The organism is Streptomyces fradiae ATCC 10745 = DSM 40063, from assembly GCF_008704425.1.
Classification (GTDB): Bacteria; Actinomycetota; Actinomycetes; order Streptomycetales; family Streptomycetaceae; genus Streptomyces; species Streptomyces fradiae.
Window position 1 is genome coordinate 745,121 of the sequence record NZ_CP023696.1, and the last position, 42,380, is coordinate 787,500.

Here is a 42,380-nt window from a genome sequence, read left to right on the forward strand (position 1 = left end):
GCCGTCGCTGTGGTGGCTGGCGTACGTGGCGCTGGTGCCGTGGCTGCTGCTGCTCGCCACCGCGCCGACCGGCCGCCGGGCGGCGCTGTACGGGTGGCTGGGCGGCACCGGCTTCATGCTGGCCGTCCACCACTGGCTGCTGCCGAACCTGCACGTCTTCATCCTGGTGCTGGCCGCGCTGCTCGGGCTGCTGTGGGCGCCGTGGGGGTGGCTGGTGCGGTGGGCGTTCGCGGAGGCCCGCCGGTCGCGGGGGCGTGCGCTGCTCGCGTGTGCCGTGGTGCCCTCGGGGTGGCTGCTGATCGAGGTGGTGCGGTCCTGGGAAGGGCTGGGCGGTCCCTGGGGGCTGCTGGGCGCCGGCCAGTGGCAGGTGGCTCCGGCGCTGCGGGTCGCGGCGCTGGGCGGGGTGTGGCTGGTGACCCTGCTGGTGGTGGCGGTCAATACGGCGGTGGCCCTGCTCGTGGTGGTCCCGCCCGTGCGCACGGCCGCCGTTGTGGCGCTGGGGGTGTGCGGGGTCGCCATGGGCTCGGCGTGGATGTGGGTGCCGCCCCCGGAGACGGTGGGGCGGGTCCGGGTCGGGGTGGTCCAGCCGGGCGTGATCGGCGGCCCGGACGGGCCCGAGCGGCGGTTCGCGCGCGGCGAGGAGCTGACGCGGACCCTGGCGGGGCGGAAGGTGGACCTGGTCGTGTGGGGCGAGAGCAGCGTCGGCGCGGACCTGGCGACCCGGCCCGACCTCTCCGCCCGGCTGGCCGCACTCTCCCGCGAGGTCGGGGCGGAGGTGCTGGTGAACGTGGACGCGCGCCGCTCCGACCTGCCCGGCATCTTCAAGAGCAGCGTCCTGGTGGGCCCGCGGGGCCCGACCGGGGACCGGTACGACAAGATGCGGCTGGTGCCGTTCGGCGAGTACGTCCCGGCGCGCGCCGTCCTCGGCTGGGCCACCTCGGTGGGCCGGGCCGCCGAGGAGGACCGCCGACGCGGCACCCGTCCGGTCGTGATGGCCGTCGGGGAGGGCGCGGAGCTGCGCGTGGGGCCGCTCGTGTGCTTCGAGTCCGCCTTCCCCGACATGAGCCGCCGCCTGGTGCGCGACGGCGCCGGGCTGCTGGTCGCGCAGTCGGCGACCTCGACGTTCCAGCAGAGCTGGGCGCCCGCCCAGCACGCGTCGCTGGCGGCGCTGCGCGCGGCGGAGACCGGCCGTCCGATGGTGCACGCGACCCTGACCGGGGTGAGCGCCGCGTACGGGCCGGACGGCGCACGGGTCGGCGCCCCGCTCGGCACGGACCGCAGCGCGGCGGCCGTCTACGATCTGCCGCTGGCCGCCGCGACGACCCCCTACGCGCGGTTCGGGGACTGGGCCGTGTGGGCGGCCCTGGCCGTCCTGGCCGGCACGGCGGTGACGGCCGTGGTGGGGAGGGTCAGGCGGACGCCTGCTCCAGGCAGTCCCGTACGACCCGCTCGCACAGCTCGTGGGTCAGCAGCGCGTCCCGGGCGCTGAGCACCTCGCCCGCCCGTACGGCGTCGAGGAAGGCGAGCACGGCCTGCTCGATGCCGCGCTGCCGGGCGACGGGCACCCAGTCGCCGCGCCGCCGCACGGTCGGCTGGCCCTTGTGGTCGATCACCTCGGCCAGGTTGACGACCTGGCGCTTGGTGTCCTGGCCCGACACCTCCAGGACCTCCTCCGTGGACCCGCTCATGCGGTTCATGACGCCGATGGCCGTGAAGCCGTCCCCGGAGAGCTGGAGCACCACGTGGTGCGCGAGCCCGTCGCGGACGCGGGCCCGCACGTCGACGTGGTCCGCGGGCCCCGGCAGCAGGAACCGCAGGGTGTCCACGACGTGGATGAAGTCGTCCAGGACGAGGGTGCGGGGGTCCTCGGGCAGACCGACCCGGTTCTTCTGTATGAGGATCAGTTCGCGCGGGTGCTCGGCGCACTGGGCGTAGGCGGGCGCGTACCGGCGGTTGAAGCCGACCGCGAGGGGCACCCCGCGCCGCTCGGCCAGCTCCACCAGGCGGCGGGAGTCGTGGAGTTCGTAGGCGAGGGGCTTGTCCACGTACGTCGCGACGCCGGCCTCCAGCAGCCGTGTGACGATCTCGGGATGGGCCTCGGTGGGGGCGTGCACGAACGCCGCGTCGAGCCCGGCGGCGAGCAGCGAGTCGAGGTCCGTGTGGCGGCGCTCGGCCGGGACGTGGTGCGCGTCGGCGACCCGCTCCAGGGTGGCGGGGGTGCGGGTCTGGAGGTGCAGTGCGACGCCGGGCCGCGACGTGAGGACCGGGAGGTACGCCTTCTGCGCGATGTCGCCGAGTCCGATGCAGCCCACCTTCACGGGGGTCTCCTCTCCTGGGGGCCAGTGGCGCCGGTGGGGCCTGGCGCCGTGGCGCCTGCGGTCCCGTGGCGCCTGCGGTGCCGTGGTGCCTGTAGGGCGGTCCGCCGCAGCATACGTGTGGCGCTCTTCACCCGTGTGCGCGGTGTGCGCCGGCGGCCGCGGTGCGGCGGCGGGAGGGAGCGGCACAGTGGGCCGGTGCGCGCGGAAGCGACGGGACGGCCGGGCGGAAGCGGTGGTGTGCCGCGGGCCCTGATCGGTGCGGCGGCGGTGGCGCCGGCGGTGTGCGGGTGCGTGTCCGTGGGGCCCGCGTCCGGCCCGGTGAGGGCCCCGCCGAGCGGGCAGCCGCGGCCGGCTCCGGTGGCGGTGCGTCCGACCGCGCGGCGGCGCCGGTACGCGCGGTCAGGGCTCCGACCGGACGGCGCGGGTCAGGCGCCCTGGTCGCGCAGGCGGCGGTCGAGACGGTCGATGGCCGCCCTGACGCCGTCGCCGTACGCGTCGTCGCCGAGGGCGCCGGAGGCCGCGCGGGCCTCGTCGAGGTGTTCGCGCGCCTCGGCCGGGCGGCGCAGCCTGACGTAGTCCGCGGCCAGGTTCAGGTGCAGGGACGGGTACAGGGCGCGCAGCGCGGCGGCCGTGCCGTGGCGGGCGGGCCGGCCCCCGTCCAGCGCGTCGGCGGCGGTCAGCGCCCGCAGGTCCCAGGCCAGTTCGTCGTACGGGTCGTCCTGGGCGTCCGCCATGGAGTGGGCGAGCGTGCAGCGGTGCAGCGGGTCGCCGTCCGCCCCGATCCGCTCCCACAGCGCCTGGAACCGGTTGCGGGCCTCCTCGCGGTCGCCTCCGTGCAGCAGCATCATCGCCTGCCCGATGCCCGTCATGACCGGGTCGTCCGCCGCACCGGTCGCCACCGTGCCGTCATCCGCCATGAGCCGGCCCCTCTCGTCGTCGTCCCCCGACGCTAGCCGCCCGCACCCGCCCCACCGGGCAGACGCAGCCGACACCGCCCTCGCGCCCGCCCGCGCCGCGCACACGGGCGCCGCGCGGCTCTCCCCCGACCGGGCGCGTCCCCCGCCCCGTGGCAGGGGGCCGCCCCTCCCCGCGCGGACGCGGGGCTCCCGTCGCCCCGCCCGCGGATCACACCGCGACGTCCTCGGCGGCACCGCCCGGCAGTGGCCGGGTGCGCGCGCCCCAGCGGGCGAGAGGCGGACCGGCGGCGCCCAGCACCGCGAAGAACACCGCCAGCAGCAGCCAGCCGGCCGTGCCGAGGCCGAGCACCACCGTGGTGAGGAGCGCGGGCGCGAGGGCCTGGCCGGCGCTGAAACCGAGGCCGAGCAGACCCTGGTACTGGCCCTGGGCGTCGTCGGGGGCGAGCCCGAAGGCCAGGGCGAAGCCCCCCGAGGACTCGAAGACCTCGCCCAGGCTGTGGACGAAGACCGCCGCGACGACCAGTCCCGCCGCCGCCCAGACGGGTGTGTGCGCCGCCAGGGCCATCACGGGGCAGCTGACGAGGAAGAGCAGCCCCGCGGTGCGCAAGGCCCTGCCCCCGTCGCCGGGGGTCTCGACGCGGGAGCCGATCCTGGTCTGCAGGAGCACGCAGAAGGCCGCGTTGACGGCGAACACCGCGGCGACCGTCCAGCGGGGCGCCTCGGTGTGCTGGGAGATCCAGATCGGCAGCAGCAGGGACACGACCGGGTACTGCAGTCCCATGGCCCCGAAGAGCGCGGTGAACGCCAGGAAGGGGCGGTCCGACAGGGCGGTCCAGCGACGCCGCCGCGGCGGTGCCGCCAGGACCGGGTAGGCGGGCAGCAGGAGCAGCAGCGCCGCGCAGAGCAGGAAGCCGGCGGCGTTGCCGAGGATCAGGGCGACATAGGCGCCGCGGGTGCCCGCCGCCACCGCCAGGCCCGCGCCCACCGTGCCGAGGATGACGCCGAGGTTGACGAAGGTGCGCAGTCTCGCCCTGAACCGTGCCGGGCGTTCACCTCCGACCCGCGCCACCAGAGCGCCCCAGGCCGCGCCGCCGACCGCCGCGGCGAGCTGGTCGACCGTCGCGACGGCCGTGAGCGCGAGCCAGCCGTCGACGAGCACGAGCGCCGCCATCGACACGGCCTGGATCATGAGGGCGCACACCATGACGGTGCGGGCCCCGCGCCGGTCGGCGAGATGCCCGCCGGGTATCCCCGCCAGCAGGCCGGTGAGGCCGGCGATGGTGAGGGCCGCGCCGACCTGCGCGGCCGGCAGCCCCACCACCAGGGTGAAGTAGAGCGCCGACGCCGCGTTGAACAGCCCGTTGCCGACCCGGTTGACGAAACTGGCGGCGATCAACACGCGCTCCGGCGCGCTGCCCTCGCCCCTTCGGGCTGTCCGCCCACCCGGACCGCCCTTGGTCATGGGCGGCAGGCTAGCAGTGGCCGCCGGGGCGCCGGCAGGGGCCTTCGCGCCACGCCCCGCGTCCGGCCGTGACGGCCGCCCGCGGGGCGTCGGAGGCCGGGCGCGACGCGGTGGACGCCGGGGGCCGGGCGCCCGACGGCGTACGTACGCCGGCCCGGCGGCGGTGCCGGGCGCCGGGGCGGGCCGGAGTACGGCGTCCTGCCGCCCCTCCACGCCCGTCGGAGGCGTTCGCCGCCACGCCGGAGCGACCCCGGGCGGCGCCCGGTGCGAGGCGGGGACGGTGGGGCGGGGCGCCTCCGAGGCGTCGGCCCGCGGGTGCCCGGCCGCCTCAGCCGCGGTGTACGGGGAGGCGAAGGTGGCCGCGCGCGGTGACGGCCCGAGCGCCCGCAGCTCCGCCGGCCGCTCCAGGGCCTCGCCGGCGGTCGGGCGGGCGCCCGCCGGAACCCACCGGAGCACGACGTGTGCCTCGACGTGCCGTGCGAAGCACTGGCGCCGCCGGCGCGTCGCCTCCAGGTGCCCGCCGCGCTACGACCCCGCGCCCCGGACGGTGCCGCTCAGCCGATGTCGGGGATGCGCCAGTCGACGGGGGCGTGCCCCTGGTCGGCTATAGCCTTGTCGATCTGCGTGAAGGGGCGGGACCCGAAGAACTTCTTCGCGGAGAGCGGCGACGGATGGGCGCCCTTCACCACGGCGTGCCGCGACTCGTCGATGAGCGGCAGCTTCTTCTGCGCGTAGTTGCCCCACAGGACGAAGACGGCGGGGTCGGGGCGGGAGGCCACGGCGCTGATCACCGCGTCGGTGAACTTCTCCCAGCCCTTGCCCTTGTGCGAGTTGGCCTCGCCGGCGCGGACCGTGAGCACCGCGTTGAGCAGCAGGACGCCCTGCTCGGCCCACGGCATGAGGTAGCCGTTGTCCGGGACGGGGTGGCCGAGATCCGCGTGCATCTCCTTGTAGATGTTGCGCAGGGAGGGAGGGGTCTTGACGCCCGGCCGCACGGAGAAGCACAGCCCGTGCCCCTGGCCCTCGCCGTGGTAGGGGTCCTGGCCCAGGACGAGGACCTTCACCTTGTCGTACGGAGTGGCGTCGAGCGCGGCGAACACCTCGTCCCGCGGCGGGTAGACCGGCCCCTTGGCCCGCTCCTCCTCGACGAACTCGGTGAGCTGCTCGAAGTACGGCTTGCGCAGCTCGTCGCCGAGGACGCCGCGCCAGGACTCGGGCAGCATGACGGTGTCGGTCACGTCAACAACCTCCGGTGTGGGATCGCTTGTCGTTCACAGAACCTACCTGCGGCCACTGACAAGCGATCCCACGTCCCTCATCGGGCGGCGGTCACCAGCTGGTCTTGCGGTGCAGCACCCACAGCTGCATGACGGTCTGCGGGTCGAGGGCGCGCTCGCCGCCGCCGATCTCCTCGCTGGCCGCCACGTACAGCTTGCCCTGCCACAGGGGCAGCAGGCGGACGTCCTCCACGAGGATCTGCTGGGCCCGGTCGAATTGGTCGGTGACCGCGGCCCGGTCGCTCTTGCGGCGCGACTCGGGCAGCAGGCGGTCGGTGATCTCCGGCTGCTCGTAGGGCGCGGCGTGGACGTTGTCCTTGCCGACGAACGGCGCGATGAAGTTGTCCGGGTCCGGGAAGTCGGGGAACCACCCGCGGCCGAAGACCGAGTACTCGCCCTTCTGGTAGGCCGCCTGGAACTCCTTCCACGGCTTGCCCACGAGGGTGACCTCGAAGAGGCCCGAGCCTTCGAGCTGCCGCTTGATCTCGGCGTACTCGTCGGCCGTGGAGGAGCCGTACCGGTCGGTCGTGTAGCCGATCGTCAGCTTCACCGGCTTGTCGATGCCGTCCTTGCGCAGCATGGCCTTGGCCTTGGCGACGTCCGGGTCGCCGTACTGGTCGAAGAACTTGGTGGTGTGCCCGGCGATGCCCTTGGGGACCATCGAGTACAGCGGCTCGGCGGTGCCCCGGTACGCCTTGGCGACGAGGGCGCCGCGGTCGATGACCTGCGCGACGGCGCGGCGGACGGCGGGCTTGCCCGCCATCGGGTCCTCGGGGTTGAAGACGAGGTAGTGGATGTTCGCGCCGGTCGTCTCGACGACCTGGAGCCCCTCGTTCTCGGGCTTCTTCTCGCTGAGGTCGACGACCTCCTCGGCGGTCAGGCCGCGGTAGGTGGCGTCGATCTCCTTGTTCTTCAGCGCGGCGACCAGCGCGTCGGAGTCGCCGAAGTAGCGGACGACGACCCCGGTGTTCTTCCGGTCGGCGTACCCCTTGTACGTGGGGTTCTTGGCCAGCTCGGCCTCGACGCCGTCGCTGTACTTGGCGAGCGTGTACGGACCGGAGCCGACGACCTTGCCGTCCTCGCGCAGCTTGTCCGCCGGGTACGAGGCGGGCTCCACGATCGACATGGCGGGGGTGGCGAGGACGAAGGGGAAGGTGGCGTCCGACTCCTTCAGCCGGAAGACCACCGTCTTGTCGCCGCTCGTCTCGACCTTGTCGAGGGCCCCGAGCAGCCCGCTCGGGCCGCCCTCCGCGTCGATCGTGCGGATGCGCTCGATCGAGTGCTTGACCGCCGCGGCGTCCAGGGGGGCGCCGCTGGAGAACTTCAGCCCGTCGCGCAGGTCGCACTGGTAGACCTTGCTGGCGCCGTCGGTGAACCTGCAGTCCGCCGCGTCCGGCTGGGGTGTGGTGCTTCCGGTGGGGAAACTCAGCAGCGTCTGGAAGACGTTCCGGAAGAGCTCCCAGGAGCTGTCCCACGAGGCGGCCGGGTCGAGGGTGGTCGGCGAACTCGTCGTACCCACGACGATCTTGCTTTCCGCCTCGGCTTCATCGCCCGCGAAGAGACTGCATCCCGCCAGCAGGGATATGGACGCAAGGGCTGCAGCTGCCTGCAGGCTGGTCCGGTTGAACACGTGCACACGCTCCTCGTTCAGCCATGGTCGGCCGACCATACCGCAGCGCCCCGCCGGTTCCATCAGGGAGACCGGCGGGGCACTTGAGGCATTAGGCGGCCAATCAGGCGCAATCCACCTCAGCCGACTCCGGCATTGAGGAAAATACCCCCGTCGACCACCAGGGTCTGCCCGGTGATCCAACCCGATTCGCCGGAAGTGAGGAATGCGGCGGCACCTCCGATATCGGCGGGCACCCCCAGCCTGCCGAGCGGATAGGCGGCTGCCACCTCCGCCTCGCGGCCCTCGTAGAGCGCTTCCGCGAATTTCGTCTTCACGACAGCCGGGGCAATCGCGTTGACCCGGACAATAGGGGCGAATTCATGGGCGAGCTGGAGCGTCAAGTTGATCATCGCCGCCTTGCTCATCCCGTACGCCCCCACGAACGGGGAGGCCGCGACGCCGGCGACGGAGGCGATGTTCACGATCGCGCCGCCGTTCTCCTTCTGCCAGGCCCGCCAGGTCTGCTGGGCGAAGCCGAGCGCCGAGACGACGTTGGTCTCGAAGACCTTGCGGGCCACGTTGAGGTCGAGCTCGGCCATGGGGCCGAAGACGGGGTTGGTGCCGGCGTTGTTGACCAGGTAGTCGACGCGGCCGAAGGCCTCCATGGTCCGCTCGACGGCGATGGCCTGGTGGGCCTCGTCGTGGGCCTTCCCGGCGACGTACACGGCGCGGTCGGGGCCGAGCCGCTCCACGGCGGCCTTGAGCGCTTCCTCGCCGCGCCCGGTGACGCAGACGCGGTCCCCGCGCGCGACGAGCGCCTCGGCGATGCCGTAGCCGATGCCGCGGCTGCCGCCGGTGACGAGGGCGACCCGGCCGGTGGGCTCGGGCAGTCGGGCGTTGTCCATCTCCGCTTCTCCCGCCGTCTCAGTCGAGGGGTCCGCCGGCCACGTACAGGACCTGGCCGGAGACGAAGCCCGCGTCGTCGCCCGTGAAGAAGGCGATGGCGTTCGCCACGTCCTCGGGGCGGCCCACGCGCTGGACGGGGATCTGGGTGGCGGCGGCGGCCTGGAACTCCTCGAAGCCCATGCCGACGCGCGCGGCGGTCTGCGCGGTCATCTCGGTGGCGATGAAGCCGGGGGCGACGGCGTTGGCGGTGACGCCGAACTTGCCGAGCTCCTTGGCGAGCGTCTTGGTGAAGCCCTGGAGGCCCGCCTTGACGGCGGAGTAGTTGGCCTGGCCGCGGTTGCCGAGGGCGGAGGACGAGGAGAGGCACACGATCCGGCCGAAGCCCGCGTCGACCATGTGCTTCTGGCACGCCTTGGCCATCAGGAACGCGCCCTTGAGGTGGACGTCCACCACCGTGTCCCAGTCGGACTCGGACATCTTGAACAGCAGGTTGTCGCGCAGGACTCCGGCGTTGTTGACGAGGATCACGGGGGCGCCGAGCTCGTCGGCGACGCGGGCGACGGCGGCCTCCACCCGCGCGGCGTCGGAGACGTCGCAGCCCACGGCGAGGGCGGTGCCGCCGGCCGCCGTGATGGTGTCGACGGTGTCCTTGCAGGCGGCCTCGTCGAGGTCGAGGACGGCGACGGCGCGGCCCTCGGCCGCGAGCCGCACGGCGGTGGCCGCGCCGATGCCGCGCGCCCCTCCGGTCACGACGGCCACGCGCTGGGTGGTGGACATGCTCGTTCTCCTCGCCCTTGAGTCCCTGAGCCGCCCGTCCCGCACCCGGGCCGGGGCGGTGAGCGACCGCTTAGTACCTTCAGCAGGACGAGACGCTAGAAGCCCTGGCACGCGGTGTCAACGGCCGGGCGGGCTCGGGATCGACGGCGCGGGACCGGCGGCACGGGACCGTCCCCATCGACCGGAGGTCCCTCGCGGGACCGCGCGGGGCCCCGAGCCGACCGGCCGGGGGACCCGCCACGGGGCCTCAGCGGACCAGCAGGTCCAGCAGCCGCTCCACCTCGGCCCGCGGGTCGGTGGTGAGTCCGGTGTGCACGGGGCCCGGCTGGACGACGGTGGAGCGGGGCGCGACGAGCCAGCGGAAGCGGCGGCCCGCGTCGTCCCGCGCGGCCTGCCCGGCGTCCTCGCCGCCCCGGCACACGCCCTCGACGGCGTGGAGGGCGGCCCGTACGCCCGTGACGTCGGCGCGCGGGTCGAGCGCGGCCAGCTTCCCCTCGTCGAGGTGGGTGCGCGCGGCCACGAAGGACGTGGCGCGGCAGTAGACCACCACACCGGCGTTGATGCACTCGCCCCGGTCGACGCGCGGGACGACCCGCAGCAGGGCGTACTCGAAGACGTTCCGCTCGGTCACTCGCCGCCGTCCTTCTGGTCGCGCTGCCCGGTGGTGCCGCCCTGGGCGGTGTGGGGCCACGGCCCCAGGTGGTCGGTGAGCCAGCCGGGGGCCCGCGACGGTCCGCGCCCGGTCCGCTCCCCCACGGTGATCCGCTCGTGGACGGTCGCCGCGCGGGGCAGCAGCGCCTCGACGTACGCGCGGCGCACGGCGTCGGGCGTGTCGAAGCCGGGCTCGTCGACCAGCCACTCGTCCGGCACGTCGGCGGCCACCTCGGTGAGCAGGTCCTCCGTGACCCGCGGCGCCAGCTCGGCCGCGGCGGCGGCGATGTCGGGGCCGTAGCCGGCCAGGACGTGGTCCGAGGCGTCGTACGGCTTGGCGGCGGACGCCCGCGCGCCGGGCCAGTTGTGGTGCCAGATCATGGTGGCGCCGTGGTCGATGAGCCACGGCTCGCCGTGCCAGACCAGCATGTTGGGGTTGCGCCAGGACCGGTCGACGTTGTTGATCAGCGCGTCGAACCAGACGACCCGGCCGGCCTCGACGGGGTCCATTTCGTAGGCGAGCTGGTCGAAACCGATGGAGCCCGGCAGGAAGTCCATGCCGAGGTTCAGCCCGCCACTGGCCTTGAGCAGCTCCTGCACCTCCTGGTCGGGTTCGCCGAGCCCGATGACCGGATCCAGCTGGATCGCCACGAGTTCGGGCACCCGCAGGCCGAGCCGGCGGCCGAGCCGCCCGCAGATCACCTCGGCGACGAGCGTCTTGCGGCCCTGGCCGGCGCCGGTGAACTTCATGACGTACGTGCCGAGGTCGTCGGCCTCGACGATCCCGGGGAGCGAGCCGCCCTCACGCAGGGGCGTGACGTAGCGGGTCGCCGTGACTTCGGAAAGCATGGCCCCAGGCTATCCGGACGGCCGCACCGGCCACGCGGGATCGATCTCCGGCTGCTCGACCGGGCGGCCGGGAAGGCGGAGGCCGCCGGTACGGCGGGGGCGACCGAGCGCCGGCGCGGACAGGCGCCGAGGGCGACCGAGCGCCGGCGCGGACGGGCATCGTAGGCGGACGGGCATCGGAGGCGGAGGCGGGCGGGCGCCGGAGGCGGGGGCGGGCGCCGGAGGCAGGCGCCCCGGCCGGTCGCGGGAAGCCGGCGGGGCCGCCGGTCGCGGCAAAAGGGCGGGCCCGCAGGGCCGTTCGGCTGCCATCCTGCGGAGCATGAATCCCGTCCCTCCCGCGCACACGACCGCCGCCTCCCCGTCGCCTTCGCCCCTCGCCGCGCCCGACCTGCCCGCCGCCTTCGCCCGCACCCGGCGGTTCTCGCTGGGCGTGCCGGGGCGGTTCGCGGTCTCGCCGGACGGGGCGCGGGTGCTGTTCACCCGCACCGCGTCGGGTACGGACCCGGTCGGCCGGCTGTGGCTGTCCGAGGAGGGCGGGGAGCGGCTGCTCGCCGATCCGCTCGCCCTCGGCGGGCCCGGTGACGACGATCTGCCGGAGGAGGAGAAGGTCCGGCGCGAGCGGTCCCGCGTCCTGGCGTCCGGGATCACCGGCTACGCCACGGACGCGGCGGTCCGCCTCGCCGTGTTCACGCTCGGCGGCGCCCTGTGGGCGGTGCGCACGGACGGCGGCGCACCGTGGCGCATCCCGACCGGGGGCCCGGCCGTGGACCCGCGCCCCTCCCCGGACGGCTCCCTCGTCGCGTACGTGACGGGCGGCGCCCTGCGCGTGGTGGGCGCCGACGGCACGGGCGACCGGGCGCTGGCCGTGCCCGAGGCGCCGGACGTGGTGTACGGCCTGGCGGAGCACGCGGCGGCCGAGTCGATGGGCCGGCACCGCGGGTACTGGTGGTCGCCGGACGGCGACGCCCTGCTGGTCGCCCGGGTCGACGAGGCACCCGTGGCACGCTGGCACCTGGCCGACCCGGCGGACCCGGCCCGCCCGCCGCGCACCGTGCGGTACCCGGTGGCCGGTACGGACAACGCCGAGGTCACCGTGCACGTGGTGGGGCTCGGCGGCCGCCGGACCGCCCTGCGCCTGCCCGACGAGGCGGAGGCGGGGCCGCACCCGCGGGGCCCGTGGACCGACCGGCGCTTCGCGTACCTGACGGCTGCCGGGTGGGACGCGCACGGCCCGTACGTGGAGCTCCAGACGCGGGACCAGCGTACGACCGCGGTGTTCGCGGCGGACCCGGCGACGGGGGCCGTGCGCCCGCTGCGCACGGCGCGGGACGCCGCCTGGGTGGCCCTCACGCCCGGCACACCGCTGCGCACGGCCTCCGGCGCGCTGGTCACGGCGGAGGTGCTCGGCGACGGGACGCGCGGGCTGCGCGTCGGCGACGCGCTCTCCCCAGCGGGGCTCCAGGTGCGGGAGGTGCTGGGCGCGGTGGGCCGGCGCGTCTTCCTCACCGGCGGCCCGGAGCCGACGGAGAGCCATGTGTGGGTGTACGACCCACAGGAGGGCGGCGGGCCGGACGGGGCGGGGGCGTTTCGCCGGGTGAGCGAGGAGCCGGGCCTCCACACGGCCGCGGTCGGCGGGGACACCGTCGTCCTGGAGAGCCTGACGTGCGCGGGCCCCTCCGCCACGGTGCTGCGCGGCGGTCGGCCGGTGCGGCGGATCGCGGTGCTGGCCGAGGAGCCGCCGGTCCGCCCGCGCGTGGCCCACCTGTCGCTGGGCGCGCGGGAGTTGCGCGCCCATCTGCACCTGCCGACCTGGTACGACGCGGACCGCGATGAGCGGCTTCCGGTGCTGCTCAGCCCGTACGGCGGACCCGGACTGCAGCTCGCGGTGCGGGCGTACGGCTGGTGGAGCGCCGTGGCGCAGTGGTTCGCCGAGCAGGGGTTCGCCGTGCTGATCACCGACGGGCGCGGCACTCCGGGGCGCGGGCGGGCGTGGGAGGTCGCGGTGCGCGGCGACCGGCTGGGTCCCGCGCTGGAGGACCAGGTGGACGCGCTGCGCGGGGCGGCGGAGCGGTATCCGGCGCTGGACCCGGGGCGGGTGGCGATCCGGGGCTGGTCGTACGGCGGGTATCTGGCGATCGGGGCGGTGCTGCACCGCCCGGACGTGTTCCACGCGGCGGTCGCGGGCGCCGCGCCGACCGACCGGCGGCTGTACGACACGCACTGGGAGGAGCGGTTCCTGGGCCACCCGGACGTGGAGCCGGAGAACTACGAGCGGTCGTCGCTGCTGGGCTCGGCCGACCGGCTGGAGCGCCCGCTGATGCTGATGCACGGGCTGGCCGACGACAACGTGGTGGCGGCCCACACCCTGCGGCTCTCCGCCGCGCTGCTCGCCGCCGGGAAGCCCCATACGGTGCTGCCGCTGCCCGGTGCGACCCACATGGTGACGCGGGAGGAGGTGGTGAGCAACCAGCTGCGCCTTGAGGTGGAGTTCCTCAGGCGGTCGCTCGGGCTCTGAGCGGGCGGGGCCCGGCCCGCCGCCGTGCCGGAGCCCGTGCGGCGCCGGCACGGCGGCGGGTGGGCCTCGCGGGCGGCGGGGTGGCCGATGCCGGGGCGGGCGCGGTCGCTCGCGGGCCGTCAGGCCGCCGCGGCGGCCCCGGCCTCGCGCAGTGCCTCCACGGCCGCCCTGATGGACGGCCGCCGGTCCGCGTCCACCCGCCACACCGCGTAGATGTGCCGCCGCATCTGCCGGCGGACCGGTACGAGCGCGACACCCTCGGGGACGGGGCCTCGCCCGAGCCGCGGCGTGACGCACACGCCGAGCCCGGCCTGGATCAGCGCCAGTTGGGTGTGGTGCTCGCCCGCGAGGTGGGCGATGCGCGGTTCGATGCCCTTCGAGCGCAGGGTGAAGACCAGCCAGTCGTGGCAGAACTCGCCCTCCGGCCAGGAGACCCAGTCGTCGTCGGCGAACTCCTCCAGGTCGACCTCGGCGCGCCCGGCGAGCGGATGGCCCGCGGCCATGGCCACGTCGGCGGCGTCGTCCAGGAGCGCGGCCTGGGCGAGCCCGCCGGGGACGGGGAGGCGCTTGTTGCTCCAGTCCAGGACGACGGCGAGGTCCACGTCCCCCCGCAGCACCTGGCGGATGCCGTGCTCGGGCTCCAGTTCGCTGCTGCGTACCCGCAGTTCGGGGTGGCCCGCCCGCAGGGCGGTGATGGCGCGGGGGAACAGGCCGCGCGCGGCGGTCGGGAAGCCGGCGAGCCGCACCTCGCCCACCACCCGGCCGCGCTGGGCCTCGATGTCCGCCTGGGCGAGCGCGACCTGCGACAGGATGCGGGCGGCGTGCCCGGCGAGCAGGTGCCCGGCGTCGGTGAGCCGGACGCCCCGGCCGTTCTTCGCCACGAGCTGCTGGCCGACCTCGCGCTCCAGCTTGGCCAGTTGCTGCGAGACGGCCGAGGTCGTGACGTGCAGTGCGTCGGCGGCGCCGCTCACCGAGCCGTGGCGGGCGAGGGCGTCGAGGGTGCGGAGGCGCTCCAGGTTCAACACATAAGCGATACTAAGGGGAAGCATCAAGAAGATCTCACTTGTTCTAAGAGATCATCGGGTCCAGGCTGGGCGCCATGAGCACAGCGCCCCCGCCTCCGCCCGCACCCTCGTCCCCGCCCGCGCCCTCGTCCCCGCCCGCGCCGTCCTCCCCGTCGCCCGCCCCGCCATCTGCCTCCGATGCCCCGTCGACGGCGCCCTCGCCCGGCCCCGCGGACCGGCGGGCCCGCGTCGACTGGCGGGTGCGCTTCGCGGCGCTCGCGGTCGTGTGGGGCTTCAGCTTCCTGCTGATCAAGGTCGGCACGTCGGCGTACGCGCCGTTCCAGGTGACGTTCGGGCGGCTGCTCTTCGGCACGCTGGTGCTCGTCGCGGCCATGGCGGTGCGGCGGGCGGGCCTGCCGCGCGGTGCGCGGACGTGGGCGCACCTGGCGGTGGCGGCGTTCTTCCTCAACGCCCTGCCGTTCTCGCTCTTCGCGTACGCCGAGCTGACGATCCCGTCGACCCTGGCGGGCATCTGCAACGCCACCTCGCCGCTGTGGGGCATGGCCCTGTCGCTGGTCGCCCTCTCCGAGGACCGCCCGACGCGCCGCCGCGTCGCCGGTCTGGGCGTCGGCTTCCTGGGCGTCCTCACGGTGCTGGGCGCCTGGCAGGGCTTCTCCGGCGTGGACATGACCGGCACCGCCATGGCGCTGCTGGCGTCGCTGAGCTACCCGGTCGGCTGGATCTACGTACGCCGCACCCTGGCGGGGCGCGGGGAGTCGCACCTGTCCCTGACCGGCGCGCAACTGATGCTGGCGACGGCGCAGCTCGCGGTGGTGACGCCGCTGCTCACCAGCCTGCCCGAGGCGTTCCCGGTCCTCCCGCTGCTGGCGGTGGTCGCGCTCGGCGCGCTGGGTACGGGCTTCGCGATGCTCGTCCAGTACGGGATCGTCGCGGAGGTCGGCCCGACGACCGGCCAGATGGTCACCTACTTCATCCCGGTCATCGCGACGGCTGCCGGGGTGACCCTGCTCGACGAGCCGCTGACCTGGAACACCCCGGTCGGCGCGCTGATCGTACTGGCGGGCGCGGCGCTGACGCAGAGCCGGGCGGGAGCCGCCCCGCGCGCCTCCCGCACCGCGCCCCGCTCCTCGCCCCCCTCCCGCACCGGCCGTACCGCACGGCGGGGGCGCTCCACCTGAGGCGACAGGGCCGGGGGCGCCGGCCCCGACCCGGCGACGGGGACGGCCACCAGGCGACAGCCGCCGGCCGTCGGCCGTCGGCCGCCGCGCCTCAGCGGTACGACCGCACCGCCGCGGTCCCCGCCGTCACCGCCGCGGCCACCGCGGCGGCCAGCGGCTCGATGTCGGCGCCGGTCAGCCCGGACACGGTCAGCCGGACACCGGGCGGCGATGCGAGCCGGAACCGGGCGCCCGGCGCCACCGCCCACCCGGCCTGCAGCAGCCGCGCCACCGCGCCGGTCTCGTCGGCCACCGGCACCCACACGTTCATCCCGCTGCGCCCGTGCGCCCGCACGCCCCGGTCCGCGAGCGCCCGGACCAGCGCGTCGCGCCGCTCCCCGTACGACCGCGCCACCGCCGCCCGGTCGACGGCGCCGGTCCGCCAGAGGTGCACGACGGCCCGCTGGAGGACGTGGCTCACCCAGCCGGGTCCGAGCCGCAGCCGTCCGAGCACCCGGTCCACGGTGTCGGCGTCGCCGGTGAAGACGGCGAGGCGCAGGTCCGGCCCGTACGCCTTGGCGACCGACCGGACGAACGCCCACCGGCCGGTCGCCCCGCCGAGCGGCCGGAGCGGCGCGTCGACGAAGCCGTGCCCGTGGTCGTCCTCCACGACGAGCACCTCCGGGTGCCGGCCCAGCACCTCCCGCAGCCGCGCCGCCCGCTCGGCGCCCAGCGCGGCGCCCGTCGGGTTCTGCGCCCGCGCGGTGACGACCACCGCGCGGGCGCCGCCGTCCCGTACCGCCCGCTCCACCTGGTCCGGCAGCGGCCCGTCGTCGTCCACGGCCACGGGCACGGCCCGCAGGCCCAGCGCCGGCACGAGGTCGAGCACGCTGCCCCAGCCCGGGTCCTCGACCGCCACCGCGTCGCCCGGCCGCAGGTGTGCGGCGAGGATCCGCTCGATGGCGTCCAGCGCGCCGCCCGCCACCCCCACGGGCCCGTCGGGCACCCCGTCCGCGTCCAGCGCGGCGCGGGCGAGCCGGGCGAGGTCCTCGTCGACGGGCGGCTCCCCGTACATCACGGGCCGCCCCGCGCCCGCGGTCGCGGCGGCCGCCAGTGCGGGACCCAGCGGCGGCAGCAGGGCCGGGTCCGGGTTGCCGTGGCCGAGGTCCCGTACGCCCTCGGGGGCCTCGATCCGCACGGCGTCCCGCGCGGTGGTCGCCGGCCGCGCGCGCACCCGGCTGCCCCGGCGTCCGGCGGTCTCGATGACGCCCCGCTCGCGCAGGGCCCGGTACGCGGCCGCGACCGTGTTCGGATTCACCCCCAGGCCGGCCGCCAGCTCCCGCATGGGCGGAAGCGCCTGGCCCGGCCGCAGGTCGCCCGACGCGACGCCGCGCTCCACGCTCGCCGTGATCTCCGATGCGCGGCGCCCACTGATCCGATACTCTCCTAGCACAAACAGCATTATGCACTAGTGCAATGGAGGCCGCAATGCCGGAGACCGCCACCCCCGCCGCCCACGGGGCCGTGGAAGCCCATAGGGCGCCCGGGTCCCGCGGGGCGTACGAACCGACCGAGCTCACCGTCCCGACCCGGGGCCGCCCGAGGGCGTCCTACGACCGGGAGCTGGTCCACGCGATACTCGACGAGGCGTACGTCTGCCACCTGGGCTTCGTCCGCGACGGCCGTCCGGTCGTGCTGCCCACCCTGTACGGGCGGGTCGGCGAGCGGCTGTACGTCCACGGCTCCACGGGATCCCGGCCGCCGCGCATGGCGGGCGCCGGCGGGACGGACGCGGGCCTGCCCGTGTGCCTGACGGTCACCCACGTCGACGGACTGGTCCTGGCCCGCTCGGCCTTCCACCACTCGGTCAACTACCGCTCGGTCGTGGTGCACGGCACCGCCCACCAGGTCACGGACCGGCAGGAGAAGCTCGCCGCGCTGGACGCCCTCGTCGACCACGTCGTGCCCGGCCGCTCGGCGGACTCCCGGCCCGCCAACGCCAGGGAGCTGGCCGCGACGGCCGTCCTCCGCCTCGACCTGGCCGAGGTGTCCGCCAAGGTGCGCACCGGCGGCGTCAACGAGGAGCCCGAGGACCTGGGCCTGCCCCACTGGGCCGGGGTGATCCCGCTGACCACGCGGTACGGAGCGGCCCAGCCCGACCGGGACCTGGACCCGTCGATCGCCCTCCCCGGCTACCTCGCCGCGCTCTGAGGGGTCGCCGCCCCCCGCGGCGCGGGGCGTCCGCCACGCGGCTCCGGCCCCGCCCCGCCGGAGCCGGAACCGGGGCCGCTGCCGCAGCCGCAGCGGGACCCGAATCCGTGATCGGAGCAGGAACGGGAGCCGGGACCGGTGCCGGGCCCAGCCCCGTCCCCCGTCCCGGCCCCGTCCCCCGTCCCGGCCCCGTCCCCCGTCCCGGCCCCGGCCCCCGTCCCGGCCGCCTCCCCCGTCGCCTCGCCGCGCCGGGCCGCCGCCAGCCGGGTCTCGCCGAGCGCCAGCCCGGTCACCGCCGCGAGCAGCAGCAGGGTGCCCGCCACGGTCGCGGCGGTCAGCCGCTCGTCGAGCAGGACGACCGCGATGGCCGCCGCGCTCACCGGTTCGAGCAGCATGATCACGGACACGGTCGCCGACCGCACCGCGGCCGCGCCCACGAAGTACAGGGCGTACGCGAGCGCGGTCGGCACGGCGGCCACGTAGGCCATGAGCGCCAGGACCCGTGCCGGTTCGGCCGTGTGCGGCACCAGTCCCTCCGCGGCGGCGAGCGGCAGCAGCCCGACGGCGCTCACCGCGAACGCCCAGGTGGTGGTCGTCAGCGCGTCGCCGCCGCCCCCGTCACGGCCCAGCCACCGGGTCAGCAGCGTCATCGCGGCGTACGCGGCGGCCGACAGCAGCGCGAGGACCACTCCGGCGGGCCGCACGGTCGCCGCGTCACCGCCCAGGACGAGGACCGCCAACCCGGCGAGCGCCCCGGCGACCGCGGCCGCACCGCCGCGTCCCAGCCGCTCGCCCAGGGCGAGCCGGGCGCCCACCGCCATCAGGACGGGCCCGGCACCCAGGGTGACGACGGTGCCGACCGCGAGACCGGTCGCGTCGACGGCCGCGAAGTAGGCGCTCTGGAAGACGGCCAGCCCGATCCCGGTGCCGAGCACCTGCCCGAGCACGCGCCGCCGCGAGCGGGTGCGCCGGCCGCCCGCGGGGCGCCGGCGCACGGCGAGGACGCCGAGCAGGAGGACGAGCCCCCCGACGCAGCGCCAGAAGGAGAGGGCGAGCGACCCGAAGTCGCTGGCCCGGAAGAGGAGGGAGGCGGCGGCCCCCGCGGTGCCCCAGGCGACCCCGGCGACGATGAGGTAGAGGAGGCTGCGCCCGACGGACGCGGCGGCGGGCGTGGACGTACGGACGGGGTGGTGCGACACGTGATGCTCCGGTGGGAAGACGGCTTGCGGCTGCTCTGCTGCGCACGCGGGCAGCGACGGGCCGCTCGGGGCGCTGCCCGAGCCGGGTCTTCGTCAGGAGGCCGCCGCCCGCGTCACGCGGCGGGAGGCGGAAGTACGGTCGCGTGCATGGCGGGCAGCCTAGGTGGCGGCCCGGTCGGTGGACAACCTGTCCTGGCCGGGCAGGGGGTCGGAGCCCGCCACGGGCCCGGAGGCGGCCTTGGGCGTGGACCGCTGGGCGATGAAGGCGCCGACGAGCACGAGTGTGCCGCCCGCGATCTGCGGCGCCGACAGGTGCTCGCCGAGCAGCACCCAGGCGAGGACGGTGGCGATGACCGCCTCCAGGCAGGCCACCACCCCGGCGACCTGCGGGGACAGCCGCCGCACCGAGACGACCCCGGTGACGTACGCGAGAACGGTCGCGACGAGCACGATCCAGCCGAGCAGCGCCCAGGCGGGCGCGGCGGTGCCGCCCAGGTCGGCGGCGCCGGCGAGGACGCCCCACTCCATGCCCCAGGGGCGGGCCACGACGGTGAGGACGGCGGCGCCGACGAGCAGGCCGTACGCGATGACGCCCAGCGGGTCGACGGGCCGCTCCCCGTCGGCGCCCTGGTCGGACAGGACGAAGTAGCCGACCTGGCAGCAGGCGGCGCCGAGGGCGAGGAGGAGCCCGAGCACGTCGAAGCCGAGCCCGGACCACACCTCCACCACGCAGGCGAGGCCGGTCACGGCGAGGACGACCCCGAGGGCGGCGGCCCGCGTCACCGGGCGGCGCTGCACGAAGCGGACCCAGCCGAGCACGAGCGCGGGCGCCAGGTACTCGATGAGCAGGGCCACGCCGACGGGGATGCGGGAGAGCGCGGCGAAGTAGAACGCCTGGACACCCGCGACGGCCAGCAGGCCGAAGCCCGCGAGGAGGGCCGGTCTGCGGCGGAGCAGATCGCGGTGGCGCCAGGCCAGGGGCAGCATGACGAGCGCGGCGCCGGTCACCCGCAGCCACACCACGTGGAGCGGGTCGAGGCCCGCCTCGATGAGCGGCTTGGCCGCCACACCCGATCCACCGAAAGCGAAGGCCGAGGCCAGGGCCAGTCCCAGGCCGGCGCTTCTCACCTGAGACGCGTGCATCGGCACATGATGGCAGGCGTCTGTCAGGAGCGTAAAGCCTGTCGCACCTGTTGAGACGGATGCTCGACGCGGGCGGTCAGCAGGCCCCTGTCGACTCCCGCGCGGGTGAGGACCTGCACGGCCCGGCAGTGCGGGTCGGCGGCGAGCCCGGCGAGCAGGTCGAGGGGCCGGGCGCGCGGCTCGCCCCTGGCCCGTGCCCGCGCGAGGGCGGCCTCCAGGGCGGCGCCCGCCGCGGGCGACCACCCGGCCCGCACGCCCGCGAGGACGGGGCCCGCGGACCCGGCCCCCTCCCGGACGGCGGACCCCCGCGGCCCGGCCCCCTCCCGGACGGCGGAGCCGGCCCATCCGGTCGGACCGGCCTCGTCCGTCGCGGCCGGTCCGGGGGGCTCCGGCGCCTCGCCCCCTCGCACGACCGCTCCCGCGCCCGAGTCCTCCACGGTGCCGTGCCAGCGGAGCCCGTAGCCGATGCTGCGCTGGACGAGGTAGGCGAGGACACGGGCGGCGCGCTCCGCCCCGAGGGCGGCCCGGACCTCCGGGTGGGACTCCGCGAGCGAGTGCAGGAGGTGCGCGGTGTCGATCTGCCGGTCGCCGTCACGCGCGGCCCTGCGCCGCGCCGCGGCCACGACGGCGGCGAGTTCGGCGCCGAGTCCGTCCCCCGCCCCGGCGTCCCGCACCGCGCGGGCCCCGGCGTCCCGCACCGCGCGCGCATCGGCGCCCTGACCCGCCCCGGGGTCGGCGTCCTCGGCGGTGTCCCGGCCGGCGGCCGCCGCGGCAGGCGCGCGGGCGGGGCGGGCCGGGTGACGCGAGGGGGAGCTCTGCACCCTCCCACCTCATCAGGCGGGCGCGCCCGCGGGCATCCTCGTGAGGGAGCATGCGGCGTCCCACACAGGGTGGGCTCCGGGCCCCGGCGCCTCCTCCTCAGGGAGGAGACCGCGCCGCCGGGCTCGACCGCGGCTCGCACCCGCACGACGCGACGGTGATCGGGGCCAGACGTCCCGGATTGGCCTTGGCCGGCCGGTCCGGCGTGCGCGTACGGTCTCCGCCATGCGCATCCGAATCGTCGACGCCTTCACCGACCGTCCCTTGTCCGGCAACCCGGCGGGCGTCCTGCTCCTCGACGCCTTCCCCGACGACCGGTGGCTCCAGCGGGTCGCCGCGGAGGTCAACCTCTCCGAGACCGCCTTCGCGCACCCGCTGCCACCCGGCGGCGACGCCGACTGGGCGCTGCGCTGGTTCACCCCGGCGACCGAGGTGGACATGTGCGGCCACGCCACGCTGGCCACCGCGCACGTCCTGCACACGGCGGGCCTGGCCACCGGCACCGTGCGCTTCGCCGCCCGCTGCGGGGTCCTCGTCACGACCGCCGCCGAGGACGGCACGATCACGATGGACTTCCCCACCTCGACGCTCACCCCGGTGGAAGCGCCCGAGGGCCTCGCCGAGGCGCTGGGCGCGGAGGTCGTGTCGGTGCACGACACGGCCGCCCACATCGGGGACCTCCTGGTCGAGCTGCGGGACGAGAGCGCCGTACGGGGCCTCGCGCCCGACCTGGCGGCGCTGGCCGCGCTGTCGGACCGGGGCGTGATCGTGACGGCTGCGGCGAAGGACCCGGCGCGCGGCCACGACTTCGTCTCGCGCGGCTTCTTCCCGAACGTGGGAATCGACGAGGACCCGGTCACGGGCAGTGCGCACACGGCCCTGGCCCCGTTCTGGTCGGCGCGCCTCGGCCGGAGCGAGCTGACCGGCCTGCAGGGCGGCGCCCGCACCGGGGTCGTCCGCACGGCGCTGCGCGGCGAGCGGACGCTGCTGACCGGTCAGGCGGTCACCGTGATCGACGGCGACCTCCGCGCCTGACGCCGGCTCGGGCGCCGGGCACCGCGCCCGACCGCGTCCCGCACCCGGCCCCCGCACCCGGCGCCCGTGCCCGCGCCCGCGCCCGCACCGGTCACGCCGTGGGCAGCCACCCGACCCGGCCCGCGAGCAGGGCGTAGCCGACGAAGGCGACGATGTCCAGCAGTGCGTGCGCCACCACCAGCGGCCCGACCCGCCCCCAGCGCCGGTACAGCAGCACGAAGACGACGCCCATGACCAGGTTGCCGATGAACCCGCCGATGCCCTGGTACAGGTGGTACGAGCCGCGCAGCAGCGCGCTGGCGGCGAGCGCCGCCGTGGGCGACCAGCCGAGCTGCCCCAGCCGGCGCAACAGGTAGCCGACGACGATGACCTCCTCCACCACGGAGTTCTGGATCGCCGACAGGATGAGCACGGGGAACTTCCACCACTCGCCGGGCAGCGACTCGGGCACGACCGTGAGGTTCATGCCGACGGCCCGCGACAGCAGGTAGAAGGCGAGTCCGGCACTGCCGATGGCGGCCGCCACGAGGGTGCCGCGCCCGAGGTCCGACCAGGGGTGGCGGCGGTCGAAGCCGATGGCGCGCAGTCCCGCGCCCTCGCGGGTCAGCAGGTGCGCGACGAGGACCACGGGCACGAGCGCGGTGGCGAGGGAGAAGAGCTGCCAGGCGAGGTCCAGCCACGGGCGGCCGGGCGCGAAGGAGCCGTTGAGGGTGGCCGCCTGGTCCTTGAGGCCGCCGGGTCTCGTCAGCGACCCGACGAAGCTGATCAGCGAGGACACCGCGCTCGCGCCGAGCGACAGGGCGAGCACGATCAGCGTCTCGGACCGCAGGACCTCCCGTGGCTCGCCCGGCGGCGTGGCCGCTCCCGCCGTCCGTTCCGCACCTGTCCGCACGCGCGCCTCCCGTCGTGGACCTTGCGCGTCCAGCTTGCCCGACGGCGGCGCGGGCCACGTGGACGGGTCCCCCGCGAAACACCCCCGCCGGACGCCGGACCCCGGACGCCGGACCCCGGACCCCGGACCCCGGACTCAGGACGCCCGACGCCCGACTCCCGACGCCAAACGCCGGATGCCGGACGCAGGGCGGGTCGCGCGGCGGCCGTTGCGCGGGGCAGGACTCCGAGGCGCGACGGCCGTCCCCCGGGCGGGAGCCCGCCGACGCCTCAGCGGCCGTCCCGCGGGTAAGGTCCCGGCGCCCCGGCCGGCCAGGTGTGCACCGGCTCGCCGGTGAGCGCCAGTTCGCGGTAGCGGCGGGCGGTGGCCGCGAGGGCCGCCTCCCGGTCGAGACCCGCCTCCTGCGCCCGGTGAAACGTTTCGCTCTGCCATGACGCCCCGTTGACCCGGCGCCGGCAGCGCTCCTCGATGATGCCGAGGCAGCGGTCCCGGTCGGCGGGCTCGATGCCCCACGCGTCCAGCCCGGACGCCGCGAGCGGCAGCAGCTCGTCCCGTACGAGCTTCACCGCGGGCACGGCGGTCACACCGCCGCGACCGGGGCGGGGCCAGCGCAGCTCGGCGTCGATGCCGTACCGGCAGGCGGTGTCGAAGTTGCCGGCGGCGTCCTGGAACGCCATGCGCCGCCACACCGGCCTCGGGTCCTCGGCGAGGGCGCGCACCAGCCCGTAGTAGAAGGCGGCGTTGGCGACGACGTCCTCGACGGTGGGGCCGGCGGGCAGGACGCGGTTCTCCACCCGCAGGTGCGGCACCCCGTCCACCACCCCGTACACGGGCCGGTTCCAGCGGTAGACGGTTCCGTTGTGCAGGACGAGTTCCTGCAGGGACGGGACGCCGCCGTCGTCGAGGACGCGCAGCGGGTCCTCGTCACCGCACAACGGCAGCAGCGCGGGGAAGTAGCGGAGGTTCTCCTCGAACAGCTCGTAGGCGCCGTCCACCCAGCGCTCGCCGAACCAGGTGCGCGGCCGCACCCCCTGCGCCTGCAGTTCCGGCGGCCGGGTGTCCGTGGCCTGCTGGAACAGCGGCGGCCGGGTCTCGCGCCACAGCTCGCGGCCGAAGAGGAACGGGGAGTTCGCGCCGGTCGCGATCTGCACGGCGGCGACGGCCTGCGCCGCGTTCCACACGTCGGCGAAGCGCTGCGGGGTGACCTGGAGGTGGAGCTGCACGGAGGTGCAGGCGGCTTCCGGGGTGATGGAGGCCGCCGTGCAGGCCAGCCGCTCCACGCCCTCGATCTCCAGCGTGAAGTCCTCGCCCCGTGCGGCGACGATCTGGTCGTTGAGCAGCACGTAGCGGTCGACGTCCGAGATGTTCACCAGGTCCACGTCGTGGCGGGTGAGCGTGGGCAGGATGCCGATCATCAGGATGCCGGCGCCGAGCTCCTCCGCTTTCCGGTGGGCGTATCCCAGGCCGGTGCGCAGCTCCTCGGAAAGCTGGGAGAAAACGTGCCCGGCGAGGGGGTGCGGAGCGATGTTCACTTCGAGATTGAACATCCCGAGTTCGGTCTGGAAATCGCGGCTGGCGATGCGCTCCAGCACCTGCGCATTCATCATCCGGGGCAGCCCGTCGGGGCCCGCGAGATTCAGTTCTATCTCCAGCCCCATGAGATTGCGCGGCCGGTCGAACCGTTTCTCCGTGAGGAGCCGCCCCAGGGCGTCCAGGCAGCCCCGGAGTTTCCTGCGGTACCTCTGCCGATCGGCCAGGTCGAACCTGACTGCCACGACCTTCTCCCCCATCGAAGCGTCCCTCCTCGAGTGGGCGACACGCGGCGTCGCCGCTCGGTCAGCAACGATGATGCCCAGCCCCGCCGATCCGTAACGCCCACCCGGCGAGGGCTTTGCCACTACTCTGCTCGGGAGAGGCGTCCGGCACATTCCGGAGGCATGGAGCGGCTAGCAGATCACGCCGTGCGGCGCGGGGGAAATGGGCGGCGATATCCAGCCGTCCGCCCCGTGGGGAACGCCGCAGGCAGGGCTTCGAGGCAGCGGATAATTCACCGGAAATGGCTGCCGATCCGAGGCGCGCAGCCGTCTTGACGAGGTTATCGCGGGCGGCTAGCGGAAACATGGTGTGAACATTTGTCGTATAAACTCCGCTCGCGAGGCTGGGATCCCGGCGCCCGGCACGGCGTACCGGCGGCCCCACGGCCCCGTCGCTGACAGCGTCGTCCGCACCCACGCACGCTCCACCTCCTCCTGTCTCTTGAGTGAGAGGCGACCCACATGCCGCTCCACGTCTCCCCGGCGCCCGCGCCCGCCCTGCACAGCGTCCTCGTGGCTCTGGGCTCCCCCGCCCTGCGCGAGGCGGGCACCCCCGCCCTGCGGTCCGTCCCGGGACCGCTCAGCGCCGAACTCCCGCTGCCCGTGCACGTCCTGGCCGCTCCCTCGTCCGATTCCCCGTCCCGGCCGGAGTTCGAACCGGAGCCGCGGCCCGCGCCCGCGCCGGGCGCGGGGCCGGCCGGCGCGCCCGCCACCCGCCTCGCGGGGTGGCGCTTCCTCATCCGTGAGGGCGCGGCGACCCTGGCCGCCGCCGACACCCTGCGCACGGCGGGCGGCTGGACCTTCTCGCACTTCTTCGAAGGCCCCTACCTCACCTCCACGGAGCGGGCCCTGCGCCAGGCGGACGCGTCCGGGTCGCCGTGGCAGCCGCGCCTGCTGTCGGTGCCCGACCTGTACATGCTCACCCTGTGGCTGCACGGCGACCCGGAGGCGGACCCGGCCGAGGGCTCCCCGGCCCCGGCGGACGTGCTGATCCCGCTGGCGCCCGCGCCCCCCGGGATCGCCGCGCACCGCCCGTACCGCGTCGCGGACCTGCTGCCCCGGCTCGCCGTGCGGCTGGCACCGCCGCCGCTGCTCGGCTCGACGGCCTGACGGGCGGCCTCCAGCGGCCCGGCGACGACCGGACCGCCCGGGCGCCCACCCGGCACCGCGGTGCCCCGCGTCCCTCCCGGGAGGGGCGCGGGGCACCGCTGCGCGCACGTCTGGTCCATCCGGGCTAGTCCAGCCCGACCAGGCAGAACCACCCGAAGGGAGGGGGTGGTTGAGCCGAACCATCCGCGCGGGTGACTCGTCCTTCCCCAACAGGAAGCGGTGCCGCGAAATCCCTGCGGAATCACGCCCGTGGGGCAACACTGGGAACGGACCGATCGAAAGACGGGGGGCGGCCATGAACACCGTGTCGAGCCGCAGAGCAGACTCCACATCGCAGCGAAAGAACCGAGCCATGTGCCAGCACCAGTCACCCTGCCCGACCGCAGACTCCGCCGACCGGGAGGCCGCCCGCGTGGTGGCCCACCACCCGGAGCAGGGCTGGAGCCTGCTGTGCAACGGCGTCCTGCTGTTCGAGGACACGGGTGAACTGCTGCCGGACGGCCAGATCATCGCGCCGCACCGCCCGCTCACCACGGCGCGGGTCGCGAAGGCCGCCTGACCCACCACCCCGGCCCATCACCCGGCCCACCACCCCGGCCCGTCGCCGGGCACGCGGAGGGACGGGCACCGGTACGGCCGAGGCCGCGTACGACCGGCCGCGTACGGCCAGGCGCCGTACGACCGGGGACGTACGACCGGGGACGCGCACGCCGAGGGGCCGGTACGGAGGTGATGTCCTCCGTACCGGCCCCTCGGCGTCTCTCCGGTCCGCCTCACGCGGATCAGGCGTCAGCCGCGCCGCCCAGGGCCCGGCCGCACCGCTCAGGCGTCGTACTCGTCCAGCGGCGGGCAGGAGCAGACCAGGTTGCGGTCGCCGTAGGCCCCGTCGATGCGGCGCACCGGCGGCCAGTACTTGTCCGCCGCCGAGACCCCGGCCGGGAAGACGGCCTCCTCACGGCTGTAGGCGTGGTCCCACGCGCCGCCGAGCGCGGCCGCCGTGTGCGGGGCGTTGCGCAGCGGGTTGTCGTCGGCGGGCCAGGCGCCCGTGGCGACCTTCTCGATCTCGGCGCGGATGGCGATCATCGTGTCGCAGAACCGGTCGAGCTCGGTCAGGTCCTCGCTCTCGGTCGGCTCGATCATCAGCGTGCCGGCGACCGGGAACGACATGGTCGGCGCGTGGAAGCCGTAGTCGATCAGCCGCTTGGCGATGTCGTCCACGCTGACGCCCGTCGCCTTCGACAGCGGCCGCAGGTCGATGATGCACTCGTGCGCGACGAGGCCGCCCGGACCGGTGTAGAGGACCGGGAAGTGCGGCTCCAGGCGCTTGGCGACGTAGTTCGCCGCGAGGACGGCGACCTGCGTGGCGCGCTTGAGGCCCTCGCCGCCCATCAGCCGCACGTACGCCCAGGAGATCGGCAGGATGCCGGCCGAGCCCCACGGCGCCGCCGAGATCGGGCCGACCCCGGTCTCCGGGCCGGCGGACGGCTGGAGCGGGTGGTTCGGCAGGTACGGGGCGAGGTGGGAGCGGACCGCGACCGGGCCGACGCCGGGGCCACCGCCGCCGTGCGGGATGCAGAACGTCTTGTGCAGGTTCAGGTGCGAGACGTCGCCGCCGAACTTGCCGGGCTTCGCCAGGCCGACGAGCGCGTTGAGGTTGGCGCCGTCGACGTACACCTGGCCGCCGGCCTCGTGGACCTGGGCGCAGATGTCGGCGACGTGCTCCTCGAAGACGCCGTGCGTCGACGGGTAGGTGATCATCAGTACGGCCAGCTCGTCGCGGTACTGCTCGATCTTGGCGCGCAGGTCGGCGACGTCGATCTCGCCGTCGTCGGCGGTCTTGACGACGACGACCCTCATCCCGGCCATGACGGCGGACGCGGCGTTGGTGCCGTGCGCGGAGGACGGGATGAGGCAGACGGTGCGCTGGGCGTCGCCGTTGGCGCGGTGGTAGGCGCGGACGGCGAGGAGCCCGGCGAGCTCGCCCTGCGAGCCGGCGTTGGGCTGGATGGACACCTTGTCGTAGCCGGTGACCTCGGCGAGGCGGTCCTCCAGCTCGTGGATGAGGGTGAGGTAGCCCTCGGCCTGCTCCGCCGGGGCGAAGGGGTGCATCTGGCCGAACTCGGGCCAGGTGACCGGTTCCATCTCGGTGGTGGCGTTCAGCTTCATGGTGCAGGAGCCGAGCGGGATCATCCCGCGGTCCAGCGCGTAGTCGCGGTCCGCCAGCTTGCGCAGGTAGCGCAGCATCGCGGTCTCGGAGCGGTGCGCGTGGAAGACCGGGTGCGTCAGGTACGCGTCGGTGCGCAGCAGCGAGCCGGGCAGCGCGTCGCCGGTGGCGGCGTCCAGGGCCTCGATGTCGCCGGTCACGCCGAAGGCGGCCCAGACGGCGGTGAGCTGGGCGCGGCCGGTGGTCTCGTCGCAGGCGACGGAGACGTGGTCGGCGTCCGCCTGGTGGATGTTGACGCCGTTCTCGCGGGCCGCGGCGACGACCTCGGCGGCCTTGCCGGGCACGCGCGCGGTGATCGTGTCGAAGAAGTCGCCGTGGACGACCTCGACGCCGCCGGCGCGCAGACCGGCCGCGAGGACCGCCGCGTAGCGGTGGGTGCGCTGCGCGATCTCCCGCAGGCCCTCGGGGCCGTGGTAGACGGCATACATGCCGGCCATGACGGCGAGGAGCACCTGGGCGGTGCAGATGTTGCTGGTGGCCTTCTCGCGGCGGATGTGCTGCTCGCGGGTCTGCAGGGCGAGGCGGTAGGCCTTGTTGCCGTCGGCGTCGACGGACACGCCGACGAGCCGGCCGGGGAGGCTGCGGGCGAACGTGTCGCGGACGGCCATGTAGCCGGCGTGCGGGCCGCCGAAGCCCATCGGGACGCCGAACCGCTGGGTGGTGCCGACGGCGATGTCGGCGCCCAGCTCGCCGGGCGAGGTGAGCAGGGTGAGCGCCAGCAGGTCGGCGGCGACGGTGACGACGGCACCCAGCTCGTGGGCGGCGTCGATCAGCGGCTTGATGTCGCGGACGGCGCCGGACGCGCCGGGGTACTGGAGGAGGACGCCGAAGACGCCGCGCTCGGCGACCTCGGCCGGGATGCCGTCGGACAGGTCGGCGACGACGACCTCGACGCCGGTCGGTTCGGCGCGGGTCTGGATGACGGCGACGGTCTGCGGCAGGGCGTCGGCGTCGACCAGGAAGACGCCGTTCTTGACCTTGCCGACGCGCCGCGCGAGGGACATGGCCTCGGCGGCGGCGGTGCCCTCGTCCAGGAGGGAGGCGCCGGAGGTGGGCAGGCCGGTCAGGTCGGCGACGACGGTCTGGAAGTTGAGCAGGGCCTCCAGGCGGCCCTGGGAGATCTCCGGCTGGTACGGCGTGTAGGCCGTGTACCAGGCGGGGTTCTCCATCACGTTGCGGAGGATGACCGGCGGGGTGAACGTGCCGTAGTAGCCGAGGCCGATCATCGGCGCCAGCACCTGGTTGCGATCGGCGAGGTCCCGCAGCTCGGCGAGGACCTCGGCCTCGCTGCGGGCCTCGGGCAGGCCGAGGGCCTCGGCGCTCTTGATCACGTCCGGCACCGCGGCCGCCGTGAGCTCGTCGAGCGAGCCGTAGCCGACCTGCGCGAGCATCTTGGCGCGCGCCTCGGCGTCGGGGCCGATGTGGCGCTGCTCGAAGGGGGTGCCCCGCTCGAGCTGGGAGAGCGGAATGCGGTTGGCGGTCATGTACGGGGGCCTCCTGGTCGTAGCGACCTGCGAGGGGCACCGCGGCGCGGGTGCCCGGACGGCCTCCCCCTCTGTCATCTCAACCTGAGAGCTTCGCCGCGCACTCCGGGCGGAGGGCATGGCTTTCACCGTCGGTGAGAGCGGGTGCCGTCCGACGCCCGCCCTGCTTTCCAGAGTGACCTCGTCCGTGCGGTACGTGGGCCTGAGAGATTCCGGGGAGGATTTGCTCCTTCGGCGCCTCCGGACGATTTCTCCGAAGGACTCTCCCGCACGGGGTCAGCGGCCATCTCCAGCCTACCAGCGACGTTCCGGGCCGATCCGTCGAGTGGCCGACGTCACCGTTGTGCCCTTTCGTGGTGTGCACGGACCGCTTGCGACCGACTGGAGGAACGGTGCAGAGCGACATCGACCCGCGCGGCCTGATCGGGCGCAAGGCGTTCGACGGCGACGGCCACAGGATCGGCACGGTGGACGAGGTGTACCTGGACGACGCGACGGGGGCGCCCGTGTGGGCGGCCGTACGGACGGGCCTGTTCGGCCGGGACGCGTTCGTCCCGCTGGGGCCCAGCCGGGTCGCCGCCGACGGCCTGCACGTCCCGTACCCCAAGGCCCTCGTCAAGGACGCCCCCGGCTTCGGGGTGGGCCGCCACCTCTCCCCGCAGCAGGAGCTGCGGCTCTACCGCCACTACGGCCTCGCCCCGCCGTCCGCCCCCGGGGCCCCGTCGCCCCCCGGCGGGCCCGTCGGGTCGGTGCCCGACGGAACGGGCTGAGGCCCGCCGCCGACCAGGGGCAGCGGGTCGGACGGCTCCAGCTGCGGATCGTCCGTCCGGAAGGTCCTCACCCGGCCGGGCGCCGACCACGGCTCCTCGAACCGCACGGTCACCCGGCCGACCCCGCTGCCCTGCACCCACCCGGCGCCGTGGACGGCGTGCCGCACATCGGCCCCGGCGGCCCAGTGCCGCTCCCCCGGCACGCCCTCGCCGCCCCCTCGGGCATCCGGCCCAGGCCCCTCGGGCCGGCCCGAGCCGCCCGGCGGGGGCTCACCGGGCGGCGGGGCCCCGTCCAGTCCCCGGTCCGCCCGGCCCACCACATCCGCCCGCGCCGCCCGATCCGTCCCCACCACCGCGTCCACCGCGTCCACCGCGTCCGCCCGGCCGGCCACCCGCTCCGTCCCGGCGCTCCCGCCCGCCCCGCCGGGCACGGCAGCGCCCTCCACCGCCACGGGTCCCGGCCCCTCCGCAGAACCCGCCGGCCCGTCCGGCACCACCCCCGCGGACGCCTGGGCGAACAGGTCCTCCTGCGTGTAGTCGGCCAGCCCGCTGACCCTCACGCCCAGCAGCCGCACGCCGCCCGTCGTGTCCACGGCGTCCAGCAGCCGCGCCGCGGCCTCCCGGACGACCACCGGGTCGTCGGTCGGCCCGCGCAGCGTCTCGGAGCGGGTCAGCGTGGAGAAGTCGTACCGTCGCACCTTCAGCACCACCGTGCGCCCCGACCGGCCCGCGGCCCGCAGCCGCCGCACGCACCGCTCCGCGAGCCGCTCCACCTCCCACCGCACCCGCACCCGGTCGTGCAGGTCCACGTCGAAGGTGTCCTCCACCGAGACCGACTTGGCGTCCCGCTCCGCCACCACCGGCCGGTCGTCGCGCCCCAGCGCCATCGCGTGCAGCGAGACCCCGTGCGCCCGGCCCAGCAGCCGTACGAGCTCGTCCTCGCCCGCCTCCGCGAGGTCGGCGACGGTCGTCATCCCCGCCCGCCTCAGGTGCTCCTCCGTCGCCGGTCCCACACCGGGGAGCGTCCGCACCCCCATCGGGGCCAGCAGCGCCCGCTCCGTCCCGGGCTCGATGACCACCAGGCCGTCCGGCTTGGCCTCCTCGGACGCGATCTTCGCCAGCATCTTGGACCCGGCGAGCCCCACCGACCCCGTCAGCCCCGTCACCTCCCGGATGTCCCGGCGCAGCCGCTCCCCCACCGACCGGGCCGTCGCCCCGTCGTACGCCGCGCCACCGGCCTCCAGGTCGACGAACGCCTCGTCCAGGCTGAGCGGCTCCACCAGCGGCGACAGCCGGCCCAGCAGCTCCATGACCCGCAGGCTCACCGACCGGTACACGGTGAAGCGCGGAACCAGGTACGCGGCGTTCGGCGCCAGGCGCCGCGCCTGCGCCATGGGCATCGCCGAGCGCACACCGAACCGCCGCGCCTCGTACGACGCGGTGGCGACGACACCGCGCGGGCCGAGACCGCCCACGATCACGGGCTTGCCGCGCAGGCTGGGCTTCGCCGCCTGTTCGACGGCGGCGAAGAAGGCGTCCATGTCGAGATGGAGGATCGTCGGCGCGGCTCTCACACCACCGATGCTGCCCTACCCCACTGACAAGCGCCCGCACACCCGTGCGACACCGGGCCCCCGGCCCAGCACGTCGGGCACGTCGAGCGAGGCCGCTCAGACGGCCTTGTCACGCCGGCGGCGGGCCAGCTCGTCGGCCGGATGGTGCCCGATGAGGGTCTCCCCGGTGTCGACCCGCTCCCCGTGCAGCTGCGACAGCGCCGCCTCCACGTCCCGCCACACCACGCCGACCGCGATCCCGAAGATCCCCTGCCCGCCCTGGAGGAGGTCCACCACCTCGTCCGGCGACGCGCACTCGTACACCGTCGCGCCGTCGCTCATCAGCGTCATACGCTCCAGGTCCCGCACCTCGCGGTCGCGCAGGTGCTGCACGGCGGCCCGGATGTTCTGCAACGCGACGCCCGTGTCCAGGAACCGCTTGACGATCTTCAGGACCACGACGTCCCGGAAGCTGTAGAGGCGCTGCGTGCCCGATCCGTACGCGGGCCGGACACTCGGCTCGACCAGGCCCGTGCGGGCCCAGTAGTCGAGCTGCCGGTAGGTGATGCCGGCGGCCGCGCACGCCGTGGGGCCCCGGTACCCGACACCGTCGGTCGCCGGCTCGGCCGGGTTCCCGTGCAGCGGAGCCGCACCCCCGTCAAGCGGAGCCGGACCTCCGTGAAGCGGATACGGCCGGCTCCCTGCCGGACCGCGTCCGGGGAGACCCCCTGCCGTACCGTCGCCGCTGCTCATCACGCCGACCCTCCGTCCTTGACCTGCCACATCGACGGTAGGCAGTCCCCAGGGGTGCGTCAACGATCGCCACACTCGCCACGCCGAGTGATAATCACCCTGAGAGTGGTTTGACGTGTCCCCGTTCCGGGAACGGCTACTCGGATGCGCGCAAAGCCCGCCGAGCGCGCCTCGGGCGCCGGGTGATCACCACCTCCGCACGCCCCGGGCGCGCCCCGCACGCGGTGGGCGCCGCCCGCGCGGTCACTGACTGCCGGTGCCGAAGTCCTCGGGCGAGATCTGGTCGAGGAACTCGCGGAACTTCTCCACCTCGTCCTCCTGCTCGTCCGGGATCGCGATCCCCGCGTCGTCGAGGACACCGTCACTGCCGAAGATCGGCGTTCCGGTGCGCAGGGCCAGCGCTATGGCGTCGGAGGGCCGGGCGCTCACCTCGACACCGCTGGCGAAGACCAGCTCCGCGTAGAAGACCCCTTCGCGCAGGTCCGTGATGCGGACCTCGGTCAGCTCCTGGCCCACGGCCTCGAGGACGTCCTTGAAGAGATCATGGGTGAGCGGCCGCGCAGGGGTCATGCCCTGCTGGGCGAAGGCGATCGCCGTCGCCTCCCCCGGACCGATCCAGATCGGGAGGTAGCGGTCGCCTCCCACTTCACGCAGGAGCACGATCGGCTGGTTGGACGGCATTTCCACCCGGACACCGACAACATCGAGCTCGTTCACACAGCAACCCTAGGACGTGCCGCACCGGTTTGGATAGTCGGGTTCGGCCGGGGTCAGGGGAACCGCACCCCGAGAGCCGACCTGAGGAGGGCCGCGTGCAGCCGCGCCGACAGCCCGGCCAGCTCTTTCGCCGTCGCCTCCGCGTGCGCGCGGGTCTGCGGATTGCGGTGCCGCCGCAGCGGCGCGACGACCTGCTCCACCAGGCCCGCCTCCCGCTCCGCGGCGGCCTTCACGGCCCGCAGGTGGCGCGGCTCCAGCCCGAAGCGGCCCAGCTCGGCGACGAGCCGCGCGACCGTCACCGCCTCCGCGTCGTAGCCGCCGTCCGCTCCCGGCACGACCAGCCCGTACGCCTCCCACTCGGCGAGCTCCTCCTCGCCGGCCTCCGCCGCGGCGAGCAGCTCGGCACGGCCCACCCGCGCCGCCGTGGCCCTGTCCTCGTCCGGCTCCCCCAGAGCGGCGTCATCCGGCGACTCCGCGCGCGGGCCCTGCGCCGGCAGCTGGATCCGCTCCCCGCGCGCCAGGGCCTCCAGGTGCTCCCGGATGACCTTCAGCGGCAGATAGTGGTCCCGCTGCATCCGCAGGATCAGCGCCAGCCGCTCGACGTCGCTCCGGCTGAACTTCCGGTACCCGGAGGCGGTCCGCTGCGGCTCGACGAGCCCCTCCGCCTCCAGGAACCGGATCTTGGAGATGGTGACCTCGGGAAACTCCTCCCGCAGCTGGTTGAGGACCGTGCCGATGCTCACCAGCCGGTCACCCGCGCCGGGGGCGCCGTGGCCGGCACCGGTCGTCGGTGTTCGCCGCATGGACCTTCCCTCGCATCCCTCCGGACGGGCGCCCGGGGCCCGGGCGCCCGTCCGGGAGAGGTCAGACGCCCCGCTGGCTCGTGTAGAAGACCATGCGGTACTTGCCGATCTGCACCTCGTCGCCGTTGGTGAGCAGCACGGAGTCGATCGGCTCACGGTTGACGTACGTGCCGTTGAGGCTGCCGACGTCCGCGACGGTGAAGCTGCCGTCGGCCGCCCGGCGGAACTCGACATGGCGACGGGACACCGTCACGTCGTCCAGGAAGATGTCGCTCTGCGGATGACGGCCCGCGGTCGTCAGATCGCTGTCGAGGAGGAAACGGCTGCCGGAGTTCGGCCCGCGGCGCACCACCAGGAGCGCCGAGCCCAGCGGCAGCGCGTCCACCGCGGCCTGCGCCTCCGGCGACAGCGACGGCAGCGCCGTCTGACCGGTGGTCTCGCTGTCGTACGCCTCGAGCCCCGAGATGGAGATCGTCGACGTCGTCTCCGACGCGCGCTCCGCGGGGGCGCCGCCGCGCATCGGTGTTCCGCAGTTGGAGCAGAACCGACTCGCCTCGGCAGCGCGGTGTCCGCACCGCGTACACACCGGCATGGACCCATCCTCCTGCCGCGGCCCGGCCGCGTGGACGCTGGTCGCGTACGGATCGGAACCTATGCGGCCGGGACCGGCGGGGTCAACAGAAGACGCGCCCTGACCGCCCGCAATGTCACCACCCGGACCAGCGACCTCGTCACGGAAGAGCGGACGCCCGGCGCCCTGCTCCTCCTCGCTGCGACCCTGACGCTCCGCGCGGTGCCGGGCGTTGCCGCCGTCCTCGCGTGCGCTCTTGCCGAACAACTTCGCAAACAACTTCACGGGCGATTCCCCTTGAACGAAACAGACCCGCCCGTGGGGCAGGACGAACCCTGAATGAACAGACCTGCCGACCCGGACACTCTCACAACGTCCGTATCCTCCGGACAGTTTCCACCACAGACCACGCTCTTCATACGGCGACCCCCCGCAACCTCTCGGCCGGGGCGGCCGATCCACCGACGGCTTCTCCCCGCCCCGCGCTCACGGGAGCTGCCCCCACCGCCTCGCCTCCCCTGTCCGGCCCGGTCACCCGGGCATTCCACCGCGCGACGCCCTCGGCCCGGACCCTCACCGCGGTGACGACCGAGCGTAGTCAGGCCGCTCCGCCGGTCGCAAGGCGTCCACAACGATCTTCTCCGACCGGGTCACCGTGGCCGTGGCCTGCTCCTTCTCCAGGGTCTGCACGATGCCGCCGGGGATGTTGAGCGCGGGCTCCAGGTCCTGCGGCTTGCCGATGGCCTGGAAGCGGTACGGCGCGGTGATCCTCCGCCCGTCCACCGTGACGGCCCCGGCGTCCCCGGAGAAGTACGAGTCGGCGACGACCCGCACGTCGTTGACCTGGATGGCCTCCGCGCCGGCGGCGCGCAGCTCCTGGATCGTGTCGAGCAGCTTGTCCGGCTCGACCGCCGCCAGCGGGTCCTCGACGACGAAGGTGATGCCGGGGCCCTCGGCGGCCACGGTACCGGCCAGGACGCCGAGCTGACGCTCCCTCTCCTGCGTCTGCCGGCGTGCCTCCTCGGCCTGGTCGGAGCTGTTCTCCAGCTCGCGGCGCTGCGCCTCCAGCTGCGTCTTCTCGTCCTCCAGGCGCTCGCTGCGGTCGTCCAGCTCGTCCAGGATGCGCACCAGGTCCTCCTGCCGGGCCCCGCGCAGCGCGCCGTCGTCGCTGGCGGAGCGGACCTGGATGGCGAGGCCCAGGCCGAGGCCGAACAGCAGCAGCGCGACGACGAGTTGCGCACGCGTCACCCTGGGCGGCCACAGCCCGGCGGCCAGCCGCTGCCGGCCGGTCATCTCCCGAACGCTCGCCGACGCCTCCCCCGGCCCGCCCCCCGTCCCGCCCGCCGACGGGTCGGCGGGCGGGGGCGCCTGCGGGTCGGCGTCCGGGGGCGCCTGCCCCCGGACGCGCTTCGGCGCGTCCGCCGTCGCCTCCGCACGGTCCTCGCCGTCCCGCTCGCGCTGGAGGGGTCTCGGCACGTGCGGGCCGCTCGCGGTGCCCTGGCGCTCGTGCGTCCTCGCGGTCTCCGGGGACTGCGGGGTGCCGGGTGCTCCCGGGGTCTCGGATGTGCGGTCTTCGCTGCTCATCGGCCTCACGCCCGGAAGACGTGCCGCCGGATCGCGGCGGCGTTGGAGAAGATGCGGATACCGAGAACGACCACGACGCCCGTGGAGAGCTGGGCGCCCACCCCCAGCTTGTCGCCGAGGAACACGATCAGCGCGGCCACGACGACGTTCGACAGGAACGACACGACGAAGACCTTGTCGACGAAGATCCCGTCCAGCATGGCCCGCAGCCCGCCGAACACCGCGTCCAGCGCGGCCACGACGGCGATCGGCAGATAGGGCTCGACCACCGCCGGCACCTCGGGCCGGACCAACAGTCCGACCACGACTCCCACCACGAGGCCCAGTACGGCGATCACGATGTGCCCTTCCCTGTGTCGGCCGTGCCCCGTCCGTCGCCGTTTCCGGCGTCGGAGGTCCTCGGCAGTGCTGTGCGTACGATCAGACTCGGCGCCGCCGGCAGCCCGATCCGGTCCTGACGGGACAGGTTGCTGCGGATCCCGAAGTTCTCCCGCAGCGCCTGCAGGTAGCGGCCGTCCGCGCTCTCCTGGAACCGGGCGCCGAGCCGCTTCCCGTCGCCCACGGCGAGCACCGTGTACGGCGGTACGAGCGGCCTGTTGTCGACCAGTATGGCGTCGCCGGCCGCCCTGATCGCCGAGAGGGCGGTCAGCCGCTGCCCGTTGATCGCGATGGCCTCCGCGCCGGACTGCCACAGCCCGTTGACGATCCGCTGCATGTCCCGGTCGCGCACCCGGCCGGTGTCGGAGAAGCCGCCGCCCTCGCGTGGACCGTCACCGCCGCCGCCCGCGACGCCCTTCGCGTCGTCCACGACGAGCTTGACGCCGGGTCCGCTCACCTCGGTGGCGCCGGACAGCAGGGCCACCAGGTCTCCCCGCTCGCCGCCGTGCTCCTGGAGGGCGGCGCGCTGCCGCTCCCCCACCTCGCCGCGCAGTGCCTCGATGTCCTCGGCCAGGTCGTCGGCGGCCGTCGTCTCGGACCGGATCCGCTCGATGAGCTCCTCGCGGTCCTTGGCCACCACGGACGCCGACAGCTGCGTCTGCGCCGCGCCGACCGTGACCACCGCGGCGGCGAGGAGGAGTCCGGCGGCCAGGCCCAGCTTGGCCCGCAGCGTGCGCGGAAGGCCGCCGCCCTCGGCGGCACGACGCGCCGACGCCTCCGCGTACCCGTCGTCGAGCGCGTGGTCCATGACATTGGTCAGCAGCGACATCGACGCGTCGGGACGCGGAGGCGGGGAGCCTGTGCTCCGAACGGGGGGCTGCTGCGACATGCCGCACATCGTCGCATGTCGCGGCGGCTACCGCCGAATGGCCCCACCAGTGTGCCGGACCCGGTCGTACGATCGGTCCGGCACACCGGTGGGCGGCACCCGTTTCCCAGGTGCGGTGCGGATCAGCGCCCGGCGCTGTCCACGACGGCCGCCCACTCGTCCAGGAGCGCTTCGGCGGACTCGTCGTCGGGGCCTTCGGCCCACAGGTGGGTGACGGCCTCGGCGGGGTCGGGCAGGACCAGCACCCAGCGCCCGTCCGACTCCACCACCCGCACGCCGTCGGTGGTGTCGACGTGCCGGTCTCCCGCCGCCTCGACGACCCGCCGCATGACGAGCCCCTTCACGGCCCACGGCGTCGCCAGGTCCCGCCGCAGCACGTGGGCGCGCGGAATCCGCGCGTCGATCTGGCTGAGCGTGAGCTGGGTCCGCGCGACGAGACCGATGAGCCGCACGAACGCGGCGGTCCCGTCGAAGACGCTGCTGAACTCGGGAACGATGAACCCGCCGAGGCCGTCTCCACCGAAGATGGTGGATTCCTCGCGCCCGACCCGGGTCAGGTCGTCCGGCGACGTGGTCGTCCAGTCGACCTGGGTGCCGTGGTACGCGGCGACCTGCTCGGCGATCCGGGTGGTGGTCACCGGCAGGGCGACACGGCCGCTGCGCCGCTCGGCGGCGACCAGGTCGAGCATGACGAGCAGGGCCCGGTCGTCCTCGATGATCCGGCCGCGTTCGTCGACGAGCGACAGCCTCTCGCCGACGGTGTCGAACCGCACGCCGAACGCGGCCCGCGCGGAGGCGACGATCTCGCCGAGGCGTACGAGCCCCGCGCGGCGGGAGTCGGCGGACTCGGTGGGCCGCGACTCGTCGAGGCCGGGGTTGATCGTCAGCGAGTCGACGCCGAGCCGGCCGAGGAGGCTGGGCAGGACGAGCCCGGCGCTGCCGTTCGACGCGTCCACGACGACCTTGAGGCCGGCCTCGGCGATCCCGCTGGTGTCGACGCTGCGCAGGAGTGCGCCGGTGTACTGGTCGAAGACACTCGACGGGAAGCTGAGGTCGCCGATCTCGCCCGGGAAGGCCCGGCGGTACTCCTGGCGCGCGTAGACGCGGTCGAGCTTTCGCTGCCCCGCCTGGGAGAGGTCGGCGCCCCGCTCGTCGAAGAACATGATGTCGACGGAGTCCGGCACCCCGGGGGTGGTGCGGATCATGATGCCGCCCGCGCTGCCGCGTGCGGTCTGCTGCCGCGCCACGGGCAGTGGCACGTTCTCCAGGTCCCGTACGTCGATGGCGCTGGCCTGCAGGGCGGAGATCACGGCCCGCTTGAGGGCGCGGGCGCCCCGGGAGTGGTCCCGGGCCGTGGTGACGGTGGCGCCCTTCTTCAGGGTGGTGGCGTAGGCGCCGGCGAGCCGTACGGCGAGTTCGGGGGTGATCTCGACGTTGAGGATGCCGGAGACGCCGCGGGCGCCGAAGAGGTGGGCCTGGCCGCGCGACTCCCAGATGACGGAGGTGTTGACGAACGCGCCGGCCTCGATGGTCTTGAACGGGTAGACGCGGACGTTCCCCTGGACGATCGATTCTTCACCGACGAGGCACTCGTCGCCGATGACGGCGCCGTCCTCGATGCGCGCGGCCCGCATGATGTCGGTGTTCTTGCCGATCACGCAGCCGCGCAGGTTGCTGTGGGGCCCGATGTACACGTTGTCGTGAACAACCGCCTTGTGGAGGAAGGCGCCGCTCTTCACGACCACGTTCGACCCGATGACGGTGTGCTCGCGGATCTCGACGTCGGCTTCGACCTTGGCGTAGTCGCCGACGTAGACGGGGCCGCGCAGCACGGCGTCGGGGTGGACCTCGGCGCCCTCGGCGATCCAGACACCGGGGGAGATCTCGAAGCCGTCGAGTTCGACGTCGACCTTGCCCTCGAGGACGTCGGCCTGGGCCTTGACGTAGCTCTCGTGGGTGCCGACGTCCTCCCAGTAGCCCTCGGCGACGTAGCCGTAGATCGGCTTGCCTTCCTTCATGAGCTGGGGGAAGACATCGCCGGACCAGTCGACGGACACGTCCGGCTGGACGTAGTCGAAGACCTCGGGCTCCATGACGTAGATGCCGGTGTTGACGGTGTCCGAGAAGACCTGACCCCAGGTGGGCTTCTCCAGGAACCGTTCGACGCGGCCTTCGTCGTCGACGATGGTGATGCCGAATTCGAGCGGGTTCGGTACGCGGGTGAGGCATACCGTGACCAGGGCGCCCTTTTCCTTGTGGAAGGCGATGAGGTCGGTGAGATCGAAATCGGTGAGGGCGTCGCCGGAGATCACCAGGAACGCATCGTCCTTGAGTGCCTCTTCGGCGTTCTTGACGCTGCCGGCGGTGCCGAGTGGCTTCTCCTCGTGGGCGTAGGTGAGCTCCATGCCGAGCTCTTCGCCGTCTCCGAAGTAGTTCTTGACCAGCGAGGCGAGGAACTGCACGGTTACGACGGTCTCGGTCAGTCCATGCCTCTTCAGCAGGCGCAGCACATGCTCCATGATCGGCCGGTTGGCGACCGGCAGGAGCGGCTTGGGCATGCTCGAGGTCATGGGGCGAAGTCTGGTTCCTTCGCCTCCGGCCATCACGACGGCCTTCATGTCGGAAGCGTCCTCCTTGCACAGACGGCGATCTGGCCGAGTTCACCCGTCTTCGCAGTGGCCCTTTGACATGAACCAGCGACCTATTACGGTGCGGCGCGGAAAGACAGGGTCATTCGGCGGTGGCTTCGGCCTTGACAAGCCGGCGGACCTGGACCACATAGAGGATCCCTGCCCACCAGTAAAGACTTGTACCCCATCCGGCGAAGGCCCACCCGAAAACTTCAGCGAGTGACGCAAGCCACGTGTCGCCGTCGCTGAGCAGGAGCAGCGGGAAGGCGTACATCAGGTTGAACGTGGCGGCCTTGCCGAGGAAGTTGACCTGCGGCGGGGGGTAGCCGTGGCGACGGAGGATTCCCACCATCACCAGCAGCATCAGCTCGCGCGCGAGGAGTACGGCGGTGAGCCAGAGCGGAAGGATGTCGCGCCAGGTCAGACCGACGAGCGTGGACAGGATGTACAGGCGGTCGGCCGCGGGGTCGAGGATGCGGCCCAGGCTGCTGATCTGGTTCCAGCGGCGTGCGAGCTTGCCGTCGAGGTAGTCACTGACCCCGCTGAGGGCGAGGACCAGGAGGGCCCAGCCGTCGCTGTTGGGGCCGCCGAACTCGGGGCGGAGAATGAGCCACAGGAAAAGCGGTACACCGATGAGCCGGGCCATGCTCAGGATGTTGGGGATGGTGAGGACCCGGTCCGTCTGAACGCGAGTCTCCTGTACCTCCACCCGGGGGCCTCCTGTGGGAACGTGCCAATGCTGCCCCCTGACCTTACCGTCCGTTCGGGCCGGCTTGTGCAGGGGGGCGTCCGCCGTCTCGTCTGCTGGTCGGTCTGGTCCCGGAAATGCGGAAAGCCCCGTGCCATCAGGCACGGGGCTCCCCGTCAACAATAGTTCGGCGGCGTCCTACTCTCCCACAGGGTCCCCCCTGCAGTACCATCGGCGCTGAAAGGCTTAGCTTCCGGGTTCGGAATGTAACCGGGCGTTTCCCTAACGCTATGACCACCGAAACACTATGAAGATAACAACCAACCGGCAACATGGTGGTGTTCGTTACTTCAGAACTAACACAGTGGACGCGAGCAACTGAGGACAAGCCCTCGGCCTATTAGTACCGGTCAACTCCACCCATCACTGGGCTTCCATATCCGGCCTATCAACCCAGTCGTCTACTGGGAGCCTTACCCTCTCAAGGAGGTGGGAACACTCATCTCGAAGCAGGCTTCCCGCTTAGATGCTTTCAGCGGTTATCCCTCCCGAACGTAGCCAACCAGCCATGCCCTTGGCAGAACAACTGGCACACCAGAGGTTCGTCCGTCCCGGTCCTCTCGTACTAGGGACAGCCCTTCTCAATGTTCCTGCGCGCGCAGCGGATAGGGACCGAACTGTCTCACGACGTTCTAAACCCAGCTCGCGTACCGCTTTAATGGGCGAACAGCCCAACCCTTGGGACCGACTCCAGCCCCAGGATGCGACGAGCCGACATCGAGGTGCCAAACCATCCCGTCGATATGGACTCTTGGGGAAGATCAGCCTGTTATCCCCGGGGTACCTTTTATCCGTTGAGCGACGGCGCTTCCACAAGCCACCGCCGGATCACTAGTCCCGACTTTCGTCCCTGCTCGACCCGTCGGTCTCACAGTCAAGCTCCCTTGTGCACTTACACTCAACACCTGATTGCCAACCAGGCTGAGGGAACCTTTGGGCGCCTCCGTTACCCTTTAGGAGGCAACCGCCCCAGTTAAACTACCCATCAGACACTGTCCCTGATCCGGATCACGGACCCAGGTTAGACATCCAGCACGACCAGAGTGGTATTTCAACGACGACTCCACCATGACTGGCGTCACAGTTTCACAGTCTCCCACCTATCCTACACAAGCCGAACCGAACACCAATATCAAACTGTAGTAAAGGTCCCGGGGTCTTTCCGTCCTGCTGCGCGAAACGAGCATCTTTACTCGTAGTGCAATTTCACCGGGCCTATGGTTGAGACAGTCGAGAAGTCGTTACGCCATTCGTGCAGGTCGGAACTTACCCGACAAGGAATTTCGCTACCTTAGGATGGTTATAGTTACCACCGCCGTTTACTGGCGCTTAAGTTCTCAGCTTCGCCCGGACGAATCCAAGCTAACCGGTCCCCTTAACGTTCCAGCACCGGGCAGGCGTCAGTCCGTATACATCGCCTTACGGCTTCGCACGGACCTGTGTTTTTAGTAAACAGTCGCTTCTCGCTGGTCTCTGCGGCCACCCCCAGCTCACACTGCAAGAGTGATCACCAGAAGTGGCCCCCCTTCTCCCGAAGTTACGGGGGCATTTTGCCGAGTTCCTTAACCATAGTTCACCCGAACGCCT

General features: G+C 73.9%; 34 protein-coding genes, 2 rRNA genes, 2 pseudogenes and 1 riboswitch (2 of these 39 running past the window's edge). Of the genes and pseudogenes, 8 read left to right on the forward strand and 30 right to left on the reverse strand.

The annotated features are described in order from the left end of the window. Positions 1–1,489: the 3' portion of an apolipoprotein N-acyltransferase gene (lnt, locus tag CP974_RS03170; protein WP_031128668.1), read on the forward strand. 113 nt of this gene lie to the left of the window's left edge; only the last 1,489 of its 1,602 coding nucleotides appear in the window; its start codon lies beyond the left edge, outside the window; it ends in the stop codon at positions 1,487–1,489. Here the strand turns inward: lnt and CP974_RS03175 are convergent. From CP974_RS03175 to CP974_RS03220, 10 genes and pseudogenes are all read right to left on the reverse strand, one after another. After that, positions 1,410–2,318: a Gfo/Idh/MocA family protein gene (locus tag CP974_RS03175; protein WP_031128667.1), complete on the reverse strand. Its 909-nt coding sequence runs from the start codon at positions 2,316–2,318 to the stop codon at positions 1,410–1,412. The two genes, lnt and CP974_RS03175, sit on opposite strands and share 80 nt — an antisense overlap. A 425-nt stretch (positions 2,319–2,743) precedes the next feature. Then, entirely contained in the window at positions 2,744–3,235 is a 492-nt protein-coding gene (locus CP974_RS03180; protein WP_031128665.1) for a hypothetical protein, read from the reverse strand. 208 nt (positions 3,236–3,443) lie between these two features. Further along, entirely contained in the window at positions 3,444–4,634 is a 1,191-nt protein-coding gene (locus tag CP974_RS03185) for an MFS transporter (RefSeq protein ID WP_037936530.1), read from the reverse strand. A gap of 399 nt (positions 4,635–5,033) precedes the next feature. Next, positions 5,034–5,210, reverse strand: a pseudogene (locus tag CP974_RS30810) (DUF3291 domain-containing protein); the annotation flags it as partial. A 41-nt stretch (positions 5,211–5,251) separates the two neighbouring features. Continuing rightward, complete coding sequence (ung, locus tag CP974_RS03195; protein WP_031128662.1) at positions 5,252–5,935, reverse strand: uracil-DNA glycosylase; 684 nt, start codon at positions 5,933–5,935, stop codon at positions 5,252–5,254. A gap of 91 nt (positions 5,936–6,026) precedes the next feature. Further along, positions 6,027–7,604, reverse strand: coding sequence for an ABC transporter substrate-binding protein (locus tag CP974_RS03200; RefSeq protein ID WP_031128661.1), 1,578 nt, complete (start codon positions 7,602–7,604; stop codon positions 6,027–6,029). Between the two features lie 119 nt (positions 7,605–7,723). Further along, complete coding sequence (locus CP974_RS03205; RefSeq protein ID WP_031128659.1) at positions 7,724–8,491, reverse strand: SDR family oxidoreductase; 768 nt, start codon at positions 8,489–8,491, stop codon at positions 7,724–7,726. Positions 8,492–8,510: 19 nt separating this feature from the next. Beyond that, on the reverse strand, positions 8,511–9,269 hold the full coding sequence (gene fabG / locus CP974_RS03210) for a 3-oxoacyl-ACP reductase FabG (RefSeq protein WP_031128657.1): 759 nt from the start codon (positions 9,267–9,269) through the stop codon (positions 8,511–8,513). A 247-nt stretch (positions 9,270–9,516) separates the two neighbouring features. Beyond that, the gene (locus CP974_RS03215; RefSeq protein ID WP_031128655.1) at positions 9,517–9,900 is read right to left on the reverse strand and encodes a DUF3037 domain-containing protein; all 384 of its coding nucleotides are present in this window, start codon (positions 9,898–9,900) and stop codon (positions 9,517–9,519) included. Further along, a complete protein-coding gene (locus CP974_RS03220; RefSeq protein WP_031128654.1) occupies positions 9,897–10,769 on the reverse strand; it encodes a HipA family kinase in 873 nt (290 codons plus the stop codon). Before CP974_RS03220 ends, CP974_RS03215 begins: the two co-directional genes overlap by 4 nt. 319 nt (positions 10,770–11,088) lie before the next feature. Between CP974_RS03220 and CP974_RS03225 the strand changes: the two genes are divergently transcribed. Further along, entirely contained in the window at positions 11,089–13,284 is a 2,196-nt protein-coding gene (locus tag CP974_RS03225; protein ID WP_031128652.1) for a S9 family peptidase, read from the forward strand. 119 nt (positions 13,285–13,403) lie between these two features. On the opposite strand, the gene CP974_RS03230 is transcribed toward CP974_RS03225, so the two are convergent. Then, complete coding sequence (locus CP974_RS03230) at positions 13,404–14,309, reverse strand: LysR family transcriptional regulator (protein WP_031128650.1); 906 nt, start codon at positions 14,307–14,309, stop codon at positions 13,404–13,406. Between the two features lie 74 nt (positions 14,310–14,383). On the opposite strand from CP974_RS03230, the gene CP974_RS03235 reads away from it, so the two are divergent. Further along, positions 14,384–15,487: a DMT family transporter gene (locus tag CP974_RS03235; protein ID WP_078915333.1), complete on the forward strand. Its 1,104-nt coding sequence runs from the start codon at positions 14,384–14,386 to the stop codon at positions 15,485–15,487. 91 nt (positions 15,488–15,578) lie between these two features. Here the strand turns inward: CP974_RS03235 and CP974_RS03240 are convergent, their stop codons facing one another. Beyond that, a complete protein-coding gene (locus CP974_RS03240) occupies positions 15,579–16,919 on the reverse strand; it encodes an aminotransferase class I/II-fold pyridoxal phosphate-dependent enzyme (RefSeq protein WP_051838932.1) in 1,341 nt (446 codons plus the stop codon). Positions 16,920–16,954: 35 nt separating this feature from the next. Here CP974_RS03240 and CP974_RS03245 point away from each other — a divergent pair, with 35 nt between their 5' ends. Then, positions 16,955–17,677, forward strand: coding sequence for a pyridoxamine 5'-phosphate oxidase family protein (locus CP974_RS03245; RefSeq protein ID WP_078915331.1), 723 nt, complete (start codon positions 16,955–16,957; stop codon positions 17,675–17,677). Between the two features lie 239 nt (positions 17,678–17,916). Here the strand turns inward: CP974_RS03245 and CP974_RS03250 are convergent. From CP974_RS03250 to CP974_RS03260, 3 genes and pseudogenes are all read right to left on the reverse strand, one after another. After that, a pseudogene (locus CP974_RS03250) lies at positions 17,917–18,876 on the reverse strand (DMT family transporter); the annotation flags it as partial. A 159-nt stretch (positions 18,877–19,035) separates the two neighbouring features. Next, entirely contained in the window at positions 19,036–20,019 is a 984-nt protein-coding gene (locus tag CP974_RS03255) for an EamA family transporter (RefSeq protein ID WP_037936516.1), read from the reverse strand. A gap of 23 nt (positions 20,020–20,042) precedes the next feature. Then, positions 20,043–20,717, reverse strand: coding sequence for a Clp protease N-terminal domain-containing protein (locus tag CP974_RS03260; protein WP_107066984.1), 675 nt, complete (start codon positions 20,715–20,717; stop codon positions 20,043–20,045). 346 nt (positions 20,718–21,063) lie between these two features. Between CP974_RS03260 and CP974_RS03265 the strand changes: the two genes are divergently transcribed. Continuing rightward, a complete protein-coding gene (locus CP974_RS03265) occupies positions 21,064–21,873 on the forward strand; it encodes a PhzF family phenazine biosynthesis protein (RefSeq protein WP_031128642.1) in 810 nt (269 codons plus the stop codon). A 91-nt stretch (positions 21,874–21,964) separates the two neighbouring features. On the opposite strand, the gene CP974_RS03270 is transcribed toward CP974_RS03265, so the two are convergent. Both CP974_RS03270 and CP974_RS03275 read right to left on the reverse strand, forming a co-directional pair. Continuing rightward, positions 21,965–22,765, reverse strand: a complete 801-nt coding sequence (locus tag CP974_RS03270) for a CPBP family intramembrane glutamic endopeptidase (RefSeq protein ID WP_031128641.1) — start codon at positions 22,763–22,765, stop codon at positions 21,965–21,967. Positions 22,766–23,034: 269 nt separating this feature from the next. Beyond that, positions 23,035–24,555 carry a glutamate-cysteine ligase family protein gene (locus tag CP974_RS03275; RefSeq protein ID WP_085921202.1) on the reverse strand — a complete coding sequence of 507 codons (1,521 nt, stop codon included), beginning with the start codon at positions 24,553–24,555 and terminating at the stop codon, positions 23,035–23,037. 486 nt (positions 24,556–25,041) lie between these two features. Between CP974_RS03275 and CP974_RS03280 the strand changes: the two genes are divergently transcribed. Both CP974_RS03280 and CP974_RS03285 read left to right on the forward strand, forming a co-directional pair. Then, positions 25,042–25,689 (forward strand): hypothetical protein, encoded by a 648-nt coding sequence (locus CP974_RS03280; RefSeq protein WP_031128639.1) that lies wholly within the window; start codon positions 25,042–25,044, stop codon positions 25,687–25,689. A gap of 352 nt (positions 25,690–26,041) precedes the next feature. Next, positions 26,042–26,248, forward strand: a complete 207-nt coding sequence (locus CP974_RS03285; RefSeq protein ID WP_031128638.1) for a DUF5999 family protein — start codon at positions 26,042–26,044, stop codon at positions 26,246–26,248. 263 nt (positions 26,249–26,511) lie between these two features. Here CP974_RS03285 and gcvP read toward each other — a convergent pair whose 3' ends face one another. Then, complete coding sequence (gene gcvP / locus CP974_RS03290) at positions 26,512–29,397, reverse strand: aminomethyl-transferring glycine dehydrogenase (protein ID WP_031128637.1); 2,886 nt, start codon at positions 29,395–29,397, stop codon at positions 26,512–26,514. Between the two features lie 180 nt (positions 29,398–29,577). Continuing rightward, positions 29,578–29,676, reverse strand: a riboswitch (glycine riboswitch). 113 nt (positions 29,677–29,789) lie between these two features. Here gcvP and CP974_RS03295 point away from each other — a divergent pair. Beyond that, a complete protein-coding gene (locus CP974_RS03295; RefSeq protein WP_031128636.1) occupies positions 29,790–30,167 on the forward strand; it encodes a PRC-barrel domain-containing protein in 378 nt (125 codons plus the stop codon). On the opposite strand, the gene CP974_RS29415 is transcribed toward CP974_RS03295, so the two are convergent. The 12 genes from CP974_RS29415 to CP974_RS03360 all read right to left on the reverse strand — a co-directional run. After that, positions 30,083–31,741 (reverse strand): DNA polymerase IV, encoded by a 1,659-nt coding sequence (locus CP974_RS29415; RefSeq protein WP_191092840.1) that lies wholly within the window; start codon positions 31,739–31,741, stop codon positions 30,083–30,085. The genes CP974_RS03295 and CP974_RS29415 overlap by 85 nt on opposite strands. A 96-nt stretch (positions 31,742–31,837) precedes the next feature. After that, positions 31,838–32,476: a MerR family transcriptional regulator gene (locus CP974_RS03310; RefSeq protein ID WP_031128634.1), complete on the reverse strand. Its 639-nt coding sequence runs from the start codon at positions 32,474–32,476 to the stop codon at positions 31,838–31,840. Between the two features lie 240 nt (positions 32,477–32,716). After that, complete coding sequence (locus tag CP974_RS03315) at positions 32,717–33,190, reverse strand: bifunctional nuclease family protein (protein ID WP_031128633.1); 474 nt, start codon at positions 33,188–33,190, stop codon at positions 32,717–32,719. Between the two features lie 53 nt (positions 33,191–33,243). Then, positions 33,244–33,993, reverse strand: coding sequence for a transcriptional regulator FtsR (gene ftsR / locus CP974_RS03320; RefSeq protein WP_031128632.1), 750 nt, complete (start codon positions 33,991–33,993; stop codon positions 33,244–33,246). Positions 33,994–34,054: 61 nt separating this feature from the next. Next, complete coding sequence (locus tag CP974_RS29965; RefSeq protein WP_078915335.1) at positions 34,055–34,969, reverse strand: FHA domain-containing protein; 915 nt, start codon at positions 34,967–34,969, stop codon at positions 34,055–34,057. 168 nt (positions 34,970–35,137) lie between these two features. After that, positions 35,138–36,148 (reverse strand): DUF881 domain-containing protein, encoded by a 1,011-nt coding sequence (locus tag CP974_RS03330; protein ID WP_078915328.1) that lies wholly within the window; start codon positions 36,146–36,148, stop codon positions 35,138–35,140. 5 nt (positions 36,149–36,153) lie between these two features. After that, positions 36,154–36,486, reverse strand: coding sequence for a small basic family protein (locus CP974_RS03335; RefSeq protein WP_003970459.1), 333 nt, complete (start codon positions 36,484–36,486; stop codon positions 36,154–36,156). Then, entirely contained in the window at positions 36,483–37,415 is a 933-nt protein-coding gene (locus tag CP974_RS03340) for a DUF881 domain-containing protein (RefSeq protein WP_037936507.1), read from the reverse strand. Before CP974_RS03340 ends, CP974_RS03335 begins: the two co-directional genes overlap by 4 nt. 122 nt (positions 37,416–37,537) lie before the next feature. Continuing rightward, positions 37,538–40,033, reverse strand: a complete 2,496-nt coding sequence (locus tag CP974_RS03345) for a mannose-1-phosphate guanyltransferase (protein WP_031128628.1) — start codon at positions 40,031–40,033, stop codon at positions 37,538–37,540. A gap of 112 nt (positions 40,034–40,145) precedes the next feature. Continuing rightward, complete coding sequence (gene clsA / locus CP974_RS03350; RefSeq protein ID WP_031128627.1) at positions 40,146–40,754, reverse strand: cardiolipin synthase ClsA; 609 nt, start codon at positions 40,752–40,754, stop codon at positions 40,146–40,148. Positions 40,755–40,918: 164 nt separating this feature from the next. After that, positions 40,919–41,035, reverse strand: a 5S ribosomal RNA gene (gene rrf, locus CP974_RS03355). 78 nt (positions 41,036–41,113) lie between these two features. Further along, a 23S ribosomal RNA gene (locus CP974_RS03360) occupies positions 41,114–42,380 on the reverse strand; it runs 1,852 nt beyond the window's last position.

Coding starts and splice junctions, on each gene's coding strand:
- CP974_RS03180 (WP_031128665.1), bottom strand. CDS start 3,235: ATGGCGGATGACGGCACGGTGGCGACCGGTGCGGCGGACGACCCGGTC.
- ftsR (WP_031128632.1), bottom strand. CDS start 33,993: ATGCGGCGAACACCGACGACCGGTGCCGGCCACGGCGCCCCCGGCGCG.
- CP974_RS03265 (WP_031128642.1), top strand. CDS start 21,064: ATGCGCATCCGAATCGTCGACGCCTTCACCGACCGTCCCTTGTCCGGC.
- fabG (WP_031128657.1), bottom strand. CDS start 9,269: ATGTCCACCACCCAGCGCGTGGCCGTCGTGACCGGAGGGGCGCGCGGC.
- CP974_RS03220 (WP_031128654.1), bottom strand. CDS start 10,769: ATGCTTTCCGAAGTCACGGCGACCCGCTACGTCACGCCCCTGCGTGAG.
- gcvP (WP_031128637.1), bottom strand. CDS start 29,397: ATGACCGCCAACCGCATTCCGCTCTCCCAGCTCGAGCGGGGCACCCCC.
- CP974_RS03205 (WP_031128659.1), bottom strand. CDS start 8,491: ATGGACAACGCCCGACTGCCCGAGCCCACCGGCCGGGTCGCCCTCGTC.
- CP974_RS03345 (WP_031128628.1), bottom strand. CDS start 40,033: ATGAAGGCCGTCGTGATGGCCGGAGGCGAAGGAACCAGACTTCGCCCC.
- CP974_RS03245 (WP_078915331.1), top strand. CDS start 16,955: ATGCCGGAGACCGCCACCCCCGCCGCCCACGGGGCCGTGGAAGCCCAT.
- CP974_RS03280 (WP_031128639.1), top strand. CDS start 25,042: ATGCCGCTCCACGTCTCCCCGGCGCCCGCGCCCGCCCTGCACAGCGTC.
- CP974_RS03330 (WP_078915328.1), bottom strand. CDS start 36,148: ATGAGCAGCGAAGACCGCACATCCGAGACCCCGGGAGCACCCGGCACC.
- CP974_RS03340 (WP_037936507.1), bottom strand. CDS start 37,415: ATGTCGCAGCAGCCCCCCGTTCGGAGCACAGGCTCCCCGCCTCCGCGT.
- CP974_RS03275 (WP_085921202.1), bottom strand. CDS start 24,555: ATGGGGGAGAAGGTCGTGGCAGTCAGGTTCGACCTGGCCGATCGGCAG.
- CP974_RS03255 (WP_037936516.1), bottom strand. CDS start 20,019: ATGCACGCGTCTCAGGTGAGAAGCGCCGGCCTGGGACTGGCCCTGGCC.
- CP974_RS03285 (WP_031128638.1), top strand. CDS start 26,042: ATGTGCCAGCACCAGTCACCCTGCCCGACCGCAGACTCCGCCGACCGG.
- CP974_RS03235 (WP_078915333.1), top strand. CDS start 14,384: ATGAGCACAGCGCCCCCGCCTCCGCCCGCACCCTCGTCCCCGCCCGCG.
- CP974_RS03225 (WP_031128652.1), top strand. CDS start 11,089: ATGAATCCCGTCCCTCCCGCGCACACGACCGCCGCCTCCCCGTCGCCT.